Genomic DNA, 57,671 nt, shown 5'->3' with positions numbered 1-57,671 from the left:
AGCCTTCGATTATTAAAAATGAAGGAGTAAACATCACGTAGTGGCTTTCCATCAATAGTTGGAAAGCTCTTTTTATAGGGAGGAGCTATAATGAATAACCGTTGGAATCAGTTTATTTATAGATGTTGGGCACCCTTCTATGATGTCTTTTTTAACCATGGAACATTTTATAAAGCTAGAAAACAAGTGTTTCAAGACATTTTATTTAAACCAAAACAACGTGTTTTATTTGTAGGAATTGGAACAGGCGCAGACTTAACATTTATACCCTGCGATGACTTACAAGTGAAAGCTATTGACTATTCAGAAGAAATGCTTCAAAAAGCACAAGATAAATACAAAAATAGTTCGATTGAGTTTTTACAAATGGACGCACAGGAACTAGGCTTTGAATCAAATTCATTTGATATTGTTGTGGCCAGCTTACTACTTAGTGTTGCTCCTAACCCCAATAAATCATTAAAGGAAATGATTCGAGTAACCAAGGATAAAGGAACGATCCTAATTTTTGATAAATTTGAACCAACTAACAAGGAACTTTCTTTGGGAAAAAAGATGTTCCGACCTCTCATTAAGTTACTCGGAACAGATATTGGGCTATCCTTTGAAAGTGTTTATAAAAATGTTGAAAATCAGTGTGAAATTCAAGAAGACTTAGATGTTATGATGAAAGGGTTATACAGGAAGATTATATTGCAGAAGAAAGGTGATTAACGTTGAACGTACTAGTACCTCTTACTGAACTGATAACGTATATACTTTTTTCAATCTTAATAGGGCATGTTGCCCTTCAATTTGTTTCACCTGAAAAGAAACCTAGTATATATATATCCAGAAGGTTTTTATTATGCTGTGTTTTAGGAATTATTCTCTTCACTTTTGGTCCTCTTTTGCAAGTAGTCGCCTATTTTGGCGGAAGTGTTGGGGTGGCTCAAACTTTATTTTCCGTTTTATTTACTTTTGAAATAGGTAAAGCATGGATTGCTATCGTTTGGTGTTCCATCCTTTTATGGTTAGCTATGTATTTAGATAGCTCTAAATACATACAAGCGATTTTATTGTTTTTAATGGTATTAAGCATAGGATATGCTAGTCATGTAGCCTCCCTATCTTTTTGGACAGGGTTCACTTCTCATACAGTGCATTTCTTAGCTGTCACCTTATGGGCAGGAATTTTAATACAAGTTTCATGGTTCAGTAAAGGTTCTACAAATTGGAATCGATTCTTACGTTGGTTTACGCCGTTTGCAGTTAGTTGTATGATCGTTATTTTAATAAGTGGTGTCATTGTGATGTTATTTGTTATAGATATTAAGGATTATATAAATGCTTGGGTACTCCCTTATGGACAAATGATACTTCTCAAACATATAAGTATCATTCCCCTTCTTGCCTTTGCTTGTATTAATGGAATTTTGGTAAGAAAAATGAGAAAAATACCTACATTTAATCCTCAGCCCTGGATTAAAGCTGAAAGTGTAAGTATACTGATAGTTTTCTTTTTTACAGGAATATTAGGTACATTGTCTCCACCACATGATATTGATCAGACCGTCAAATCTGAAGGAGTAGCAAATTGGATAGTTAATTTATTTGGCATCCCTATTAAAATGCCAGTAAATTTAGAACTAATATCATCATTCCAAGGAATAGTTGCTTTTATTTTTGGAGTTCTGTTTCTTATTATGATTTTCCTCAGTTTTTATAAGAAAAAAACACCTGTTTTAGCTGTCTTCTTAGCAATCTGTTTTATTATAAGTACTTATTTAGGGTTGATGACAAGTGTTGCATTAGAATAACGAGTAAGAAAAGACTCCTGTGTAAATAGGAGTTTTTTAAATATCCCAAAAATCATCACTTTTAAGATTAGGATCAATCTCCCTTAGTGCTTTAAGTATTTTCTTCATAGTCTTTTGAGTTGGTGATCGATCTATATCACTCGTTAAATCTCCAATAGTATTTTTATTTAATCCAGTTTTATCCTTTAACCATGCTTGAGATATCCCACGTCTATCCAGCCATTTACCTAACTTTGTGCGTCTTTTTCCAAGTCCAAACATTCTTTCACTCTCCTTCATTTTCTAGTGATGTCCAATAATCCTGAAAAATAAACCCATTCTTCCTGAAAGATGAGGAATAGTGTACAAGCTCTCCTTCATATCATCAAGTAAGATGTCACGAAGGCATCACGCTAGTGTCATAACATGAGAATAGGAGTGAACGATATGAATAAAGAATTAGCCATCCAATTATTAAACTCAAAAAATGGTGTCTTCCTGACATCAGAAGGTAAGAAGGTACTAGAAACCATTTTAAATAAAAAAACAGCGCATACAGCAAAATAAAAAGGATCTACGAGATAAATATATTAATAAGGAGAGGATTCTGTGTATCGACTCACTTTAAGGTGTAGCGACGTCTATCGTACATATATTGATGAATGGTTTCAGGAAACATCCCTAAGTCGTAATCAAATTGTCAGATGTGCATTATTTACAGCTGCCAACAATCCGTTATTTCTAGAAATTATGAGTCACTATAAACGAAGTGATGTCACTCCCCCCTCTCCACCATGGGACGCTTCTGCCCATTATTTATGGCTGGAGCAAGACGTGAATGTAAAAGAAGAAGGGAGCATTATATATGATGTCATGGAAGGAAAAGGAACGTCTTCAAGCGCTTCTAAAGTACTTAGAACACCAACTGGTAGCAGACGAATACCAGGAGCAAGTATTCAACCCTCACGTTCCTCCTACAGTGAAAAAGAGTCGCTGTTACGATGTGAGCCAACGTCTGAGAGACGAACAGGGACGCTTCCTATCGTACAATTCTCAAACAATGGAGGAATCAGACTTGATCTTCGATAGTGAACAAGAGACAAAACGCAAATTAAAAATAGAGCCAATTTCTGGCTCGTATAATAGCTACTCCGTTGATGAAAAAGATAAAAGAGATTGGAGTGGAAACATTTATCTAGGCTGTGTGGCTGCTATTTTAGCCATTGCGTTCTTCTCTTAATCTCTTTAAAAATATTGTCAATATTTTTGTCATAAACATATAGCATGAATACAGTTAAGACCGCCTTATAGACTAATAATTAATGGGCGGTCTTTGTTGTAGTTATTCTTCGAAATTTGTATGATATGCAAATGATTTTACATCTTTTAAATAAGGAATGAGATTCTTTGAAATGGAGCTGAATTTATTGGAATTACTTGTGAATATAAGCGCATTCTAGAAACATACGTTTTACTTATTTAAAAAAAGGAATACTGGAGTCAACTTGATAAAGGGAGTGATCTTATGCAAGCTGATATGACGGTCGAAGAAATCAAAGCCCAAATCCAGTACTTAGAAACAAATGGACAATCCTTAAAAAAGAAGCAAGTGAAGCAAACGCATTCAAAACTAATGAAAAATGCACTTTATTTTTTTCCTAGCTGGGAACATGCTGTAGTAGAAAGTGGTGTAAATACCGTATAATTAAAAGAAACTCAGCCCTCTCTGACTGAGTTTCTTTTAATTAATGATAAACATTCACTATTACTTACCAAACAACCTTGAAATAAAGCTCTTTTTTTCGCTTGTGACTGCTATTTGGTCCTTGATAACCTTAAGTTCTTTGAGCACTTCTTTTAATTGTTCTTCTCTTTCAACCAATTCTTTTTGAAGTTCTTTTTCACGAGCTTCATTTTGTTTTTGTTGTTCTAAATAAGAGTTTTTGAGCTCGGAAAGTACTTTTTCATCATTTTCTTTAGACGAATTATTTTGCAACTGTAAATTCTGTATTTGATTGACTGTATTTTTCATATTTATTTCCTGACGTTCCAAGTAATCGGTCATTAAGCTTTTTACCCGTTCCTCTATCCGTTCCTCTTGTTGAAGTAAGTGTTTTGCCAGAAAATTTTCTATCCGTTCTTCTATTTTTTCTTTTAATCGTTCCTCTATCCGTTCCCCTAAATCCGTAATTATTCGACTCTCCATACCGTCGAGCTCGTGTCTTAGTTCATGAATTACATCTTTGAGAATAAGGTTATGGACCTCTTTTTGTGCTTTATCGCGGTCATTATCACGTAAATAAGAAGATAGTTCTTTAGTGTTTCTATCCATAGGAGCATAATCATTCGAAATAATTTCTGCTACTTGAGCTTTTGTAATGTTTGGTTGACTTAAAAGAGATTGAAATTTACGCAGCGCAATTACATCATGTTCCGTAAACGCACGGTTATCACGGTTTTTCCCGTCTTTAACTTTAAGAAATTGGTATCCGTTTTTTTCTAATTCTAGACACCATTTTCTTAAGTAACTGTCACTAATCCCTAATGACTCAGCCACTTCCCTTGTCCAATATGCTTTGGGTATTTTGTCACTAATCCCGTTCCACTGTTCTTCATTCATTATTAGTGTCATCTCCTTCTCTACTAAAAGAATATAACCTTTGTTAAAAATACTTTTTATGTTCTTTAAACGTTCTGTTCATATATTATTTTTTATAAACGGTGAGTATTTAAATATGTAAAAACATTGTTTTGAAAGTAAGAACGATCCCCGTTCTAGCGTTCCATTCATTAGGTGTTGTATAAAATACAAGAGAAAAAGGCGTTCCTATAGAAGTTAACCCTAACTATATATCAAATCTCTGAAAAACTAGAATTTTAATATGGAACGATTCCCGTTCCACTGTTCTGTTGACATGTTAATTAATAACAAAGGCTTACAATGCAGTTAAGTCGACTATATCCCTTATATTATAAATTAAATTTTATATTAAAAATACATTTTGATAAATCATTTTATGTAATTTCGCTAACTCTTTTAATTATATTAACTAATGTCAATCTCTCGTGTTTCTTCTAATCTAGAAGGTATTCTATATTTTAAATAGAAGATGTATGCTTGAAAATTCTATTTTTATCATAAATTCAGTTTCTTAGCATGGATAAACCATCTGTAAGAGGAGATTGTGAAGGAATTTGAAATTTAAAAGTCATATTAAGATGGTCCAAATTAAATAATTTACTATATTGTGTATCTTTTATAGTATTAAATCTATATCCTTCTTGTAAGGAACGATTCCTGTTCCGCTGTTCTACAATTCATAATTAGGTTCCTTTCTTTTTTGCTAAAAAATATAGCTTTTGTCAAAATACATTTCATGTTCTTTAAGCGTTCTCTTCATATATTATTTTTTATAAAAGATAAGTATTTAAATATGTAAAAACAATGTCTTTAAAGAAAGAGCGATACTCGTTCCATCGTTCCAGTCGTTAGATGTAACATGAAATACAAGAGAAAAAAGCGTTCCTTTAGAAATAAACCCTAACTATATATCAAATCTTTGCGAAGCTGGAGTTTTAATGTGGAACGATTCCCGTTCCACTGTTCTGCAATTCATAATTAGGTTTCTTTAAGTCTTTGCTAAAAGAATATAGCCTTTATCAAAATACTTTTTATGTTTTTAAACGTTCTGTTCATATATTATTTTTGATTCTGATGCAAAAACTTCAAAACAATTGCAATAAATCTCTAAATCTTGGATATACTAATAATTTTAAAAACGATGCGTGATCGTTATGGAAAAGGAAAGTTTATTTAAAGGGAAACATTGTCGGCCTGATGTTATCTTATTAACGGTAAGATGGTACCTACGGTCAACCTCAGTTTGCGCGATTTAGTGAAAATGATGGAAGAGAGAGGGTTATCAATTGCTCAGACAACCATTATACGTTGGGTTCACCAATAGGGACCTTAATTAGAAGGAAGAGTACGACGTTGTCTTAAGTCAACAAATAATTCATAGAGAGTCGATGAAACCTATATTAAAGTAAACGGGCAATGAATGCATTTATATCGTACATTCGATTCAGAAGGGCGTACTATCGTTTTTTATCTAAGTGCATCACGAGATAAACAAGCGACCAAACGCTTTTTAAGAAAGCCTTGGCTTTTTCCTATCTCTCTAAACCTCGTGTCGTAACAGAAGATAAGAATCTTGCATCCCCTATAGCGATTCAAGAGTTAAAAGAAGAGGAAAAGATGCCTAAAGACACAACTAAAGCAAGTTAAATATCTCAATAATATAGTCGAGCAAAATCGCCATTTTATTAAGAAATGTGTGTGTACTATGTTGGGATTTAAGTTATGTAAAACAGCTATTTCTATATTGAAGGGTGTTGAAACTGTTAATATGATTAAAAAAGGACAACTTTACCGTCAAGTGAAGTCTGCCCAAAATAAAGTTAAATTTGTACATAGCTTGTTTGGAATTGCATCATAATCCAGAATAGAATATGTAGGCTCTGTGTTGCTATGAAATACCTTTTGAACCAGAACCTTATTTTTTATAAAAGATAAGTATTTAAATATGTAAAAACAATTTTTTTAAGGAGGGAACGATTTCCGTTCCTCCGTTCCATCCATTAGATGTAACGTAAAATACAAAAGAAAAAGGCGTTCCTATAGAAGTGAACCCTAATTATATATTAAATCTTCAAAAAGCTAGAATTTTAATATGGAACGATCCCCGTTCCGCTGTTCTTATATAGCTAGAACAGAAGTATAATGTGAGAATATCACGTTCCAACAAGGTTGATATAAACAATTTCGAATGTATAAGATCAACTAAAGGTTAACTTATTGACTTTGGAATAATAGTTTTCAAGAAAGAAAAGGAATTAGTTTGACTTAAGTTTAACTAAAGGCGTGTTTATCTAACTGATATAAAATTTTAGTTGGATTTTGTATTGAGTAAAGTAAATAATAAATTTAATTATTCATATTATATCGTCTCTAAATAAACAAAAAACAGATCTTTCAATCTGCTTTTAAAAAATGAGTTTGAAAGTCTCTGTTTATTTAATTCCATATCCTATTTTCATCTCTCTTAATGGTTTTAAACTAATCGTTAGATTGATAAATAGATGTGCCTTTTTTTGAATTAATAACATATTCGTGAAGAATATGTCTTATAAGTCCAGCTCTTGTTGTGGCAGTTTTGTTTAAAAACTCAATCACATCAGCATCTTTTTCTTTATCCAGAAATAATTCAATTCTTTCTTTCTTGTTTTTATCAAAGCTAGGCATTGTTATTATTCCTCCATTGGTATAAACAAATAACATTTAATAATTACTTTAGTTGGTGAACTTGGTATTTATAGTTTAAAATAAAATAAATAAGTTTCTTTTACCGGTATTTTACTGTTCTTACCTTGTAGAGTCAATGTTTGGAGTAGTTTTCTCATAGTATATAACAATTTTTGTGGTAAAATATTCAATATTAATATTGACAGAATAGAATATATACCGGTAAAATACCGGTATATAGTAACTAATTAAAATATTACTGTTTTTATAAAAAAAGCAGGGTGGACGAAATATCTAAAAAGAGGTATATTGAGAGAAAGAAAAACCAATAGAAAAGATTGCTGATTTTTCGTAGTACTTAATTATAAAAAATAATATTAGATAACGTTCAAAAAAAAAGAACGTGCTGGAAACACATTCTTTTTTAAAAAATCAAGCCCCGCCCCGACCAAAGTTTGTGGCTTGAAAGTAAATGCCTAAGAAGACATTTGTTTATACTGTTATACACACATAATAACAGTATTAAACTTATTTGACAAGGTTTTTTATACGATATTATTGTAATAATTTCTACCAAAATAATAGAAATGTAGACAAATTATTTACGCATTTCCTTTGTTTTTTGTCGTATAAATCTTTGGAAAATAACTAAACTTTTGGCATTCTTTCAAGAATACAAGGCTGTTTGCAGGCATGGAGCTTGCAAACAGCCTTTTTTGTTTCTTTTAAACAATAATTCTTAAAAGGAGGAAGACCATTGAGTTTAGTAAGTGTCGCTATGGATATATATAGAAGCCAATTAACTGATAAAAAGAAAAAACAAACTGAGAAGCAACAAACCGGTTATAGCAGCCGTTTAGGCTGGGTATTTGTAACAAAAGACTTTACGAAAGAGACAACAAAAGCTGTTCGTACATATGGTTCGTTATTTAATGTCAGCAAAGACTATACATACTTTACGCCAAATACGTTTTATCGCAATGATCTACGCCGTTTAAGTACGCTACGTTGGATCAATGCGATGTCGATTGATATTGATGCAAAAAATGGGGCGAACGAAGGGATGACTCTTCCAGATGTGCAAGAGTCCATTACACAAGCAGGGCTTCCAATGCCTTCTTTAATCGTTCAGACACCATCTAAAGGATTTCATATCCATTGGTTTTTAGAGAAGCCAAAACGGGCTTCAGATAAGCTAAATGCACATTATAGTCGTATTCAAACATGTATGGCTAAAATGATTCATGGAGATGTACATGCTGTGGGTCCTGAGCGTTTATTCCGTTTACCAACAGATGAAAATACAGTCTTTCATTCACAAGAACGTGTATCGTTTGACGAACTATGCGAGTGGTTCCAACTAGTACAAGAACAAGATCAACAAGACGTACATACATACAAAAAAGGATTCTGCAAAGGCTATGAATCTCTTTTAAAACATTCTGCTGTTCAAAAGATCCTAGAAGGTGTAAATAAAGGTCAACGTGATACGGCTTGCTACACGCTTGCGCTTGCTTACAAGGCAGCTGGATACGATGAAAAAACAGCAGAAACATACTTACATAACTGGAATCAAAAAAATACGCCTCAAATGCGCCAAATTGAGGTTAAACGTAAAGTTAAGAGTGCTTATAATGGCCGTTTTCATGCTCCATCTGCAAAAAAAATTCGCGAGTTATCGGGCATGCTATTTAGCTATGTCATTTGGGAAGAAGCAAAACCACGTGAAGAACGTACATACAGCCATATTGAAGAGTGGGAAGGGGATGTCTTAGCATTTATCCGTGCTCAAGGGGGACAAGTCTCTGGCTCACAGCGCGATCTTGCTGAGCAAATCACGTCAAGTGTGGATGCTGAAAAGAAAATCCCTTATGCCACGTTCAAAAAAGTAGTTGCTAGATTAGAAGAGCAAGAAATCCTTTCGAAAAAGGTCTCTGGTAAAGGAAGAGGGGCTTCAACAGAGTTATGTATCATTGATGAAGTAAAAGCCCGTAGAACGCAATCTGAAGCATCCAAAAAAGAGCAAGACGCTGCTCCTAAAAATAATGGGTTCAATTCAAATACAATTAAAGATACGGTGGTGGGTGGGCCGGCTCTACCTCTCTCTACAGGTTCTAGCCTATCTCTTCCAAAAGAAAGTTTAACACCTGTTATTTTACCTACGTCTTCTACGCTTTCTAAGCATGCTCCTATCCCTGGGAATGTGCCTAGTGCGTTCGTTAGTGCTCTTTATAACCGTAGTTTTGTAGATGGGCGTTTTATCTTCCGTGCGTGGGGCAAGATTCAACTCGCTTTCAAGGCGTTTGGTATTGCCTATCATTCTATTGCAGCTACTGACGACTATATACGCTTAGCCGTGGATGCTGTCGCAGTAACTGTTGAGAAAAAAGGTTCTATGGTTGCAGGAGACTTCCAGGGTGACGAACCTTTCTTAAAGTATCTTTTCGGCACGATGAAGGGTTTATTTGCAAATTATCGTTCTGATCAGCTTACACAGTTTGTTGAAGAAATTGAGGGTTTAGGTGAAATTACATTATCACATATGGGCATGGAATTAGAGGACGAATTGAAGGCTTCTAGGGTAGTAGATCGAGAGTTAGTGGAGGCTAAATTAGTTGAAATTGAACGTGAGCAATCCGCACGTCAAAGACGCAAACACTATCACAATCATTCTGCTTTTGAGCTTAATTCAAGCTTAAACCAGTTCAAACTTTTCATGAAAAGGGATGATTAATTTCTGTAAAAAAAGAATCAAGAAAAGATATAAAATCTCTTCTTGATTCCACTCACGAAGTTAACTATTCCCCTTACAGAATAATCAAAGATAGTGTATACAAAGAACGAAATAAAGGCAATGATTATCTTGAATTGATTAAAATTCTATTAAAGGCTTAGATGATATATTAACGAATACTATTATCTATACATTATCGAATATATAATAATAGGTTTAATAATACATAATTAATAGGTTGATAGTAATGTTGATATGAAGATACAATAAGGATTTTCTAAAAAATGTGACCTTAAAGGTCTATGTAGTAAAACTTATACTAGGTATTAGGTCAGTTTTGCTGAAAATCCCTTGAAGCTCTAAGGTGTGAGGCATATAATGGAATTAGGTCATAAATAACCTAAATTTTTCAAGATATTTTCCTAGAGGTAACATTGATTACGTTAGTAATCATGTACCGATAGGAGAAGCTCTCTATTACTCCTGTTTTTTTCGTTTGTATATTTTATTCGTATCGGCGGGGGGCGCACCAAGCGTCCAATCAACATGGCCTTACACATGCTGACACCCTACGAACCTATACAAACAAATTCAAAAAACGTTCTTCCTTACATCTCAGAAACCAACTTCAAAACATCCTAGAACCCAACAGCCAAAGAACCTCGCTCTTCGAAAATTTCATAGCTCTTTTCCTTCCTCTCTCTCAACAAGGAGGGGAAACCACTTGCAAGAAAAACCGTCAAAAAAACAAGCAACTATATTTGACGATATTCTCGACCAAATGATTGAAAATCCACGGCAGGGGATAGCTGTTGTACTTCTTGGTTTGGCCGGAATGGGTGTTTGGAAAAAAGACTGGCTTTTGTCTCTTTTACCATACAGTCCAGAAACGATTCAGCATTGGCTGACCATTTGCATTCATATCATTCAAATTCTAGTTGCATTGCTGCTTCTATTTCTTTTGATTCGATGGATATGTGCCATCTTTCGGATTCAACGACATTTTGATTATGTTCAACTATTGCCACATACGGATGATGGTGTTTCAAAAGAAATGCTTAGTCAGTTAATGCGAAGGATTCACGGCACAAAACGAAGATGGATAGAAAGACTGTTTCTTGGAAGGGAACGTTTTTCGTTTGTTATTCATTACACCATTGATGATGAAGCAGGGGCACAATATCGTTTTTATATCGGAGCTGAAAAGAATCAATTAGAAGCGATTAAGTCTAACTTTCATAGTGTCTATCCGAATTTAACGTTTTTCCCTGCGGATAACTTAGAGTTTCCAAGTAAAAAAGCAGTGGCAGGGCGTTTGAAATTAAAAAGCAATAACTTGAAAAAGTCATTGCCACTTTCACGCTACAAGTCAGATCAACTGCCCGGAATCATTTCTCATATGAAAGCTGATACGTGGTTGCAAGTGGGATTCACGCCCAACGATGGCTGGAAGCTTCGAAAAGCCATTCAGAAGCTGGAAGAGGACTTGAAAGGGGATAAACCTTTTAAAGATCATTCAGCATTTGATAAGGAAGAGTTAGCGAGCTTGAAACATCGTTATTCTGGAAACGAAGTCGCTTTCGATTGTACCGTGTCAATTGCTTCTGAATATTATCCAGGTGTACCCGTTGTCAAAAGTATTGCAAATGCCATTCATTCCGTTTTAAACAATGTGAATGAACTGAAATATAAGAAATGGAAAAAGGCTGTGCAATGGTATCCGACGGGGACACCTTACAACATGACTTGGACGGGAAGCGAACTTGCAAACCTTCTTCATTTACCGCACTTTGATGAACGAAACATTATGCAGAAACTTGCAAAAGAAATACCACACTCCAAAAGGGGTGAAGAATTACTTCCAGATCCTGTTTTAAGTAATGAAGAAGGTTCAGTCGATTTTGGTGTGCAGCATCATCAATTTGTTAAAAATCGCACTGTACGAATTCTAATGAGTGTTCTGCAAAAACACTGGTCATTACTTGGTGTGACAGGTTCGGGGAAATCAACGTTATTAAATAATGTGCTTATGAGTTATGTTAATTCATTCATCAAACATGGAATCGAAGGTAAAAAGTCTCCTGGCTTCTCATTTGTTGATCCAGCAAGAAATACCGCCATGATTTTATTAAATCAAATGTTGAAAGCTGAACACGACGGGGCAGAGATTAACTGGAATAAAGTACATTGGATCTCTTTTAAAGACACGGATTATCCACCGGCTTTAAATTTATTGCATCGTTTTCCGAATGAATCCCCTGAAAGAGTAACGCAAATTATTATGCGGATTATCGGCGAAAACTTCCAAGTGGCCAAACAGACCGAACGCCTTCTGGTGAATTGCATCAAAACGCTTGTATTGGACACAGGAGAGCAACACACCATTTTAGGTGTAAAACCATTAGTTAATGATTTTACATTCCGACAACGGATTTTGAATCGTTTAGAGGATAACCCAGAAGCTTATGACGTATTAGATTTTTGGAGAAATGAAGCAGAAGACTTAATTGACGCTAGTCGTATTGCTTTATTTAATCGCTTAGATACGTTTACCGCGAATCCATTGTTGCGCAGGATGTTTGGTCAAAAAGAATTTACCCTTCCTATTTTGGATTGGATGGATCAAGGCCACATCATTTTTTATGATTTTAGTGGATTAGATGAAGACGAAGCTGGATTGATTGGCGGGTTTCTCACGTATTTGTATTACCGCGTGGCTGATACAAGAGGTGGAACACCTCTCATGCACCAATTTGTTTTTGATGAAGCCGCACGATTAGAGAAAATGACCATTCTTCCTCGAATTATTGCAGAGCAACGTCAAAAAGGGTTGTCACTAGGTATTGGGACACAATCCATGCATCAATTAGACCAAGAACTGAAAGATGCGTTAAAAGAAGTTCAAGGTAACTTCTTTGTGTGTCGGCAGGGGCCAGAAGGTGCGGCAGCAGCCAGTAAAATGTTTAGTGTGCCAGGTTCGAAAAAAGATCAACCTCTTTTTTCTGAATCCTATTTTACTAGCTTGCCTGATTTAGTCACCGTCATTCGGACCCAAGACCAAATCAATGGTTCGAACGAAATCGTTCAATGTGTCGTGAAATTACCGCCACTAGACCGTTATATGCCGAATGGACAAAAAGCTACGTTTAAAAACGAAGTAGAAGAAGCAAAAGCCAATGCCTGGACCGCACAAAAAGTAAAAGAATTGGCTTCCAAAAACGGTTATCACAAATCAGAAGTTGATGTAATGATCCGTGCTTATTTACAAGGTGAAGAATATGTGCCTAAAAAACAACCAATAAAGAAAGAGAAAAAGCCAAGAGCTCCTTTACAAGCTCAACCGGAAACACCTATTTCCTTGCAAAAGAAACAGCGTATAGATACTAAGAATGTAGCTTCTGAGAAGGTAGTTGAAGCTGAACCGGATGTTACGAAAGAGATAGAAGTAGGAGTGAAGCTAGAACCAATTCAGCCGGCTATCAAGCTTTCAAGAAAAAAACGCGTAGAAGATACAGCGCCAGTGAAATCAGAAAAACCTACACAAAAACAGCCGTTTAAACCGATGGTTAAGCTTTCATGGGAGAAGTCTATAAAAGCAGAAGAGCAAGCGATGAAGGAACCGGCAACTTCTGTTGAACCTGTTTCAGATGTCAAAGAACAGGTTCAAGAAATAGAGCCTAAATCGATTGAACCTGCTGTCACTTTAAAGAAAAAAATAGAAGAGGTACCAAAAGAACCGCAACCTATTGTATCATTACGAAAGAAAAAACCTTCAGAAAAGAATGAATAGAGACGGAAGGAAAAGAGGAAAAGTAAACGTTTTATGTGAAAAAGAGAAGACTTTTTACACACTCACGAAAATAACGTTCCTCTTATAGACAAGGGAGAGGCGAAACAGAATGAAAAAATATATCACGCTGAATGAACAGGATACAGACCTATTGATCAAACTACATGACTTTATTTACATTGACTCTAATTTCATTGTTGAACATATTTTAACGAATTACGCTGATCGTAAATATGCGATGAATCGTTTGCGTCTGCTAGAAGAGTCTAAGTATATTAAGAGTTTTACCGTTCCAATGCGAGGTTATGAAAAGCCGGGTAATTTATATACGCTGGATGCTTTTGGTGTAGAAATTGTAGAAGAATTGCAGGGCTTTTCAAAATGGCAAAAGAAATGGACAACGGATGTGCCCGCCTGGTACCAACACCAATTGATGTTAAATCGTTTGGTTTTATCTTATACCAAACAAGCAGAAGAACTAGGGCTTGCGGTTAAAGAATGGATTCCAGAAGCAAGAGGAACGTTCCAATATGGAAAGAGCAAATCAGAGGTCATCAAACCGGACGGGGTGCTCGTTGTGGGCGAAGCAGATAGCGAGCAAAATATTGGCTTGTTTATTGAGTTAGAACGTAGTGTAGCTAAGCGACAAAACACGCTTCAAAAAATCATTCGTTACAATGCCTTTTTGAAACGAGGAAAAGAAACATTGGAAAAATATGATATTCATGTCGGTTTTGAAGAACCTGTGTTGGATTGGCGGGTTTTATTTATCGCAGGGAATGAAACCAATACGAAAAAGACGATACGCGACATTTTAAGTATTCCAGGGCAAGAACGGTCACATATTAAAATTCCTGTTTTAGCAGCTAATCTTGAAGAAACAAAAAAAGATGCATTTGGGGACATTTATCATTACGTATTAAGTGAATCGTCAGATGTAAAAAGAGGATTGTAAGGAGGGACTAGCTAGTGGTTCGCAGTTTATTCAAAACCCTTCTTTATATCGCTGGAATTTGTCTCGTAGGAAGTTTTATCCTACGGACATTCCCAGAAGCAAACGTACTTTGGGAAACCGGAAAAGATCAATTTTTGGTTTTCTATAACCAAAGCGTTGCAAGTTACGGGGTTACAGGAACAATTATTCTTATAGCAGTTGTAGTCTTCTTGTTTTTTGGTAAAAAGTAAGGAGGAATGACAATGAGAAAATGGCAGAAAAAAAAGAAGCCTACTCCTAACGAATCGTCAGAGGGGATAAAGGAGAAGGTGAAAGACAAGGTCAGTACTTCAAAAAAGTATATGCCGAACTTGCTAAAGAAAGATGAAAAACAAAAAGAGAAAGATCAAGTTATCATCAAGCGAGCGAGTATGAAACGTTCTACGGCTACAACGATTGGAAGAGTCATCATGATTGGAAGTATCGTAATTGTAGCGTTAGGTGTCTTTAGTGCCTTTCGACATAATCTTGTTCTTAGTGACTTAGAAGATCAAGTGTCAGCTCAACAACAAGATAATAGCCCTAAAAATAATCAAAATACTCAAAATATTTCGTCTGTTGAATACTTTACTACTCAATTTATGCGTCATTACACAAGCATCGAACCAGGAGAGGACAAACAAAAGGAACGTGAAGAAGCTTTACAGAGCTTTCTAGCAACCGGTCTAGATAAAGGCGCTGGAATTGATTATGCCCATATCCCTGGTAGTCAGCGTTATGACAGTAGCGACGTGGTTTCGATTAAACAAAAGGATGACCATATTTCAGATGTATCTATCAAAGTTCATGTAACCTCCATGAAAGAAGTGGAGAAGAAATCAAAAGATAAAGATGGAAAAGAAAAAGTGGAGAAAAAGAATGAAGAGAAACAAGCGACTCTCTATTATTTGGTACGCGTCTATGAAGATAAAAACGGTTATAGCGTCATTGATCTACCGCAACCCTATATGCCAAAACCGAATCAGCAAGTGACTGTTTCAGAAAACGAAGAGAATAAAAATACGAATGCTGCCGTTAATAATGAGGTTCGAAGCTTCTTAGAATCCTTCTTTAAAACCTATACAGGAAAAGATCGAAGTGATGAAACAAAGTTTTTCTTTAAGGACTCAGCGAAAGCCCAATCACTAAATGGATTAATGAATTATGTCTCAATGGGTGATGTATCTGTTTATGAAAAGAAATCGAATAAAGGTCAGTATATTGTCAGATGTTCAGTCAAATTAGAACAACCTGTTACAGGAATTCAAAGCAACCACAACTATGAGTTTTCTCTTCAACAGGATGGTCAAGATAAGTTTGAAATTTTAACGATGAAGCCTGTTTCTTATGAAATTAATTAAAAATCTTGGAGGGATTTAATATGCTTACAACGTTTTTACATTCATTTATGTTAGGTGATATTAATTTGCAAGGTGTTAGTAGTCAAGGTGACACAAATGTAATGAGTGTTTTGCAAACAGTCTTCATCTGGGTAGTGCTGTTTGCGATTATTGGTTCACTGGTCATGAAAAAGTATCGCGGTGCTCTTATGGTTGTTGTGTTCGGTGGAATTATTGGTGTATTTATCTATGGCCCAAGCAACATTATTTCGTTGGGTGATTCGCTTCTAAAATTCTTCGGTCTTTCAAGCTAAGGAGGTCTATGCATGAGACGTGTTACAGGATATTGTACCAACAAGATTTTTGCCATTCCAAATATCGTGAGAGGGCTAGCAGGGGGAAGGGAAAGCATTTCGCTTCCCTTTTCTGTGACTGTTACTCAAATCATTGTGATATTCGTTTTCTTTCTCCTAAGTCTTCTTTTAGTTGTTCCTATGACCCCTTTTATTCCTAATAAAGTTGCGCGAGTTATTGTTGTTTGTGTAGCAGCACCTACATTTTTTGGTTATCTCTTAGGTTCTCAAACCAAAGAACATATGAACATTATTCGTTATTGGCAAGTGAAATACAAAACATTTATGGAGCCAAAAGAGCTCTTTCGATTTGAAGAAGTCGAGCAAGCGAAAAAAATTACGTACAAACGCAAAATTCCTATTTATCGAAAATGATGTGAGGAGTGAATGTGAAAATGGATATTCAAAATGACATTGTAGCTGTTTGGCGAAATGTTGTGATTACAAGAGATAGTCGGGAACAAGGGTGGTTTAAATTTAGTGGCTTTCATACCAGTTTTGATTCAGAAGCACAATTAATGGCTCACTTTTCCGAATTGAAACGGTTGTTTAAAGAGATCAAACGAGAAATTCAATGTATCGTTGTCCCAACGCGGCAATCGATTGATGATATTCGCGAAAAATACGCATCCATGATTCGAGGTAACTTACGCGTGGTTGCCAGTTCACATATTCAATCCGTTTTTCATTATCTTAAAACAAGTGATGAACTAGGTGCGGAAGAGCGTCGCTATGAATTTTACATTGGAGTTGAACTAGGTAAAAGCACACTAGATGATGAGGCAGAGGATATGACATATAAAGAAATGTACCAAGCATTAAAAGATTGGCTTTCCTCTAAATTTGCGAAAATCCGCGGAGATCATCATGTGTATTTAACAGAAGATCGTTTGAGAAAAATCTCTCGTTCAAATAAAGAAGTCACGAAGTTTCTTGAAGGCTTACCTTTTTCTTTTACACCTGTAACCACGGAAGGAATGACAAAATTAATTCCGTGGATTTTCAATATAGGATTACGTTTTCCACCTAATTGGCAAAAGTGGGAAGGTCGATTCACACCTATTTTTAATAAACAAAGGGAGCTCATTGCCCGTATTCAGACGGAAGATGATGTATTAAATCTTCAATTAACAGGAATTGAAAATCCTAAATCACGTCGCTATTTAACCTTGCATCAAACAGATGCGAAGGGGTATAACCATCAAACGCACGTTGCTTTCTTGCATATGGTGGGTATGCCGGAGGAAATTCACTTTCCAGAAACACGCTGGCTAGAAGCTTTACGGTCATTGCCTTTTGCGGTAGGTGTTAACTTGAAAATGAGTTATCAAGACGCAGACCAACGGTTGCGGAAGCTACGTCGCAAGAAATCAAATTTAGAAGATCAAGCGAACCATTTGAACGCATTCGGGGAAGATGCAGGCTCAAACGTTTATCAAGGTATTTCACATGCCGAAAACATTATTGCCAATGTAGAGAAGGAACGAGAAGGCGGCTACTTAATGAGTGCTATTTTTTCGGTTAGTTCTTCTGATCGAGATGAATTAATGCAGCGTGTAAATGACTTGATCGATGAGTATGCAGGTATGGGCATTACCCTTCAAAATACGTATGGTCTACAATTGCGGAGCCTACTTGAATGCTTACCAGGTTCAAGACGCTATGTAACTGAATTTATCCAAGACGTAGACATCAATGCGGTAACAGCTAGTTTTTTCGGAAATCGACAAGAGCTAGGGGACGAATACGGCTATTATGCAGGAAGAACATTAAGTGGCACGGCTGTTTATGTATTACCTGGTTTAGCTGCATCGGGTGCAGCCCTTACACAATCTCTTGTAACAGTGTATACAGGGAAAACGGGTTCTGGAAAATCAATGGCTGCCAATCGAGATATTTATGAAGCCGCATTAAGTGGTGCAAAAGTGTTGCTGTTAGATCCTAAGTCCGAACGCAAGGACATCTGTAAATGGGATGAAAAATTAGGTGAATTAGGAAGCGAGCTTAATTTTATTTCTTTTTCGACAAAAGATGAAGATGCAGGTAAATTAGACCCGTTCTTATTGTTTGATAATCGGGCCGAGGCTGTCGAAGTTTCCCGAGAAATAATCTATTACTTGCTAAATATCAATATCCGAAATGATAGTGCTAAAAGTTCAATTGTGACAAAGGCTGTTAAGCGTGTCGGTCAATTGGCAGAGCCTTCTATTCGATTTGTAAAAGATGAGTTACGAAATTTAGTACAGGAAAATGACATGCTACCAGAAGAGCATCGACCAATGGCGTTGGAGTTGGCCTCTATCTTAGAGGAATTTGAAGATGTGTCACTGGCTCGTTTGATCTTTGGAAAACGTATGAATGATGAAAACGTCTTGAATTATGCAAATCAATTTAATGTCCTGCAAGTTGATAATTTACAGTTACCGAAAAAGAGCACACCGCCGGAAGAGTATACAGAAGCCAACATTGTATCAGTAGCGATTTTGTTTAGTCTAACAGCCTACATGATGAAATTTTTACGGATGTTCCAAAACGAATTAACGGTTGTTGCAATTGATGAAGCGTGGAACTTCTTCCAAAACCCAGCAGGGGAACGTTTAATTGACCGTTTATTCCGTGAAGGACGTTCCTTGTTTTCGCCGATTTATTTAATGACACAAAACTTAATGGACATTCCAAGCAGTATGCGCGGTCAAATTGGTACAGCCTATTGCTTCCGTACCGATATACCAGAAGAGATTGAGACGATTCAAGAGTTTATGAAATTAGAAGATAGTGCAGGTCTAGAAGATATGATGCCTAAAATGCAGTCAGGTTATTGCTTATATCGTGACTTACATCAACGAACGGGTGTAATGCAAGTTCGTATCCTTCAAGAACATCTATTTGATGCATTTGACACATCTATAGACGTCAGGGAGCTTGCAAGTCAAGTATAGAAGGTGTTAAACCCTTCGTTCTAACAAAAAACGAAGGGTAAGCCTTTTAAAAGGTTTAGAGAGAAGGAGAATGAAAATGAAAAAAATATTAACCTATATTTCAATCATTTCAATCGTAGGTGTGCTTGCAAGTTGTGGGAATAAGGAAACAAGTACAGAGCCAAAGCCAAAAACATGCGAACAAATTGAGCCTTGTAAAACGGCTTTACAGTATGCCACATACGTAGAACAAGGTGCAGAAGATAAGCTTTATAAAATGGAAGATCACACAGGAGAGCACAAAAGTTACGATAGTTTAGAAAAAGCTAAAAGATATATTGCAGAAGACTATAAACAATATAAAGATCAGCAAATTGAAAAATATGGTGTGTTAGAGTACACCCTTACCGAAAATAAAAGTTATTTTTATAAATTTAAATACAGCGCTTTTCGAAAAAATGAAGATGGTTTAAAAGAGCCGACTACTTTAATAGTTCATGTTTATGAAAGGTCAGGAGAATATTATCCAATTGAAGTTTTTAATTATCCTAGCTTAAAGAAAATCCAAGGAAGCAAAGAGATAGGTTCACCTAAAATATATTATTCGTCGAATTTAACAGGTAAGGAGAAAGAAAAATTTAAACCTAAAGATATTGAAGGAGAATGAGAATGAAAACAAAACTTCTGTTGAAGGTAATTCTATTTGTTTTTATACTTGCTACACTTTGTCCAGTAGCTACACATGCAGAAGCTCCTAACGTCATGGACGAATTAATGCCTAAAAGTGATTTACCACAAACAAATGCACCTTTACTTCGCTATAACGAGGTTCCTTTAGAAAATTACGATATTGATATCTCTGTTAAAGGCGATGAAGACAGTCATTGGTATGATTCAATCAATATTTTTAAAGTGGATGAAAAACTCTATAACAACATTGCAGCCTTTCAACAACAAATATTGAGTGCTATCTGGTATGGATATTTAGTGGTTGTAAATTTCGGAATTTTCTTAATGGAGCAAGCGTTCACTTTCGATATTATTGACAGTATGTTGTCCTATATTACAGTCTTTATTTCGGAAACAGGCGGAACATATGGAATTGGTCAATTTATGGGTTTTATGATGATTATGGTAGCTGGATGGCTTGTTTATTCATTTGCTCAAAAGAAGTACCGAGCTACGATATCAGGATTGATTGTAGCAGCCTTATTATCAGCCGTCTTTACAGCATACGTGCAAAATAGTGACCAATTGTTAGGTCAATTAAATCAAGCTCGCAATTATATCTCTGGCGCTGTTTTAACTTCTTCTACCTATTCGTTAGGGGATGGAAATGAAGATGGAATAAGAAAAGAAATGATTCAAGATCGCCAAGAAGATCAAGCTACACAAAGCTACAAAGACACATCATCCGTCCGGTATGGCGTATCAAGAATACGAAACTTAATGCATGATTTATTGATTGTGAAACCGTACTTGTTGCTTGAATTTGGTACGACAAACTACGGTGTAATTGGTGGAGGAAAAGCTGATAATGCTTCATCAACCCAAATAAAAGCAGGTAAAGAGACGGTAAAAGATTTGTTAAGTGAAAAGCCAGGGAGCGACGAAAGAGAGAAACTTGTTAAAAAGAGTGCTAAGAATTCTCTTTTTTCACCAGAGTATACAAATAAACGAATTGTGTTAGCGTTGTTAATTTGGGTTCCAACCCTTGTCATATTAGCAATGGTGGGATATTTAGCAACATTCATTCAAATATACGGTGTAGGATTCTTGCTTACAGCTATTACAGGGGTATTCGTCTTATTCCTTAGTATCTTTCCAGCGTATCGAAGGTTCGCAAAGCAATTTGCTATGAAACTGTTAGGGTTTTTGGCGATGTGTATAGGACTCACTGTCTTGTTAATTTTATTGTTTAGCTTCGTCAATATCTCCTATAAGGTAGCAAGTGAAAATAACTGGGCCTATGCTCAAACGATTATTGCCGTTCTTATTATTGTGGCAGCAATATTTGCCCTTCAAAAGCAGCTTTTTGGCTATAAACTTTATGATGAAAAGAAACAACAAATAAAACAAGCGTGGAGAGAAAAGGTTGATGCTATTAAGTATCAAGATCAGCAACGACAATATGCACGAATAGAGCCATTTTATTTAGGAAATAACGTACACTCACGATCTTTATCTAGTCAGCCAGGCACTACAGACGCGAGAGCTAAAGAGCATATGGAAAAAGCAATGGAAAGACAGAGTAATAAACCGACTTTACGCCGGAATAAACCCATTGATAGCAACGGAAATGTAATTGAAGATACACCAAAGCGTAATGTCATGCCTTTTAAGAGACGACAAGAAAAAGAGGAGAAAAGAAATTTATCATCTGAAAATGGTGTAATTCCAAACCCTCATAAAAAAGCAAAAGAAAATGACCCGAACTATAATCAATCTGTATCCGATCAAATGAGCAAACAACAGAAGCAAAACCAAGTCAATGCACCATTAAAAGCACAACCTAAAAGCCCAGAACAACAAGAAGCTATGAAAAATAATCCTTCTGCTTCTGGAAATCAGAATGAACAAGTGATGAAAAAGATGCGTCAACAGGAACATCAAAATCAAGCACCGTTGAAAGCACAGCCGCAACAAGAGTCAAGTTCTTCTCAATCAAGTAAAGTTATTGAGCAAATGAGAAGACAAGAAGCACGTTCGGAAAGCCAACAAGCACCAATCCACAACCCTAGACGTTTAGTTCCAGCTAATGGAGAAATTTCAACTAAACAATTCAATCAAGAGCAAGCACCGTTAAGAGCGCAACCAAGACCACCACAAACTGAAAAAACAAATCAGCAATTCCATAAGCAAATGAGACAACAACAGGTACAGCAAGAGATACAACAAGGTAAAGAACAGGCTTCTGCTGCTAATGAATCAAATAGAGATCATATAGACCGTTCTAAAGAGATTGAACAAATGAGACGACAGTCTCGACAAGACTAAAGGAGGTTCTTTTCATGAGTGTTCAGCAAAAGAAAATGCTTGTGTTCCTAAGTATCATTGTCTTTTTGGGCATTATGATTAGTTCCTTTATTGCAAAGGAAAAGCCTGCTTCTTCTTCACAAGAGGAGAAGCAAGCTCCTTCTTCTGAATCTATACAAGAAGAGAAAGAGGTAATGATTGAAGGCAAGGAAAATCCATATGACCAAACCGAACGAAATACAAAAGAAGATTTACAGAGTACAAAAGAAATAGCAACCGAGTTTGTCAGAGCCTTTGCTAGTTTTAACGGTAAAAACCCTTCCGAACATATTGAAAAAGCAAAGCCTTATATGTCAGAGGAAATGTATCAAAACTATAAAAGTCAAAAAGAACGTGGAACGTTAACCTATGATAAAGTCGTTCCCGAAACTCTCGAAACAACGGAAGTTTCAAACGATGACCCAGACGTTATTCAATGGAATGTCATTATGCAAGGGAAAGTGTATGACGTAGAGGGAAAATCACAACCAGAGGAAGACTGGTATTTAGTAACGCTAGAAAAACAAGAGGACGAATACAAGGTGGTGGGGGTTCGTGTCAACTTACCGAATTAATCCAATCCATGAGTTAAATCATTCCGTCAAACGAAAGTCTAAGATATTACTAGCTATTATTGCAGCCTTATTGGCATTGGGAGTCGTCATAAGTGCTATAGCTATGGTTAGTGTATTTGGAATTCTCTTACCAGATCAGGAAGACGTAACAGAGATTGACGGTACAGGGGTGAACATTGGAGACATTCAGATATCTAAAATAGGAGAAGGGCAAATTCCAAAAGAATACATTCCGATTTATAAAGCAGCAGGCGAAAAATACAACATTCCCTGGACACTCATAGCCGCGATTCATCGCGTCGAAACGCACTTTGGACAGGACTTAAATATATCTAGCGCGGGCGCGCTTGGGCATAGTCAATTCATGTCAAAAACATGGGTGGGGTGGAGTTATCCAGGCGGCACAAGATTAGGAAATGCAAGCATTCCGAAAGATATCTTAGAGAGTCCAGCAGCTATTAAAAAGTATGGGGGGTTTGGCGTTGATGGGGACGGGGACGGAAAAGCAGACCCTTGGAACGTAACAGATGCTATGTATTCAACAGCTAATTATTTGGCTGCCAATGGCGGTGCTTCTGGTAATTATCAAAAAGCAGTCTTTGCCTATAACCGGGCCACGTGGTATGTCTCACGTGTAATGGATTTTATGAACGCTTATTCGAGTGGTTCCGTTGAAGCTGTTTCTATTAAAGGAGGCTCTGCTAAAGGTTCAGCAGCCATTGAAAAAGCAATTCAAGTTGGTTCAACTATTGTCGGAAAGAGCCCTTATGTATGGGGAGGTGGACGCAATCAAAGTGATATTAACGCACGGAAATTTGATTGTAGCTCTTATGTAAGATGGGCCTATAGTTCAGCTGGTGTAGATTTAGGACCAGTCAGCGCCACTACAACTGATACGTTAATCAAGCGCGGTAAAGTCGTCAAGGCAAGTGAAATGAAGCGTGGAGACGTCATTTTCTTTGACACATATAAAATTAATGGCCATGTCGGTATCTACCTGGGAGATGGAAAGTTTCTTAATGACAGTAGTTCACAAGGTGTATCAGTTGGGGACTTAAATAATACCTATTGGAAAGCAAAGTTTAACGGAAATGTTCGACGTGTAGCTTAGTTTTTTAAAAGGGGGATGCGTACATGGAAAGAGAACAAGTAGAAGAGATAAAAATAACTTTAGTAAGGAATATAAAAATATTTTGGAGCGATCATTGGCTGCCTATCACTGCTTTTGTTGTTTTAATCGTATCGTGTCAGTTATTTAATTTGACCCATAGTGGATTCTTTTATCCTCTTATGTTTGTTTCTGGATGGATAGTGGTTATGTTTGCATTGAAACTTAAGAGTGAAAGCTCTCTCTTCTCCTCTAAAAAGTCAACTAAAAACATGCAGCAAGAATCTTCTTATGAAACGTATACGGTGTTACGTGTGTATACGAATGATCCAAACTTTCAAGAATACATGCAAAATCAAGAGTATTTCCATAGTCAACATGTTCAAATGGAAAATCGAGTGATTGACCATAGTCAAGATATTGAATCGCAAATTATGTTTATTCGAAAACCTGAGTTTGCTTTTTGTTATCACTTATTAATGGATAGAAAAAATGAAATGTATTTTATCGGTGAATATGTGTAAAAAGAGATCCATTCTCTTAAATAAATAGAAAATATGGTGTTGCTGAGAAGCGCTGTGACGAAATTAATTTTTGTTTTGTGGGTAGTAGGTAAGTAAATTTGAAATTTAGCGTTTCTCGTAACCACCACTTAAGGAGGTACTGTAATAATGAATAAAATTATAACAGTCGTTGGTTTATCTTTTGGTTTATTTATTGTAGCAACAGGTTGTAGCCAAGAAACTACAACAAAAGAAACTCATCAAGAGGTAAAGGAAAGTAAACAGAATAATAGCAAAGAAAATAACGAAGAGAAACAGAAAGCTCAAGAGGAACAAAAAGATCAAAAAGTTAGTTCATCAAACAATAAATTTTTAGATCAACACCAAGGGTACTGGAAAAGTGAAGATAGTTCAACGTTTATAGAGGTGAAAAACACATCAAGTGAACCTTTATATATAGTTCATAATTTAGATGGAACTAAGAAAGAATTTTCGCTTCAATTAGATAATTCAATCCAAACAGAGAATGAATATAAAGGTACTATTGCTTCTACAGAAAAGCCAGAAACAATTATAACAATAGATATGAAAAAATCAGATGATAATCTAATCGTTACAACAGAAAACCCTATTACTTTTAGCAAAAGTAATGAGGATGATTACAACAAAGCTGTTCAGAGTATAAAGGAAAAAGAAAATCAAAAACAGGCACTTGATAAAACATTGCAATTGTTAAATGGTACTTGGAAATCAACTGATAATGGTCAAGTGATTAAAATATCAGTTGATAATGAGCAAACAGGAACATTTCAATGGGAGGGTCAGAATCCTGTGGTCTTTGCTATCAATGAAAACAAGGACGGTAAAGTTAGTATAGTTTATGAAAGTGTGGCTAGTCCGTCTCACAACATGATTGACTGGAGATGGACACCTTCCGATAAAGAATTGGTATGGGATAACTTCCTTGGCGATACAAGGACGTATGAGCGTATTGAATGATATATAAGACTGTTAGTTTAAGTGTAATTAATAAATAGGAGTGGGTAGAGTGTTAGTAATTTTATGCATGGCTATACTTTTATGTATTTATGGATGGATTACTAAAAGAAAAATTATGAGTATTGTCGCGGCTTTATTCGCGGTTGGAGTTTTTGTCTATGACCCAGCAACTGCAAAAGAAATTGGAGAACTTGCTTCGCATGTTGGGGGACCTATTGCACCTTTAGAATGAAAGAATATACAAATATCGGTACAAAATTATTAAGAAATGGAGAGTTTAAAATGAAATCAACAGGTATTGTACGAAAAGTAGATGAATTAGGAAGAGTTGTTATTCCAGTTGAGCTAAGAAAGGTTCTTGCTATTAAAGAAAAAGACCCTGTCGAAATCTTTGTTGACGGAAATCAAATCATTCTAAAGAAATATACGCATTACGATGAATGTGTCATTACAGGTGAAATCACTCCTCAAAATAAGGAGTATGCAAATGGAGTAGTATTAAGCCCACGCGGTGCGGAAATTCTAAAAAATGAAATAGAATTTAGGTTTGGTATTAAAGCTTAATTTATACAAGTTTTTATACAGTACGAGCTATTTGTCAAAGCGTCAAAACCTTGATAAATCAACGATGTATAAAAACGTGTATAAACGATAAATTTTGATAGGTCTGGAACCCTTGGTATACATGGGTTCCTTTTTTTATTTGGTTCCGCGAATCTGAATTATGTAAACTAGGTTTGTATATGGTATGCAGTAAAAATAACAAAAAAGCTTTTATCAGAAATTAGTTATTAAAGATATTGTAATTTTTCATTTGTTACTTTCCTTAAAAGTAATATTTAAAATTTTATGGGTAGATGTTTCAAATTTTATGCTTACATAAACTCCATATTCCTTTGTATCTTCCCTTAACCAAAGCTTAAATTTTTCTACTTCAGTAGTAGGTGATAAAACTTCATGTCCTAAATAGAGATAATCAATTACTTTAGCTTTATTATATTTCTCCTTAGTACTCAGAACAGCAATTCTTCCCCACTTTTCATAAGAGACTATTTCAGAATGGTTATGCTTAAATGAAATGTTATTGCTATCTATACAGCTTAAGAAAAGTAAATTCACTAAAAGAAACGGAATATACACACTATTCCTCCTCATAATTCAGATAAGTATATGTTCTCTGAAAAAAGTAAAAAAAATACAGAGAAAAGAAAGTTTTAAAGGTAATATATAGAATTTTATGGTTGTATAAAACAAAAATGGGGGTATTTTATAACATGAAAAAGATATCAATTTTGTTTTTAGTTTTATTTGTAGGTATGTTTAGTAGCAATCTAAGCACAGCATCTGCTGCAAAAACAAAAGCTTTTTATGTTGGAGGATTGAGATGTGATGGTAACTCTTCTGGTTATGTTAAAACAAATGGTGCAGCAGATGCATGGGGGACAACAACTTGTGAAAGAAATGCTACATATTTAGAGGCAGCGAATTATTTCTATATAAATGGATCATTAAAGTTTTTAAAGACTAGTTCGACGAGTAATGATTCTTGGGTTATCGCAGATACTTTAGACACTACGGCAAAAGGAAGCTACACTTCCAAAACTTATCATGAATTTAAGTATGGAGGAGAAACAAAAACAGGGTGGACAGACTATTCATTTACAAAATAACATTGCTGGGCTTTTGCCCAGCAATGTTATTTTTCTATAGGAGGGTATTTTAAGTGTACAGAAGAATAATTTTCTTGTTTTTTATTATCTCTTCTCTTGCTGGTTGTTCTCTTTATACCAGTAAAGATGTTAGTCAAAAAAAAGACGTGGAGCAGAAGAAAGAAGCCGTTCTTTACAGTTTTGGGTTAGATGTTTTTAGTGAAAATGCATTAAGTGAAACACAGGAAACACATTTAGTAACATTAGGAGGAGAATATAAACCTGATATCAAAGTTACAAATGATATGCCTATTAACAGCTCATACCGTTTAGTTTTTTTATTAAATTATAAGCAAATAAGTGTAAATTATAGAGGAAAGCCAGTTAGAAGTATTGATTTAAAGTTGAATAGGTATGAAAATCGTAAAATCGATGTGGAATTCCCAAAATTAGAATCAGGTTCTTATGATATTATAGCCCTTTTAATTAGAAATCCTGATGAGATAACCAAACAGAAAAAATTTCAACCTTCTCAAGAATTTTATCTATATCGACGTGTTCAATTAGTAGTTGGAGCTGGTGAAGAACGTAACCAAACGTATAAATTGGTAGATAATACTCTAGAAAAAAAGAATAATATTGACGGTGTATTTCTTACTAATAAGTTTAATGGCACTTCTCAAGATTTGTTATTAAATATGAGAACTAATGAAAAGAAAAAACAGTATTTAAATATCCCTAATTATAATGATAGTAGTAGGTATGCTATTTTTGCTTTTATTGGTGATGAACAAGTTAATTTAGACTCATCTTTTGTAGAAATTAAAAGAAAAGGTCCATCTTCAGTCCCTTTAGAATTTATAACCAGAAAAGAAGGAAATTTAGTGATAGGGGTAGTAGCTAATCCATATATTAACGTTGAGAATCAAAATGAAAAAGAAAATAAACTTTCAACGGACGTGATGTTCTCTAACCGTATTCCTATACATAATTAAAAAGCTCTGTTGCTAAGCCGGAAATTCAACTTAGCAACAGAGCTTTTTATATTTAACATTAGTTTTGTAACATTATAATTTGGAAAATCACCAAAGTTACGCTATTAAAATAGCCCTTTTAGCTATTGTTGGAAACTTGTTCCCAAGCTTCTCCTTGTTTCTTAAATTTATACAAGACGTTGCTTCCTGTATCATTCGTAGAGGTAATAATCAGCTCGTTTTCCTTCTTATAAATAGTTGGTTTGGAATATCCAGGTTTTAAATCTTGCAACACAGTGTTGTATGCTTTAATTAACCAAGGATCATTTAACCTTCCTAGATCATTATATCCATATTTTTCATAACTACTAACATCAAAATTTAAATTGTCTTTATTACCTGTACTTTCATTTGAAATATTTTCTTGCGCATTTACGTTATAACTCTTACTAACAATAGGTGAAATTAAAGCAAATATTAATAATAATATTGAAGGGATTAACCACTTTGCTCGTCTCATATAATATCCTCCTTAACAGTACTATTATTAATATTCCATTTTTTTCTAAAAAAATACATACATTTAAAATTTGGTCTCTTTGATTGATATATTCAGCTTTTATTGGTTCTTGTAATCATTATTATGTAAACAAGAAATGAATATCATATACATCCCTAGTTACAAAAAAAGAGTAACCACATTAAAATGATTATTCTTCAGAACCTTCATTTCCTTTTTTTACACTTATCAGATTTTTTATACACATATTTAATTGTTTCCAATTTTCAGACTAATTAACTGTTAATTTTACACTAAACTAAATTAGTAATTCATATATGTTCAGATAAATCTTCTTATAGTAAAAAACATGGTATAAAAGGTAAGATGAAATAAATATTTGATTAAGTTACAAATTGTTTAAGTAATAATGATATTCATTTTATTAATAAGATGATAGAAAAATATATTATATATATAGGTGTAAATGATAAAGTATTTTATTTAAAAAAGCATTACTTATTACACGCTTTGTAGAAAAAGCCCATATTTGTCGTCACCTAGAGTAAATAATAAAACCTTATTTTTTATAAGATAGTTTTAGTGTTTACTTATATATGTATAAAACAATTATTTTTTATTATTGATTAAATATACGTTATTGAAAACATAGTGAATTTAAATATTTATAAGTTTTTTGTTTGGTTATCATTAATATAAAAATTTCTTAAAAGGTAAGTGGAAGATAGGTTGGTTATGATAAAAAGTAAAATTCTAAAATGGATCTACTAAATTACTAAGGTCCCGTGAAAGGTTATCTATTACCACCTTTGATTTAAATAGGTCATTAAATTCATCTTATCCATTATTTTACATGATGAATTTTTGATTCTGCGCAATCGTGTCTCTTTCTTTCTCACATCGGCTTTCTCCTCGGTATAATTTTACATTGTTTAAATATACGAAAGAGACATAGGTTTTATGAAAACCCTTTAAATCATTCAATAAGGTAAGATAAAAAGCGTTCAATAAACCCTATAGACGAAGGTTTATTGAACGCTTCTACTTTTCTAAAAGCTCCATTATAGCAACTAAATCTGTATATTGTGCAGATAAGAAAAGAGGAATAAGAACAACTCTATTTTTCTTATCTGCAGCACAACATTTAAGAGAACAGAATTTACTTGTCGCTCGTATAGGTTTATATTCTTTTCTGCAGATTTTACACTCTTTAATTGAATGCTTAATATAGGCTTGTCCTTTACATGATTGAGAACAGTATTTAGCATTTTTATTGTAGCTTTTAAACTCAGAATTACATATCTGACAAGCAAATTGGGCCAAGATTAAATTCACTCCTTTTGTGTTATCCACCTAAAGGCTGAACCACATTACTTTTTCAATGAAAATTTATTTATTTTTTCCTTTAAATTTTGTTTGACAAGTTATTATATTCTAATGATAATTAAGAAGTCAATGATAATGATTTTCATTACTACATAGGAGTGTTAGGCATGATAAAACAAATCTTCATTAGTTTAATAGTTGTAGGGCTGATAGTCATTTCCGGAACTGCTACTAATTCTTTTGCAAAAGAAACTAATTCGAAAGAAACAGCAAAGCAATCTATTCAATATATAGATAAGGCTATTTCCGATATGAAAAAGGAAGATTTAGACGGAGCTAATCAATTGTTTCAGTTATTTAAACAAGAATGGACGCAAATGAAGGCAGACATTCAAAAAGATTCTTTATATGCTCATGGAAAAATTGAAAGAGAAATAGCTGCCATATCTATAGCCTTATTAAATGAAGATAAACAAGAGGCCGAAGAATCTCTAGAATCACTTAAGAGTTTCTTAAATCAATATAGCAAGGGCCAATTGACAGATAAACCACAATCAGATAAAGAAATAAGTCTAGCGTCATATGTAAAACTTTTAGAAAACACTAAAAAAACTTTAGAAAGCAAAGATGTAGCAAAGGGAAAGGCTCAAGTACAAGAGTTAACATCCCAATGGCTAAGTGTGGAAGGAAATGTTGTAGGAAAATCTCAGACTGTCTACAATAATTCAGAAAGAAGATTAGTAGAGTTGGATTCATCTTTAAGTAATCCTAAAGAGGTTAACAAAAGTATTGAAATTATAGATAAAATGATTATTGATTTAAAACCATTAGTTAACACCTCATACAGCATGTGGGATGCGGCTCTTATTCCAATTAGAGAGGGAGTCGAAGCTTTATTAGTTATTGGAGCTCTCCTTGCAATTACTAAAAAAGGGCCTTCAGCTAAAGGAAACCGTTGGGTTTGGGGAGGAGCTTCACTAGGCATTCTTTGCAGTCTGATAATTGGCTTTCTAGTTACTTATGTTTTAAACTCTGCAACTTTCGGACAAAACAACTTCCTAATCAATGGTTTTTCAGGAGTAGTTGCCAGCCTCATGCTTTTATATGTTAGCTATTGGCTACACAGCAACTCAAATGTTGAAAAGTGGAACAAATTTATCAACGGAAAAACAGCCCAGGCTCTCAGTAATGGAAAGATGTTTTCATTCGCAATACTAGCATTTTTAGCAATTTTAAGAGAAGGGATTGAAACAGTTCTCTTTTTAATTGGTATGGCTAATCAAATGTCTTCCTCACAATTAATTTTGGGAATAGCAATTGGTTTTGGAGTTCTAATTGCTATTGGAATTTTCATGTTGAAGATTGGGATCAAATTGCCATTAAAACCATTTTTCTTTATTTCTAGTATTATCGTGTTTTATATGTGTCTCAAATTTATGGGGTCAGGTGTACATAGTTTGCAGTTATCAGGAATAGTTCCTTCATTAAGTACAAACGTCATTCCAACCATTGATGTGTTAAGTATATATCCTTCTTGGTATAGTACATTGCCACAACTTCTTATAATTGGATTTGCTTTATTAATACTGATAGTTCAGAAAAAGAAACAAAACAATACAAACAATACAGATCAAAAAAACCAGGGGGTTATTTAACATGTTCTTATCTAAAAAAATTACTTACACTGCACTTACCTTATCTTTACTAACTGTACCAGCTTTAGGTGCATGCAGTAATTCGACAACTTCTAGTGCTAAGGATGATACGAAACAAGCAGCTAGTCAAGGGAAGGAAAGTAAACAAGATACTTTAAAAAGTAACGTAAAGAAGATGCAAACTACGCTTAATAAACTGCAGAGTGGTTTAGAAAAAGAGGATCAAAAACAAATTAAGAAATATGGGAAAGAGCTCTATAATCAGTGGTTATCTTATGAAAATGACATTCGTGAGAAATACCCACTTTTATACACAGATACAGAAAAATATATCCTTCCACTGTCTACTGAAATAGAAAAAAGCTCAATCGATCAGAAAAAGGTGCAAGAACTAAGTGTTCAGCTAGATCGTTCGTTGGAAAATCTAAAAAATGCGAAAGAAACAGCGACAAAGACATCAGAAGCATTGAAAAAAGCTGTTAATAATTACAAAACGTATGTAAATGACCAAACAGAACAGTTAGTAAAAACGACTACGACCTTTACAGATGCTGTGAAGGCAGGAGATCTGGAAAAGGCGAAAGCTTCTTATGCAGAAGCTCGTGTATATTATGAGCGTATTGAACCAATTGCTGAAAGTTTTGGTGACTTAGATCCAAAAATTGATGCTCGTGAAGGTGATGTTGACACTTCAGAATGGGGAGGATTCCATCGTATTGAAAAAGCAATGTGGAAAGACTCTTCTTTAGAAGGAATGGATCAATATGCAACTCAACTAAATAAAGATGTACAGGATCTACAGCAAAGAGTAAAAGAAGTTAAATTAGAACCTACACACGTAGTCGCTGGTTCAATGGAACTGTTAAATGAAGCTGCTATTTCAAAAGTGACTGGAGAAGAGGAAAGATACTCTCATATTGATCTAGTAGATTTAGCTTCAAATGTAGAAGGTTCTCTAGCTGTCTATCATGCTGTTCTGCCAATTCTGAATGAAAAAAGTCCAGATCTTTCAGAGCAATTAGATAAAGAATTTAATCAACTAACAGCTACCTTAGGGAAATATCAAAAAGATGGAACGTATCTCCCGTACACAGAATTAACGAAGGAACAGATTCGGGAACTGAGTCAACAGTTAAACACATTATCGGAATCTATGGCCCAAACAGCTGAGATATTTCAATAAAAAAGGAGAATGAACGTGAAAGAATCGAAGAAGCCCAAACAATACACGCGTCGTGATATGTTAAAAATGTCAGTATTAACGGGTGTGGGTGTTGCGGTAAGCACAAGTAGTATCGGCGTTTTAGCTAATATGGCTAATGGGCTAGGAAATTCAAGCGAGAAAGCCTCAAGCAATCCTGTAGATGATTCTATTATTTCTTTTAATGGAAAAAATCAAGCAGGAATTGTAACGCCTCAGCAAACATATGCTTATGTAGCTGCTTTTGATTTACTAACAGATCAAAAAGATAAAGTTATAGATCTTTTCAAAAAATGGACGGTGTTGAGTCAATCTATGACTCAGGGAGAAGTTAGTAAAGACAATAATAATGATTGGCTTCCACCAAAAGATACAGGAGAAGCAAAAGATTTAACTCCTTCTAAATTAACCTTAACATTTGGCTTTGGTCCTTCTTTCTTTTCTAAGAATGGAGAGGATCGTTTTGGTTTAGCTGATAAGAAGCCGAAGCACCTTAAAGATATTCCAGCAATGCCAAGAGATGATTTGCAAGAGCCTTTTATAGGAGGAGACATTTCTGTACAAGTTTGTGCAGATGATCAACAAGTGGCATTTCACGCTGTACGCAACCTTATTAAATCAGCAGTAGGCGTAGCAGAAGTAAAATGGATGCAATCTGGTTTTATTAGTGCTCCGGATGAGAAAACGCCTCGGAATTTATTTGGATTTAAAGATGGTACGGCGAATGTTTCTTCTAACGATTCTGAATCTCATAATCGAATTATTTGGGCGAATAATTCAGAGCCAACATGGATGCAGGGTGGAACTTATATGGCTTTTAGAAAAATCCAGATGTTTTTAGAAGTATGGGATCGATCATCTCTTAAAGATCAAGAAGACACGTTTGGTCGAAAAAAAGATAGTGGGGCTCCTTACGGCAAAGTAAAAGAACACGATAAAGTAAGCCTTATGCAAATGCCTCCTACTTCTCATACAGCTTTGGCAAAGGGAACGAGACAAGAGATTTATAGAAGAGCGTATTCTTATACAGATGGGGTAGATCCTAAAACAGGAAATATAAATGCAGGACTTATGTTTATTAGTTATCAAAAGAATCCTGACACACAATTTATACCAATGCTTAAGGTATTATCTCAGCAGGATAAATTAAATGAGTATACGAAACATATAGGTAGTGCAATATTTGCTTGTGCTCGCGGAATCCGTAAAGGAGAGTACATTGCACAGTCTTTGTTAGAATAGGTTCATAAGAATTTTATCAGGTTAGATATCAGTTTTTTAGTACTGTTATAGATAGGAAATGAGGTGATTATAATGGTAGGACCTGGAAGTGCAATTTTAATAGGGATAACAGCATTAATTATATTTGGTCCCAAAAGGCTACCTGAGTTAGGACGCTCCGCCGGTAAAACACTTCGTGAATTTAAAAATGCAACCCAAGGAATTATGGAGGACCATGATAAAGAGGATAAAAAATCATTAAAAAATGAAGTGAAAGAGGACAAAACACCTCTTTAATAAATTGAGATATGTTATTTTCTGATAAATACAGAGCCAAGTTCTTTATTTGTAAAGAACTTGGCTCTTAAGTAATTTCAAATAGGGATGCTAGTTAACATAAGGGATTTTATAGGTAGTCATAACACAAAATGAGAAACATAAAATTCAATAAGGAACTATCAGCCTGATCTTTCCTCAAGAAAAAACAATCCAACTCCCACGGATTGTTTTTTCTCTTTTTATCTTTTTAATGGTATGACGGATAATTAATAATATTTTTAGCAAACTACCCAAGACGCCGTGAGGCATCATAAAATAGCTCTCCATTCCTTACGAGGATAGAAAAACTACTGATTAGGCCCAGTGGTTTTTCTGCTTTTATGTTGTATAGAATATACAAGGTTAGTTAACATAATCACTCTTTCCGGTACACACGAAAAAAGAGAACCCTTGGGGGGCAAGGATTCTCAAGGGAGTCCTCTTGCTCTTTTATGCAGCTTTTTATACATCGTTGATACAACAACTTTTCTAAGACAACAAACTCTTCAAAGGGAGAAGTCTGCCCAAAATCAAAAGGAATTCATCCATCAGCTGTTGGACTAGTTGCTTAAAACCAGGGATCACTAGAAATCTTTTGCTTTTTATATTTTCTTCAAGTATTTGCACTAGAACCAGTTTACTTACTTATTATTTTTCTGTAAAACTTTTAAGCCTGAGCCCATGTCAGATGCAAGAACGTAGTTTTGATCTACGAAAACTCCCCAAATGTTCGCATTTGCAGGAACATATTTGCCAATCTGAACAGGTTTACTCGGATTCGAAATATCCACAGCTCTCACTCCACCTGCATAGTGAGAAAGATACAATGTATTTCCTTGTACTTTTGGATCGTGGACTGTTTTACCAAACGTAACTTGTTTATTCGGATCTTCTGAAATATTTTCTGTAAGATCTGTTTTAAATTCACTCAATAGTATTGGATTTGTTTTATCTTTAATGTCAAAGATTCTTGTGTAACCATAAGATTTTTCGTAACCTGGTTTTATTGGCGCATATACTTCTCTTGTTTCAACAAGTACCGTGCCGCCTTTTGCAAGTGCAACCGAGTGTGCTGAACCTTGTTGATTAGATGCGAAAGTTGTCCTTCCCTCAAACTTCACGTTTTCGGGATTTGAGATATCTAAAATGATTGTTCCAAGATCCCAGAAAGAAAGGAAAGCTGTTTTTCCTGTTTCATCCGCATATGCACTATGGTTGAATACAGGTCGTTTCTTGCCGTCTGGCGCGTTCCAGTTATATCCGTCAAAGTTTTCACTTACTTCTGGCAGTGAACGTGGATCAAACTCATAAAGTTTCTTTGGCTCAGCTGGATTTGTCACATCAACAAGCTGAAAGTCCTTCTCTTTTCCATGAGAATAGTAGTCTGCGTAAGGGTTCGCAGCAAGAACCAATATGCGGTTTCCTTGCGTCGTTAAGTATAATTCATGTGTTCCTTTTGTTTTCTTTGTTACTTCATAGAACCCTAACTTCTTAGGGTCATATGGATTGGTTACGTCGTATAAAAGAAATCCACCCTTAGAATTCGGATTTTTAACGTCTAGTTGCTGAACAGATACAACAGCTAAATCTCCTTTAAAAGATTTTGTATTTACCGTTTTAACGATTACTTTTTCCTGCCAAGTTCCAGGAATATCTTGATCTGCGAAAACGGCAACCTCTTTAGGATTGGTTGGGTCTTTTAAGTCAAACACTCGAACTCCACCGTTTCCTCCTCCAGAAGTATGTGTCCCTGTGTAAGCAAATCCTTTATGTGCATACACGTCAGCTGTGCTGTTCTTGACACCTTCTCTAATTTCTTTCAATGGTACAGCTGCGGCTTCGTGCAAATACTTTAAATTCTTACTTCCTTCTGTGACAGGAACAGAGCTGATCTCATCTGGGTTACGCTGTCCTTTTTCAATGCTGATGTCTCCAAGTTCATCGTGCGCATATGCAACTGGTAATATAGATGAAACTGTTAATCCCGTAACTAGCGCAGTACTTAACAAAAGTTTTCTTTTCATTAAAATTCCTCCTTGGATTTACTTGATAGAAACTCTACAAGAGGCAGAATACAAAAAGCCTTCTGAACTCATAAAGAGACAGAAGGCTTCCGAAAAATCCGATTTCCTCTCATCTCTCAGCGTGAACACTGTTAGATTTAGCACCGTTTTCCTACTGTCTATTTAGTACGAATGGTTGCCGGGTTTCATAGGGATAATTTCCTCCACCTGCTCTTAATAATAGTATTCCTATCAAATTACTTTGTATTATTACAATGATTTCATGTAATGTCAATATATTTTTTAAACTTTACTTATTGGTATGCTTGAAGACGAGTAGCGAACGGTTGAAGGGGCGTGTGGCCAACGGTGATCAAAGAGAACTGCTAACCAAACTGGCAGCAAACAAGCCGTAGTGTTAGAAGGCGTTATAGGCTAAGGGCGCCTATCGGAAGGAATACGCTCTTTTCACGTCTAAGTATTCATTAGAAAAACAAGCTAGTGTCCTATCAAGGGATTAGTTGATCTTTATTACTCATCGAAATAATGAAAATTACAATATTAATTATATATGTAATCACTTACAAAGTGGATTGAAATAATTGAATATTCTGTTCAGTGATATTAGGTTCGGCATGAAAAATTCTTATAAATAGCTTAAAAAATTAAATAATTAGAAAGAGACTTTATATGGTAAAGTATTGGACCAAATTCAAATAAAAGTCCGCAAAAGTATACGTTTACGGACTGTTGTTTTATATAAGGAATCTATCATTTTTACCGTCCGTTTAAGTCGTGAATTAAATCACGAACGTCTCCTGAAAATCACATACTTTTACGAACGTTTTTAGTAGCATAATAGGAATATAAATGTAAATTTATTATAAAGTGGAAAAAGGAAGTTTTGGATAAATACGTGTAAGTAGTCGAGATTAAAATGAAGGTCGTCAACTTCAATCGAGGACAGTAAGGGCTGTTATCAGTAATGGTTGTTGAATTTTTAAAAAAGACTCCCGCAGTAAATATGTACTAGCAGAAGTCCTAAGTATTAACTAAGCTTGTTCAAGTGAGTCTTCTAGCAAAAATGACTCAAGATCTTTTAATAAGATATTATTTTTTTCCACAATTGATTTAATTACATCAATTCCGATTTTCTTTGAGAATTTGGGATTGTCTTCTTTGATAAAGCTATCTGATTCATTCATATACAATTGTTTTAATTTAAGGATTAAGTAACCGTATAAATATAATAATAAAAAAACAACATTATCAGTACATTCCATTATTCTTAATTTAAAAGATAAACTACAGTTTATTACAATGGTGGATTTTTCATTAATCATACAAGTAATATCTATATCCGTGTCTCTAACTCTTAGTGTGATCTTTTTAAGTTCTCCACCATTGCTTATAAATGCTTTAGTCGCTATTAGTTCTGTTGTCTGGTAAGATTCTCCTGTAAAAACATTAGCGTCATCAGATATATTCCCTACAAAACCACTAATATTTTCTAATTTGGTAATTTCATTTAATGTTCCATTTCGTTCAGTATAAACATAGAATAACCAATTAAATATATCAGGATTAAGTAAGTATTCGGGGTTTTTTTGCGAAATATTTTCTTTACCAATAAGCTTTTTAAATCTACTAATGTTGTAATCATTTGAAGTAATAATAAGTACATATACTTTATTTTCTTTTTCAAAAAATAATGACTCTACATCTAGATCATTTACTCTTTCAGCTTTTGGTAGAAATTTTCCATTACTATCTTTTTTCCTTTTCTTTGTGTACTCCAAATTAGCAATTGCCTTTTGATATGAAATAATTTCTCCTGTAAAATTATCATTACCATTAATCTTGGGTACTTTTATTTCTTCTAATTCACCTATCTCTTTCCAAGAATAATTAAAATATTTCTCGGCTTCATGCATACTAGCAACCTGTTTTTCATCTTTCTTCACATGAGGTAATAACTCGCTATGTTGCCTACTAAAAACTTTATCTAAAGAAGATAAGCAATTAATATTATTTAATAAAAATATATTTGAGTATACTTTTGACATTTATTTACCTCCTTCACATTCAATATTTAACTCTTTCATATTAGAATCACATAAAGCACTACTAATTCTATTTCCCATAGCTGAAGTAACCTTAAAATCTATATATGCAGTGTCTCTTTTAACACGTTTGGGAAGAATAACTATACTTTCTGTCATTATATAAGGTTTCATAGAAAGTCCTCCTAAACGATAGTTATCTAAAACATTAATACAAATTGCCTGATTCTCATTAATTCTAGTACTTGCACTGTCATTGAACCATTCTTGATCGTTTACTAAAGTAACATCAATTATCTGAGGATTAAAGAAAATTTCTATCTGCAATTTTAACAGTTTAAATATTAAAATTGATATTTTACCAGCTGGGATAATTTTTAGTTCAATTTCAATTTGTTTTTCTTCGTACTCCCCGCCTGAAGGTTTAAATTTGATTGATTCTGTATTTCTATTATTTGTTCTAAAATTAATCTCCACTGTCAATCGCGCAAAATAGCTTTTAATAATCCATAATAATGCTTTGTAGAGTAATCCTAGTAATTCTTGTAAAATTGCAATTGCAGCAGCAATTATAGCGCTCAGAATAACTTTTTGTACGGTGGGATCAGAATACCCATGTTGATTTAGAAAATCATATACGATATTTTTATTATTTGAGGAAACAATAGCAGTAAAAAGTGTGACTACAAAAGTTACAATGATTTTTATAGTTTTGTTTATAAAATCGGAAATCGTTTTTTTCATATGTCAATGACCTTAAGTCCAAAATTTAGAGTGTCAATAAATTTTAGTAACTTTTGATATTCAGAATCAGTTAGCCCATTATCAAAGCCAATTACCCCATTTTTCTGAAGAACTATTGTTCTATTAGTATTATTTGTCTTATATGTAACTTCCTTTATATTAAAGTCATGTCTACTGACTATATCTTCAACGCTCTCCAAGGATAATTCCTCATATTCCTCCAAATACATGTTTTTGTCATCTTCAACAAACAAGCAGGATACCATTTTCATGTTGAAAAAATCGCTTAAATTTAACATAGCGAGGAATTTTTGATTTGTAACAAATAACTGTTGGATAGCTCTGCTTGTATATTCTTTAAATATCGTATTATTATCAAGCAACTGATTATAGGTGTCAGGATTATATTTTATTGCAAAGGAATTCTTATTATTTCCAGTAATATAATCGTAATTTTGTATATCAAGTAAGTTACAAAAAGTGTCTTCATTTATTTTCCTTTGTCTTAATATCTTATAAAATTGCACACCATCCCTCCTCACTTTCATATTATTTTTTCCTTAATTATGTACTAATATTACATATAGGAAAATATAGGAATTGAAAAGAGTTAACTAGTAGAAAAACTTTAATCTTGGCTATGTGAAACTAACTGGACAAGTATGTATTCTTTTCTAAGAATGCCTCGATTATGACCTATTATGAGGGATAGAAGCTTGTCCACAACCTCCATTAATCCTCGTTCACCTTGATTACTACTCTCTATTTTACAGTTAATATAAGGTAAATAATACGACTTTTTTCATATATTATAAAAAAAGTGAGTAGCTTGCTATCACTCTCTTTTGTTTAGGACGAAGTAATAGTAATAATCGGGAAAAGGGATGATATTCCAATGGATTATGGGCAGCTACCAAACAGAGTCATTATTTGCATCGACATGAAGAGTTTTTTTGGTGCGAGACGTTAATTTCAAAAGTTAGGCTAATAACCTAACGGGGAGAGATTGATCTCAATGGATTCTAAATTTAGATTACAAGAGGTATAACTTTTTCAGTGACAGAAGGAATGATTGGGTAACGCCTTGAAACTTCTGCGGTAATATGCCCTAACCTCAAGTCGCAGCAACGGCTTGGGCAACCATAGCTGGGTGACATATGCATGAAAGTAACCCGAAGTGCCTTTCTATAGGTAACCGAAAGCCAAAGGGAATAATAAACCCGATGGAACTGGACGAGTAATGTATGCCGTCGATTATATAAGGTGAGAATGTGACAAACCACTGACGAACTCGCGAATGTACGCTTCGATAACTTTACGGCTTAGAAATGAGTCGGGTCTGAAAAGATGACTTGGTTTAAGGAAACAAAGGTAATCGAAAATGCCCTAATTCTTACACTGTTATAGGCAGTGGAGCAAACCACGGAGTAGAGTGAGCACCTAAGTACAATCATTGATAACTGAAAAGGAACGTCGGAAGCTACCAACGTATAGTGTGAAATAGAACTAGGCAGGCATGTCGAGTTAGTTGGGGAAATTCCGTAAGGATATAACCCTCTTTAATGGTAGATGAAAGTAGTGGCACGACCAATGAAGGTTATGTAATAGAACTGGAGGAACAGCCACAAGGCAATAACTAAGGTTAAAATATGATTTCACTAAATCCTAGCGTGGATTCTGGTAGGACTAAAAAGGTCACTGAATTTTAAAGGACGGTGACAAACCATGAATAAACACTCAGTGGGAAAAAGGCTCAAAGACAAGAATATTCGAAACTCAGAATACTACAGTATGACAGAGACCTTCGATAACTTGTATCAAAGGGCAAAGAACAAAGAAAACTTTCGACAACTAATGAAAATAATCGTTTCTGAGAAAAATATCCTACTAGCCTATCGAAATATTAAGCGAAATAAAGGAAGTAGAACACCATCAGTCGATAAAATCACCATTAAAACTGTCGAAAAAATGTCCCAAGAAAGTTTTGTTAAGTCTGTTAAAAGGCGATTTAGAAATTACACACCAGGTAAAGTTAGGCGAAAGGAAATCCCAAAACTAAACGGGAAAACCAGACCTCTTGGCATACCCTCTTTTTGGGATAGAGTTATCCAACAATGTATCTTGCAAGTTCTGGAACCGATATGTGAAGCACACTTTTGCCCTAGGAGCTATGGATTCAGACCTAATCGGTCTGCCGAACAAGCTATTGCAGATTCAGTTAGAAAGATTAATCGGCAAGATTTAACTTTCGTTATAGATGTTGATATTAAAGGATTCTTCGATGAAGTAAACCACGTAAAGCTAATGCGACAATTATGGACATTGGGAATACGAGATAAACAACTGTTAGTAATTATACGAAAGATACTCAAAGCCCCAATCATAATGACTGATGGTTCAACTGTATATCCTACAAAAGGAACACCGCAAGGTGGAATTTTAAGTCCACTACTTGCCAATATCAATCTGAATGAATTTGATTGGTGGATAAGCCGACAGTGGGAAACGTTCGTGGTAAAAGAGGTGACGCCCAAGCTAACAAAGCAAGGAGCTCAAAACCGTTCACACGAGAATGTCGAACTTAAAAAAACCAGACTAAAACCAATGTACATAGTGAGATATGCAGATGACTTCAAAATATTTACGAATATAAGAAGCAACGCCGAAAAGATTTACAAAGCGTGTAAAAGATGGCTCGAGGAAAGATTGAAACTTCCTATCTCTGAAGAAAAGTCCAAAGTGACGAACCTAAAAAGGGAAAGAAGCGAATTTCTTGGCTTTACCTTAAAGGCGACTAAGAAAGGTAAGCGCCTTTCCACGGGAAAAACCAAATACGTGGCAGAGACGCATGTATCACCAAAAGCTATCAAAATTCAAATAGCTAAATTAACAGACCAAATCAAAAAGTTACAAAAATCAGCAAGCCATCAAGAGATAATTAGGAATATTGGAAAGTACAACAGTATGGTGATTGGAGCGCACAACTACTATTGTATTGCCACCCATGTAAGTCGAGATTTCCATTGGCCAGGAAGAAACTTAACTAGGAAAATGTACAATCGTCTTCCGAGAGGTAGCAAAGCAGACACCTTCGGTTTCTCAAGGGTAGGTAAATATGTTGGTAAAGATAAAGGAATTATTCCCTATCTCGGATCAAAAACCATAAGGTTTTACATGAAAAAACCAATTCTTCCTTTTGCGTATGTTCTGCATAAGAATCCTATGAGTAAACGTATAGCTATTAATAAATACACATCAGAAGGACGCAAACTAATCCATAAAGGACTGGAAAACGTGACCGAAGCAGAATTAAGGTGGCTAAGGGAACATCCAGTAATTAATGACAGAGCAACAATTGAGTTCAATGATAATCGAATCTCCCTATTCGTTGCACAAAACGGAAGGTGTGGAGTTATGAATGAAAAACTTGAACTGACGGACATACATTGTCATCACAAACGATTATGGAGCGAAACGCAGGACGACAATTACGCAAATCTTATTCTCGTAAAATCAGAAATTCACAAGCTGATACATCTAACTAATGAACCTCTGGCAAAAAAGCTAGTGGACAAACTAAAAATGACAGATAAACAAATAGAGAAATTAAATAAACTGCGATTTCTTGTGGGAAACAATTTAATCTGTACTAACAAAACTTACTATGAACAACTAACTTTGTTCTAATAAACTAAACCAATGAAATGTTTATGACTTAGTAGAAATCAAACTTAGGAATTGCTGGAGCGCCGTGTGAGGTGAAAGTCTCACGCACGGTGTGGAACGGGGGAAAGCCCAAAAGAGAATGGAATCATACCAGATTTTACACTTAGTAGGCTACCTATCGTTATCTTCGGTTTCCTCAGTCATACGAGGGTTAAATCCTTTGAAAACAAGGCTTGCGGTTGTAGGAGATGTCAAACGGTCGGGATCTGTTGTATTAGCTGCCACACCATTATTAAAGAAAGAAGGGATTAAGACAGGAAGTCGCCTCTTTGAAATTCCTAAAAGGAAAGATATCCATGTTGTGAATCCATCTATGGAGAGATATATCAAGGCTTCGAACTATATTTCTAGTTTGGTGTTACAGTATGTGGCTCCTGAGGACTTTCATGCGTATAGCATTGATGAGTTGTTTATTGATGCGACAGCTTCTTTGCACTTATTTGCTCGAACACCAGAGGAGCTAGCCCATCGAATACGTAATGAGATCTATCGCAAAACAAGACTGACAGCTACCGCAGGAATCGGTCCTAATCTCTTGCTGACTAAAGTCAGCTTAGATCATGAAGCGAAGCATAGCCCAACAGGGGTTGCTTATTGGCGGTATGAGGATATTCCCTTTAAGTTATGGTCGATTCATCCAATGAAGGATTTCTGGGGGATCTCGTCAGCTACAGAAAGACGCTTAAACGGTTTAGGCATCTATACCATAAAAGAACTCGCTCTTTCTTCTAAGGAGATGTTACAAAAGGAATTTGGCATCATGGGAGAGGAAATTCACCAACATGCGAATGGGATTGATTTTAGTCGAATTTCAGATGTGTACATCCCTAGTTCCCGTTCCTTTGGGAAAAGTCAGATTCTCTTTCGAGATTATACAAGCCGAAAAGAAGTTAAATTATTACTATTGGAGCTATTGGACGATGTTTGTTTTCGTTTACGTATGCATCAAGTAGTGGCACAAACGATCCATTTATCGATTGGCTACAGCAAACAAACAGGTGGAGGATTCTCTAGACAAAAGAAAATGGGGCGAGCTTCGAACTTAAGCCAAGATATTTTCCCTTATTGTTTAACCATTTTACATAATTTTGATAATGGAATGCCGATTCGCTCCATTGGGATTTCGTTATCCAATACGAGCATTGAAGAAGAGGAGCAAATGAGCTTATTTGAGGATATCGATCAGCGTGAAAGAGCCTACGCTCTTGCCAAAACGATTGATGAAATTCGTATACGTTATGGCAAGAATAGTGTTCTACGGGCTTCAAGCTATCTGGATCACTCAACAGCTCGTTATCGAAACGGCCTTATAGGAGGTCATAAATCATAGCATAAAGGAGTAAGATATCATGCATCACGATAGAAAAATGAAAAAATGGCGCCCATTTGCGAGTATGCCCGAGCAATACATAGGATTGCAGGAAGTCATAAACAAACAATTAGAAGTACCGAAACCTCTTTTAACAGAAGAGCAAATGGAACAAATTAATTTCACCTTGATTGAAGCCTTACATACAAATAAACAAGTTTATCTTACATACTACAAAAAGGGACAATGTATTACAGAAAAGGGATTCATCCGATTTGTTGATTCCCTGGGGAATTTGTTTGTTTTTATCGATGAAGTATTTGAATTAAAAAACAAAATGAAGTTAAGTGAACTAATTGATGTTCGTTTTACATAAAATAATTTCACCTTTAATTTTTGTGGTAATCTAATAAAAGTCAATTAGAAAAGAGTGATCAACATGGAAGTGAAACAGCAGCAAGAAATAGATCGTGATAAAGTATATGACTACGCTGAATATCCAGATAAGGTAAGTGGACGCTGCGACAACTGCAATTCAGCTTACTTCAAAAGTTCCGTAAAAGGTGGCGTTTTCTTGCGTGAATGCAGGCAATGTGGAATGAAGAAAAGCATCTAAGTATAAATGAGTACATAGTGTAAAGAGAAGGGATTTCCCTTCTCTTTTTTTAATTCTTGAACAGTTAGGAGGATTAAATTTTTTTAATCTTATTTTAATTATATTTTAATGCTATTTAAGCCTTTGGAATTATATTTTTTTTAGAAAAATATTAAAACGAAAATAAATAAGTCTAAAAACCTAATTCAAATATTAATTATATGAGCAATTCAACTTACTCAATTAAGTAATCTTAGAGTGGCTGGATAAAGAGGCTAAATTGACTTAATGACTTAATAAGATTACACTCTATTCAGTTATTATTTGATAAGGATTATCATTATCATTATATGTCTGAGGAGTGAATCTCATTGGCAAAGAAAATTTTTAATCTTAAAACTGTTCTTATTGCTATTTCATTATTAATATTAGTTGGGGTTGTAGTATGGCAAGGAATTAACTATCAGGGTAATCCTGATCCTACTGCGAAAAACTTAACACCAGGTGCTGCTATATTAAATACGGCTATTCTTGTTTTTCGCGAAGGGTTAGAAGCTATTTTAGTATTATCAGCAATTATCTCTGGTTTGGTACGTAAAAAACAAGATAACTACTGGAAACCAATATCTGCTGGAGCAGGAGTTTCCTTTATAGCTACTCTTGCTACATGGTTTATTGTTGTAGCAATTATCTCTTCTGTTAGTGCATCAGAGCTTGATATTCAAGCATTTACAGGAATTTTAGCTGTAGTTGTTTTACTAATTATTATGAACTGGTTCTTTCATAAGATTTATTGGACTGGTTGGATCCAACTTCACAATCGAAAAAAACAACAATTGACTGGAAAGAAAACAGAAGCTGTAGAAAAAAGTGCATTTTGGTCTCTGTTTATACTTGGTCTTACATCCGTTTATCGCGAAGGGTTTGAAGTGGTTCTTTTCCTTCAAAACTTACGATTAAAAGTCGGTTCCGATATAGTTCTGCAGGGAACCTTGATTGGATTAGCGCTAACATTAGTAGTAGGTGTTCTTACGTTCTTAGCTCAACGTCGCCTTCCTCATAAGAAAATGTTAGTATTTACAGGTGTTCTTTTAGTTGTAGTTCTAGCTGTAATGGTAGGAGAAACTGTACAAGAGATGCAGTTAGCAGGATGGATGAGCACGACCACGATTAATGTTCATTTTTCTGATTGGGCAGGCGTATGGTTCTGTATATTCCCAACAGTAGAAACATTATCTTTCCAAGCTTTAGCTGTTATCTATGTAGTAGGCTCTTATTTTGCTGCTCGTTATGTAACAAAGAAAAAAGCCATGAAAAAGAAATTAGCACAAACAGCATAATGTTTGATAAATATAAAGAAAGAGCAAACCCCTAGGTTTGTTCTTTTTCTTTTATCTAGATAACTTTAAAAAAAAAATATACCCTATTATGGTTTAATCTATTAAGCATTAGTCTAATGTAATAAAGAAAGCAAATTTAAAGGAGGAACTCTTGTATGTCTCATGAAAATTATCAATCGGTTATTCAAACATTACATGAATGTATGACTGCATGTAATCATTGCTATGATGCATGTTTGAAAGAAGAAGATGTAAAAATGATGGTGGACTGTATTCGTCTTGATCGTGAGTGTGCAGATATCTGTGCTTATTTAGAACAAGCTTTAGGAAGGGGAACTCCATTTGTTTCTGAATTAGCTCAAGTATGTGCTCAAATTTGTGAAGCATGTGGAAATGAGTGCAAAAAACATAATCATGAACACTGCCAAAAGTGTGCAGATGCTTGCTTGAAATGTGCTGAAGAATGTAGAAGATTAGCAGCATAAACAGGTTGCACTTATAAAAGGAGAATGGCCAATAGCTATTCCTCCTTTTTATGTTTAAATTTTCGATTGTGTAGGGACATCTCTAAAAAGGTCTAAGTTAGACTAAGCGTTATAAGATAATTACAATTATATTGAAGTTTTTTACAAGCCCATTTGTTAAGTTATTTATTATCAATCTTTGTATAAAATAAAAAGCCAACTTTTAAAGGTCGGCTTTCTTGTCTTAGATTAGTAGTATTATGATTTTTAAAATTTATAATAGATTTTTATACTGAAATTTTCATTTTTTCATGTCTTTCATCATCTTCATGCAATCTTTTTTGCTCATACCTTTCATCATTTCCATACAATCTTCTTTACTCATATTTTTCATCATTTCCATACAATCTTTCTTACTCATTGTCATACAATCCTCTTCGTTCATCGTTTTATGTACCGTCGGACTAGCTGCAAAAACTGTTCCTCCAACTGCCATTAATGCAACAAAAGATAAACCAGCAACTGCTTTTTTAATTTTCATGTTTTTCTCCTACCTTATATGGAATAGAGATGGGATATATGAAAATACCATCTACTACACAATTGTAGTAGATGATGAAAACGGAGTCAATGTATTACTACAAAGTAGTAGTATTTATAAAATCATAAAAGATATATTCTGCCACATAAATGACACACATCCTGTTATCACCGTAATCAAAATAAAATGTAGAACCGATATTATCCATTCTTTTTTATTCAGAGAAGGCACTGTATGTGTCCCTGTTAAAAGAAATTCAATACGAGCATCTTGAAAATCATTATTTTGAAAATGAGCTGTTGAAAAAGACAGAGGTGTAGCATAAGTCATTAATTTATATAACGCTGATACCACTGGTTTTAGCCCAACTTGTTCAATTGCAAAGTTATCTGCAGCTAACTCCTTCTGAGTTACATAATTTTTCAATATTTTTTGAGATATAGGTAAGAAAAAGAATAGACGTGCTAAACATTTACATACTGACAACTTAAAGGGATCCTTGTTTTTATAATGGCAATATTCATGTTCTAATACAGCCTCTACTTCATCCGGCTCTAAGATCTGAATAAGACCTGTGCTTATGACAATTTGAGGGTGAATAAAACCATACGTAAAAGCTACAGGTTGTTGATCTTCAATAACATGAATTTGTATTAAATACTTTTGTTCAAAAGTTTCCATCTCTGAAGACAAAAAGCCTTTCGTTTTATAAGGTATGAGAGTAGAAAGAAATTGTTTGGTTTTTTGAACAATTCTTATAAAAGAAACGACAAATAGTATACATATAACTAATAGTAGAATAGACAACAGCTCAAATACTTGTACCCATGAATGACTATTGCAACACATAAGCATACTGTCCCAAAAGCTTTGGCTTTTATCCTGATAGGCAAAAAAACATAGGGAAAATGAACTTATAATGCTAACTAAACATACAATGTAGATGCTATATAGACGAGATAAGAGCATTACAATTTTTCACCTTTCTCTAGATTATGAATGAGCTGTTTCAGTTTATTGAGCTGATCTGGATTATGACCAACAGCATCTACAAACTGTGCAATAGCAATATCACCATAATTTCCAAGAAGTTGTTCTACCTTCTTAGATGAAGTCTGTTGAACTAGCTCATCCTGATTATAACAAGCTTTATATTGGTATCCCTTTCCTACTTTATTACGTGTAAGAATTTTCTTTTTATCTAAACGATTCATAATCGTCATGATGGTTGTATAAGCATACTCATTTTGTTTATTTAACTCTGCTAGAACTTCCTGAACGTTTGCTTCTTTCTTAGACCAAAGGATTTTCATTACTTCTAATTCAAGGGGTCCTAAGATATTTGATAACAATTCATTAGAGGTTTCACTCATATGTTACTTTCACCGCCTTCGATTTACAAATCTTTATGTTTTAAAGTATAAAAGAAACACACTTAGATGTGAAACAAGAATTCTAGGAGAAAAGAGTAAATTAATCAGAAAGATTTTTCGAATTAGCGCTTGTTTTTGTTAGACTTTTTACCTTCATTGAATCAGGAGGATTCTATTGATAAGGATAAATACATAAAATATCATGTTAAATTTCCTAAATAGGAGGACTAACCCCATGATGGATGTAACTATGTTTCAAAATATGTTAAAAATGCTTCAAAACTGTGTGACAATGTGCGAACAGACAATAAATTTCGCTATGCATAGCCCTGATGTACACGCCAGATTTCAACAAATCCAATTACTTAGAGATTGTTGCGATATTTGTATATTATGTATGCAATTAGTATCACGCAACAGCAGGTCTATGAGAAATGCTTGCAAATTCTGTGCTTATGCTTGTGAGGTCTGTGCCTACGAATGTTCACGGTTTTCTGACCAACAATCACAGATGTGTGCTCAAATGTGTTTAGACTGTGCCAGAGAGTGTCGCACCATGGCAAGTGTCAGTTAAATAACATCCCTATAAGGTTTATGAATATATATAACATATATTTGTATTTAACATAACGACTATTATAGAAACTAAAGATGCTAAAGAACACTTAAGGCAAAAGAGTTCTTTAGCACGACATAAAAGTATAATGTTCGGAATAGAAAACAGGAATTATGAAAGTGAGAATTGTGTTATTAGCTCGTGCTGTTCTTTTATAGAGAATTTATTTACACATAAATTCTAAGCCATATAATTATACAATATTATATAAGACTAACTAGGAGCGATCATAAATATGGCTACATTTATCTGTCAAGTATGCAATTCCGAATTCAAAAGCTATAGCAAAAATGCAAAGTATTGCTCTCAATCATGTAAGGGAGAAGCTTATATTAAACATCCAGTCAAAAAGTGCACAATCTGTGGAAAAGAATATAAACCAAGAAGAGCTATAAGTAAATTTTGTTCGCTTAAATGTTGTGCTGTAGAAAAGAAAATTAATAGTAAAGCTAATTCCTCGTCAGGCAAGTAAAAATTAGAAAAATGTTTTTTAAAAAGTATGATTTTGTCTAGCCAGAATCTGCTTTTTTTATTGAGAATATAGCACAAACTTTTAACTGAAAGTTGCATATTATATAGAAAATTATGATATAGAGGGGTTAACGATGGCTAGAATTCAGAACTTTCCTCAAAGTTTTCTCATTGAACATGATAGATGGCATAGGCAACATATGAATATGAGTCAATTACGTTCAGGTGATGGAATAGAATTTCTTTCATTTCACCGAGATTTTATACAAGAAGCTTTAGAATTTTATGATAACGAAGGGTTAAACCCAAGGTTAGTAGAACCTTGGCGTTCAATTCCTATCGCAATAAAAAGACATCCTGAATGGACCAGAGAACTTCAAAATGCTGAAAATCGAATTGTTAGAAACTTGTCATCCTTCAATTCGTCCGATGAGCTAGGACGCTTTTTACAAACCTCTTCTCTACATGATGCCATTCATGTCATAGGTAGTGATGTCTTTAATGAAAGTGATTTTGGACGAATTTCAAGAGCTCCACGAAGCACACTTTTTTATAATTGGCACGGGCTTATCAATAATTGGTGGAGACAGTTAGACGGTTTATAAGCTAAACAAAGGGATAGAGGATAATGATAAAAAACTGTCTGTATAAGAAACAGATAGTTTTTTAATTTTTCAAATGTGTGTGCTATACATATTTAGCTAAAATAATAGCTCTTACAGGAACCTTGCTTAAGATGTGTGTAAGAATGTAGAAAGTTAGCAGCATAATAAAATTTATAAGAAAACCCATGGAATTCATAAATTCCATGGGTTTGGTCTAAGCAATTTAACATCAGTACATTTTTGTTATATTAGCAATACGTAGTTTCGAATTTAAAAACTTATAATAACGGGCTATTCAGATAAGAAATACTTTTCACTTTGAATAGTGCTTCTTTGGTTAAACTTTATTCAGCAGAAAGTTCACTTTCTGTAAGCCACTGATGATTCGTTACTTTCTCTCCGCCAGTAGTAGGTGTGTAATCAACCATATAGACAGTAGTTTTTTCAGCTGAGTCGATTGTCGCTTTAGCACCCTTCATACCTTCCATATGGTCTGTTTCTAAAGTGACTTCAGTTCCGGGTTTTAATTCTTTATCACCAGCATCCTTAATTTCTTCTTGGATAACCCATTTATGATTTGTTACTTTTTCTCCCCCAGTAGTAGGTGTATAAGTAACAGTATAGACCGTTGTGTCATAAGCACCGACAATAGTTGCCTTAGCACCATCCATACCTTTCATATGGTCTGCATCAATAATTGCTTGACTTCCTACTTTAAACTTTGGATTTTCAGCTTCTTTTAGCCCTTCAGGAACTTCTCCCGAACCAGAATGATCCATTTCAGACATTTCAGACTCGTTCATTTTTGAATGATCCATTTCTGATTGGTTTGAATTATTCTCGTTTTTTGCTTTATTATCATCGTTTGAGTTATTTCCACATCCACTTAACCCTATAATGGTAGCTACTCCTAGAATAAAAAGTTGTTTCTTCATCTTAATCCCTCTTTTCTAGGCACTATACTTCATTTGTAAAATAATCCTACACTGTACATTAGGAGGTATAAACTTGAAGAAAATGCCTATTAATTTTGTTAATATCAATTTGTTTATTCTTAAATTAACCTAACTATATCAGTTTAAACCTATCCTAAAATTACCAATTATTCTATGTGATTTTTTAATGTCTTCTCATAGTGTAAATAAAATTTGTGCAGATTTTGTGCAGATTTATTGAAAATAATGAAAAATTATCTAAAAAAGATTCAAATAAATTTTTTATTAGTTTTACTTTCTTTTTCTTTATTGTCTTTCTCTTTTTTTATATAACTAACAGTAAGTAAGACATTCTTTGATGAGTTTATTATTTATATTTACACATTTATGAATGTAGTATAGACATTAAAAACAGATGAAAAATAGTAATTAGTATGTTTAACAATTAACATGTTCGTCTATTGTAATAAAGAAAGAGGATTTAAAGGAGGAATTTTAATATGTCACATGAAAATTATCAATCAATTATTAAAACGTTACATGAGTGTATGACAGCATGTAATCATTGTTATGATGCTTGTTTAAAGGAAGAGGATGTCAAAATGATGGTGGAATGTATTCGCTTAGATCGAGAATGTGCGGATATTTGTTCGTATTTGGAGCAGGCATTAGGAAGAGGAACACCATTTGTTTCCGAGTTAGCTGAAGCTTGTGCTAAAATTTGTGAAGCGTGCGGTAATGAGTGTCAAAATCATGACCATGACCACTGTAAAAAATGTGCAGAAGCTTGCTTAAAATGTGCAGAAGAGTGTAGAAGGCTAGTAGCATAATTATGTACTAAATAGTAAAAATTGTCTGTTTTTTTATTAAAAAGAGCTGTAGAGTAGAAAGGTATGTAAGATAAAACACGCATAACTTTTTAATTTAATGATGATTCTTGACTAAAAGAGCACTTAACACTACAATCTGTAGTGCGAGGTGTTCTTTAATGAAATTAAAAACATTTAAAATCCATGAAAAAGGGTTAAAACGTTTTTTTGGACCCCTTGAAGCAGAGATTATGTTAATTGTATGGAATGAAAACAATGTGACTATTAAAAAGGTGCAAACTTTGCTGAGAGGAAAAAAATCGATTCATTTTAGTACTATTATGACAGTAATGAATCGATTAGTTCAAAAAGAAATTTTACAGAAAAAACCTCAAGGAAAAGCGTTTGTGTATATATGTAGGTTTACAAAAGATGAGTTTTTTGAAATACAATTAAAACAATTAGTTTATGAACTTATTGATGAATTTGGTTCAAAGGTTATATATCATGCATTGGCCAGATTACAAGAAGTAGATATTCAACTTGTAAAAAAATTAGAACAAAAGGTAAAAGAAGTAAAGGAAGCGAGATTATAGACATGTGTACATTTAAAAAATGTCTATTAACCGGCAGAGAGTAAGATATAACAGAAAAGAAACATGCGACAAAATTAATTAGCTTTTTTGCATGTTTCTTTTAGAATAACTGATTAATTTTCTAGGACTTCACTGTCAATCAATCCCCAATGTTTTTGTAGCTTTCTATCTCCTTCATTTACAATTTTACCCTTAATTTTTATAATACTTCCCTCTTTAATAGACTTAATCATGTTAGAGTCTTTCATATCAGCTAAAAACATGAGAGGAAGCAGCTTTTTTTTATCTTGAAGAACTGCCAGATAGTTTTCTCCATCATAATCAATATCTGTGCTCAGAAGAAAAAGCGAGTTGGTTGTTTTGTCTATAACTCTCCCTTTCCAAGTTACCTCACTATCATATATAAGATCCTGAATATTTGATTTCTCCTCTGGTTTCAGAGCATAATACAACTCTGTGAATTTTTCAAAATTATTGTTGTGACTAATCATAGTAATTACTTTTTTCTGCGTTTTAGAGAAGTTCAGAGTATCATCAACTTCTAAATCCTTTTCCTTAGTAATTAATGAATTTTCTTTAGCCTTATAATTCAGTACGAAAAAACCTCCTTTAAATATATAACTTATAACTATAATAAGTGTAATAAGTAGAAGTAAAATCTTAGCACGCTTATTTATTTTCACTTGTTTAAGATCCTTCATAGTAAATTTAATTAAATTTAAAGTAAATGCTCAATTTTTCCCATGGCCAAACTTTTATTAGTTCTCATTTACAATAACTGCTTGTTGATTTCCTTCCTGAGTTTCTACTTCTTGTTCGCCTTTTTTCTTTAGATTAAAATAAGTATCCATAGCTGAACGAGCGAGTTCTTTTGTAATAGTATTCGTAGCACTCGGTATAAAAGCAGATGGAACCACTACTGCCATTGCAACCTCAGGATTTTCAGAAGGAGCATAAGCAATAAAAGTAGAATTATTTACTTCAACTACTTTTCCACTAACTGAATCTTTTGCATATGCTTGTGCTGTTCCTGATTTACCAGCAGGATTATATGATGCAGAACTAAAGAACGCATAGCCGGTGCCTCCTACTTCTTGAGTTACACGTTTAAAACCACTTTGAACATCTTTTATATACTCTTCTTTCATTGTAATGCGATTTAGCACCTCAGGTTCAAATGAATATTGCACTCCTCCAATTTCCTCTTCTTTAATTGTTGGAGTACGAATTTCTTTTACAATCTGTGGTTTGATACGATATCCTCCGTTTGCAATAGCTGAAGTATACTGAACGAGTTGCAATGGCGTATAAGTGTCATATTGTCCAATTCCTAAATCTAACGCAGTTCCTGGAATTTCACTTCCCCCCTGAACACCAGTAGATTCGTTATCTAATTCAATCCCTGTAGAAATACCTAAACCAAATTGACTATAGTATGAACGTAATTTACTAAAGGTATTAGCTTTAATTGGTAAAGAGCCGTTATATTGATATTTCACACCAGCCATTTCCATAATAGTTTTAAACATGAATACGTTGGAAGACTGTTTTAAAGCTGTTGAGTAATTAATTGGTCCCATGTTTTCTGCAGACTTTTTTAACTTTGTGCCGGCAAATTTAATAGGCTCATCAACAAAAATTGTATTTGGGGTAATGACCCCTGAATCTAAGCCAGCGAGAACTGTTGCCCCTTTTACAACTGAACCCATAGTATATGACGTTGATAAGTTGCCGAGCGCAAAATCTTCAATTTTAGGTTGCCCTGTTTGCTTATCAATTGTATACTTTTTCCCAGCCATTGTTAAAAGCTCACCGGTACGTGGGTTCATCATAATAACAAAGGCACGATCTAAAAACTTTGTGCCATTCATTTGTTTTTTCTGTAATAATTGCTTCGTAATTTGGTCCTCTACTGCTTTTTGAAGTTCCATATCAATTGTTAATACTAAATCACTGCCACGCTCCCCTTTTGATAGCTCGAGCGTGTTGACTAAATTTCCATTCTCATCCGTTACATACTGCACAATTTCTTTTTTTCCCTTTAGCTCCGTTTCATATTGTTTTTCTAAGTAGCTAGTCCCAACTTGGTCATTACGGTTATATCCTTGAGATAAATAATAATCGACTTTATCCTTAGGTAACCCTTCGTTTGCAGATGATACATTACCTAATAATGTGAGAAGAGTACCTTGGCTAGGATAATATCGTTCCCAATAAGTGACGGTATCTACTCCCGGCAACATTTCCAAGTTTTCACTGACTATGGCGTATTCCTTGTCTGTCAAATCACTTTTTACAATTTGCGGTGTTTGAGAATAACCAGCTTCCATTTGACGTTTTATGGCGATTATCTCTAAATCTCCTTTTAAACTTTCTAATTCTTGTTGTGTAATTCTACTTAGTTGAAGATTATATAATTCTAAGTCAGTCATAGAACCATTTTCTACTCTTTTTAAATCTATTTTATTAATTTTTTCTTTTGCTTTTTGTGGATGAATCATAATCCAATAATCTTTCATATCGCGCTCAGTTAATTTAACTACATCTTTCGTGCTTTCATATTTCTTATTCTCTGGGATGTCAAATACATTTGTGGTATATGGGACATCAATTACCCTGGCTAGTTTTTTAGCAGTTTTCAGCGTTTCTTCATCGTTACTCGCTTCAAATCGTGTATAAGTAATTGCATTTAGTGGTTTGTTATCAACGATTATTCGATTATAACGATCATACATCTTGCCACGAGGGACAGCTGTACTAACTGTTATATCTTCCGTTTTCTCTACTTCCCTTTGATAATTTTCACCATATACAATTTGAACGACCCCGAGTCTTAAAACTAATACTGAAAACAAAGCAAAAACTATTAAAAAAAGCATATTTAGCCGAAAAGAAACAGGTTTCTTTCTTTTATTTTTATTTTTCATATCCCCACCTACATTTTATAAAAATAATATTAGCTGGACGCAGAATTAAACATTGTATAAATAGACAATAATATGACAATGTTTCTATAGGTTGGACTAATTATTAAAATTGCTGTGGGAATTCTATTACTTATACACTTCGTTATAGATTCCCCTATTGTGTAATTATTCCATTTTAATAAACCTATATTTGTGAATTATAAAATTATTAAATAGCGAAAAAATAATGTTTAAATATAACATCTGCACATTTTAATCACTCCTTTTCATCATATGTCGAAATTATAGAGAAGAAATGTGGTGAAACTGTGTAGAAATTGAGGGGAAATTAGTTTTTTTAGAATTAAAGTGTATTAATCCTTTCTTAGTTAAATGTTTCGCTCTTTTATATAAAGAACTTACAATTAAATGCTTTAACTATATTTAATTGTAAGTTCTTATTTAAGCTTAGTAGAGTTTAAGATTATCCATTCAAAACTTTAATTTAGGGAGATATTAGGAGACTTTATATTAAGTTATTAAATCAATTGAATTATTTACCTTTTTGCATAGTTTTCACACATTTTTTATCTATACTTCTTTTATCTAAAAAGGGAATGAGTGAAAAGAACTAACTACTAATTTTAGAGGATCAATATAATTTAGATTGGAGTTAAGGAACACGATGAATATTAAGTAGGGATTTTATAAAGTGACATTATGCAAGGAGAGTATAAAAAAGAGGTTATGCTACGATGATTATTAGCGACAGATACGGAATGATAAGTGAAAATAAAAATACCACTAAATTTAGTGGTATTTTTATCCCAATATCGGTTTATAACTTCAGCTCAAATTAATTATCATAGTGCTAGTGGAAAGCATAAAACAAAGATGGACGGTAATTTATTATATCCCTGAATATATAATGCTCCAATATTTGATTATAAGTGCCCTAAATATCCAAAGAGGTTAGACACTTTTTGAAATTTTCTCCAACACAGTTAAGTCGTCTCCAAACTTGCACATGGCATCACAGTCACATCTTAAATCTTTAAATAATAGATATGAAAGTTCAAAAGACTCTAAATTTCTAAAAGAAGGCCTTAATAATTGTGCTTTAATTTCTTTTTCTCTCTTTTCAGGTGCTACTAAGTAAAAAGATGATGGTTCAGTTGCTATTGACAAGCATAAATCATGTAATCTTAAGATTCCGGAATAAATAGAGGTGCTTTTTTCCACCTCGAATCCACATACAATTTGATGATTTTCATTTATCCAAAGAACGTCGATAAGTGATACAGTATCATATACGTCTGCAGGAATATTAGATAATTTTAGGTCAGGAATAGAATACTCTCCCAATTTAATCCCTTCCCAAACTCTTTTATGGTCATTTCGAGCAATCCAAACTTTATAGCCTAAGGAGTTTCCTAATTTGGCAAGATAGTATTGCATTTCACTGTGAGTACTCTCTTCTGCGTCATCTAATTCAATTTGTTTATGTCTTTTATTTTTACTTTTATTTTTCTTTTCTGTAATTATTAAAGAAATATCTGCATTTTCTTCAATAATTAAACGATAGGTACCAATTTCAAATAGGAGTCCAGCGATTGCCCCTAAATCTTTTGAAAGTGAATCCTTATAGACTTCATTTTCAGCTAATATTCTTTCCCTTATTTCTAGGTATGCTTCCCATGAGCCTAATTTCTTCTTTTGATTGTATAGTAGATTAAAACCATTTAATATCGCTGTATTAAATGGGGGAAATAAAGTAGGATGTAGAAAATATAAAATATTTGCTACAGCTGGTCCTAATCCTTTTATTTTCATATTATCTAATTTCTTTATTTCTAAAATAATTTGATCTTCATTGTTAGTCTGAAGGCAAGCCTTTAAGAACCTACCAAAGGCCTTTTTATGAACCCCATTCTCGTAGATATCCGGTATTCTTAACTTTGGTTTCCAATAAAATGCATGAGAAGCTCCTTCAAACACTTGTTTTTGCTCTGATATGGCAGTGACAACTACCTCTAGGCTGGACCCTTTAAAATCATTCCCAAACTCATTATTTTCAATTTCATTAATAACGACAGACACCCCTTTTTTTATAGTGCGAAACGCTTTTAGTCTATCTTTGCTATTTAGAAACCATGAATGATAAACTGATTCTGTATCCTCTTTAAATTGATCAATAATTTTAATAAAATTAGGATCTCTCATATAGCTTTATTTCCCCTATCTCTGTGTCTATTATAATTAAAGTAATATATATATTTTATCATTTTTTTTTAATACTGATGCAAAAATGAGTACTTAC

General features: G+C 34.2%; 55 protein-coding genes, 1 pseudogene and 1 riboswitch (1 of these 57 running past the window's edge). Of the genes and pseudogenes, 39 read left to right on the top strand and 17 right to left on the bottom strand.

Going from position 1 to position 57,671, the window contains the following annotated elements; genetic code table 11:
• The 3 genes in view from ACWATA_RS26485 to ACWATA_RS26475 are tightly spaced (at most 60 nt apart) and all read left to right on the top strand, a layout consistent with a single transcriptional unit that may run on beyond the window.
• Window positions 1–30, top strand: the final stretch of a protein-coding gene (locus ACWATA_RS26485; protein WP_473050449.1) for a heavy metal translocating P-type ATPase. Its footprint begins 2,838 nt before the window's first position; only the last 30 of its 2,868 coding nucleotides appear in the window; its start codon lies off the left edge, out of view; the stop codon is at window positions 28–30.
• A 60-nt stretch (window positions 31–90) separates the two neighbouring features.
• Window positions 91–714: a class I SAM-dependent methyltransferase gene (locus tag ACWATA_RS26480; protein ID WP_473050448.1), complete on the top strand. Its 624-nt coding sequence runs from the start codon at window positions 91–93 to the stop codon at window positions 712–714.
• A 2-nt stretch (window positions 715–716) separates the two neighbouring features.
• The gene (locus tag ACWATA_RS26475) at window positions 717–1,799 is read left to right on the top strand and encodes a copper resistance D family protein (RefSeq protein ID WP_473050447.1); all 1,083 of its coding nucleotides are present in this window, start codon (window positions 717–719) and stop codon (window positions 1,797–1,799) included.
• 36 nt (window positions 1,800–1,835) lie between these two features.
• Here the strand turns inward: ACWATA_RS26475 and ACWATA_RS26470 are convergent, their stop codons facing one another.
• On the bottom strand, window positions 1,836–2,060 hold the full coding sequence (locus ACWATA_RS26470; protein WP_043977036.1) for a helix-turn-helix domain-containing protein: 225 nt from the start codon (window positions 2,058–2,060) through the stop codon (window positions 1,836–1,838).
• Between the two features lie 327 nt (window positions 2,061–2,387).
• Here ACWATA_RS26470 and ACWATA_RS26465 point away from each other — a divergent pair, with 327 nt between their 5' ends.
• The 3 genes from ACWATA_RS26465 (at window position 2,388) to ACWATA_RS26455 (ending at window position 3,483) form a co-directional block, all read left to right on the top strand.
• A complete protein-coding gene (locus ACWATA_RS26465) occupies window positions 2,388–2,867 on the top strand; it encodes a hypothetical protein (RefSeq protein WP_473050446.1) in 480 nt (159 codons plus the stop codon).
• On the top strand, window positions 2,854–3,018 hold the full coding sequence (locus tag ACWATA_RS26460; protein WP_221815894.1) for a hypothetical protein: 165 nt from the start codon (window positions 2,854–2,856) through the stop codon (window positions 3,016–3,018). The genes ACWATA_RS26465 and ACWATA_RS26460 overlap by 14 nt, the downstream gene beginning before the upstream one ends.
• A 285-nt stretch (window positions 3,019–3,303) precedes the next feature.
• Entirely contained in the window at window positions 3,304–3,483 is a 180-nt protein-coding gene (locus tag ACWATA_RS26455; protein WP_473050445.1) for a hypothetical protein, read from the top strand.
• Window positions 3,484–3,543: 60 nt separating this feature from the next.
• Here ACWATA_RS26455 and ACWATA_RS26450 read toward each other — a convergent pair whose 3' ends face one another.
• Window positions 3,544–4,398, bottom strand: a complete 855-nt coding sequence (locus tag ACWATA_RS26450) for a MerR family transcriptional regulator (RefSeq protein ID WP_473050444.1) — start codon at window positions 4,396–4,398, stop codon at window positions 3,544–3,546.
• 1,441 nt (window positions 4,399–5,839) lie between these two features.
• On the opposite strand from ACWATA_RS26450, the pseudogene ACWATA_RS26445 reads away from it, so the two are divergent.
• Window positions 5,840–6,277: pseudogene (locus ACWATA_RS26445) on the top strand (DDE-type integrase/transposase/recombinase).
• Between the two features lie 620 nt (window positions 6,278–6,897).
• Here ACWATA_RS26445 and ACWATA_RS26440 read toward each other — a convergent pair.
• The gene (locus ACWATA_RS26440) at window positions 6,898–7,083 is read right to left on the bottom strand and encodes a hypothetical protein (RefSeq protein WP_274158129.1); all 186 of its coding nucleotides are present in this window, start codon (window positions 7,081–7,083) and stop codon (window positions 6,898–6,900) included.
• A 757-nt stretch (window positions 7,084–7,840) separates the two neighbouring features.
• On the opposite strand from ACWATA_RS26440, the gene ACWATA_RS26435 reads away from it, so the two are divergent.
• From ACWATA_RS26435 to ACWATA_RS26360, 16 genes are all read left to right on the top strand, one after another.
• A complete protein-coding gene (locus ACWATA_RS26435) occupies window positions 7,841–9,817 on the top strand; it encodes a primase C-terminal domain-containing protein (protein ID WP_473050443.1) in 1,977 nt (658 codons plus the stop codon).
• A 724-nt stretch (window positions 9,818–10,541) separates the two neighbouring features.
• Window positions 10,542–13,607, top strand: coding sequence for a TraM recognition domain-containing protein (locus ACWATA_RS26430; protein WP_473050442.1), 3,066 nt, complete (start codon window positions 10,542–10,544; stop codon window positions 13,605–13,607).
• 109 nt (window positions 13,608–13,716) lie between these two features.
• A complete protein-coding gene (locus ACWATA_RS26425) occupies window positions 13,717–14,562 on the top strand; it encodes a replication-relaxation family protein (protein ID WP_097825408.1) in 846 nt (281 codons plus the stop codon).
• A 14-nt stretch (window positions 14,563–14,576) separates the two neighbouring features.
• On the top strand, window positions 14,577–14,792 hold the full coding sequence (locus tag ACWATA_RS26420) for a hypothetical protein (protein WP_473050441.1): 216 nt from the start codon (window positions 14,577–14,579) through the stop codon (window positions 14,790–14,792).
• A gap of 12 nt (window positions 14,793–14,804) precedes the next feature.
• On the top strand, window positions 14,805–15,941 hold the full coding sequence (locus ACWATA_RS26415) for a conjugal transfer protein (RefSeq protein WP_473050440.1): 1,137 nt from the start codon (window positions 14,805–14,807) through the stop codon (window positions 15,939–15,941).
• Between the two features lie 20 nt (window positions 15,942–15,961).
• Entirely contained in the window at window positions 15,962–16,234 is a 273-nt protein-coding gene (locus ACWATA_RS26410; protein WP_473050438.1) for a hypothetical protein, read from the top strand.
• Window positions 16,235–16,246: 12 nt separating this feature from the next.
• Window positions 16,247–16,648, top strand: coding sequence for a hypothetical protein (locus tag ACWATA_RS26405; RefSeq protein WP_057275146.1), 402 nt, complete (start codon window positions 16,247–16,249; stop codon window positions 16,646–16,648).
• Window positions 16,649–16,668: 20 nt separating this feature from the next.
• Complete coding sequence (locus tag ACWATA_RS26400; RefSeq protein ID WP_473050437.1) at window positions 16,669–19,212, top strand: ATP-binding protein; 2,544 nt, start codon at window positions 16,669–16,671, stop codon at window positions 19,210–19,212.
• Between the two features lie 76 nt (window positions 19,213–19,288).
• Window positions 19,289–19,858, top strand: coding sequence for a hypothetical protein (locus ACWATA_RS26395; RefSeq protein WP_473050436.1), 570 nt, complete (start codon window positions 19,289–19,291; stop codon window positions 19,856–19,858).
• Between the two features lie 2 nt (window positions 19,859–19,860).
• Window positions 19,861–22,188, top strand: coding sequence for a CD3337/EF1877 family mobilome membrane protein (locus ACWATA_RS26390; RefSeq protein ID WP_473050435.1), 2,328 nt, complete (start codon window positions 19,861–19,863; stop codon window positions 22,186–22,188).
• A 14-nt stretch (window positions 22,189–22,202) separates the two neighbouring features.
• Window positions 22,203–22,781 (top strand): hypothetical protein, encoded by a 579-nt coding sequence (locus ACWATA_RS26385; RefSeq protein WP_473050434.1) that lies wholly within the window; start codon window positions 22,203–22,205, stop codon window positions 22,779–22,781.
• Window positions 22,762–23,892, top strand: a complete 1,131-nt coding sequence (locus ACWATA_RS26380; RefSeq protein ID WP_473050433.1) for a bifunctional lytic transglycosylase/C40 family peptidase — start codon at window positions 22,762–22,764, stop codon at window positions 23,890–23,892. Before ACWATA_RS26385 ends, ACWATA_RS26380 begins: the two co-directional genes overlap by 20 nt.
• Window positions 23,893–23,915: 23 nt before the next feature.
• Entirely contained in the window at window positions 23,916–24,413 is a 498-nt protein-coding gene (locus ACWATA_RS26375; protein ID WP_473050432.1) for a hypothetical protein, read from the top strand.
• Between the two features lie 147 nt (window positions 24,414–24,560).
• Window positions 24,561–25,391, top strand: a complete 831-nt coding sequence (locus ACWATA_RS26370) for a hypothetical protein (protein ID WP_473050431.1) — start codon at window positions 24,561–24,563, stop codon at window positions 25,389–25,391.
• 49 nt (window positions 25,392–25,440) lie between these two features.
• Window positions 25,441–25,623, top strand: a complete 183-nt coding sequence (locus ACWATA_RS26365) for a hypothetical protein (RefSeq protein WP_473050430.1) — start codon at window positions 25,441–25,443, stop codon at window positions 25,621–25,623.
• Between the two features lie 50 nt (window positions 25,624–25,673).
• On the top strand, window positions 25,674–25,955 hold the full coding sequence (locus ACWATA_RS26360) for an AbrB/MazE/SpoVT family DNA-binding domain-containing protein (protein WP_473050429.1): 282 nt from the start codon (window positions 25,674–25,676) through the stop codon (window positions 25,953–25,955).
• 246 nt (window positions 25,956–26,201) lie between these two features.
• Here the strand turns inward: ACWATA_RS26360 and ACWATA_RS26355 are convergent, their stop codons facing one another.
• Entirely contained in the window at window positions 26,202–26,531 is a 330-nt protein-coding gene (locus ACWATA_RS26355) for a DUF3889 domain-containing protein (protein WP_473050428.1), read from the bottom strand.
• A gap of 134 nt (window positions 26,532–26,665) precedes the next feature.
• Between ACWATA_RS26355 and ACWATA_RS26350 the strand changes: the two genes are divergently transcribed.
• Complete coding sequence (locus tag ACWATA_RS26350) at window positions 26,666–27,061, top strand: hypothetical protein (RefSeq protein ID WP_221815924.1); 396 nt, start codon at window positions 26,666–26,668, stop codon at window positions 27,059–27,061.
• Between the two features lie 53 nt (window positions 27,062–27,114).
• Entirely contained in the window at window positions 27,115–28,035 is a 921-nt protein-coding gene (locus ACWATA_RS26345) for a hypothetical protein (RefSeq protein ID WP_473050427.1), read from the top strand.
• Window positions 28,036–28,153: 118 nt separating this feature from the next.
• Here ACWATA_RS26345 and ACWATA_RS26340 read toward each other — a convergent pair whose 3' ends face one another.
• On the bottom strand, window positions 28,154–28,534 hold the full coding sequence (locus ACWATA_RS26340; RefSeq protein WP_221815926.1) for a hypothetical protein: 381 nt from the start codon (window positions 28,532–28,534) through the stop codon (window positions 28,154–28,156).
• Window positions 28,535–29,575: 1,041 nt separating this feature from the next.
• Window positions 29,576–29,857 carry a hypothetical protein gene (locus ACWATA_RS26335; RefSeq protein WP_473050426.1) on the bottom strand — a complete coding sequence of 94 codons (282 nt, stop codon included), beginning with the start codon at window positions 29,855–29,857 and terminating at the stop codon, window positions 29,576–29,578.
• A 170-nt stretch (window positions 29,858–30,027) separates the two neighbouring features.
• Between ACWATA_RS26335 and ACWATA_RS26330 the strand changes: the two genes are divergently transcribed.
• The 4 genes from ACWATA_RS26330 (at window position 30,028) to ACWATA_RS26315 (ending at window position 34,234) form a co-directional block, all read left to right on the top strand.
• A complete protein-coding gene (locus ACWATA_RS26330; protein WP_473050425.1) occupies window positions 30,028–31,515 on the top strand; it encodes an FTR1 family protein in 1,488 nt (495 codons plus the stop codon).
• A 1-nt stretch (window position 31,516) separates the two neighbouring features.
• The gene (gene efeO / locus ACWATA_RS26325; protein WP_473050423.1) at window positions 31,517–32,698 is read left to right on the top strand and encodes an iron uptake system protein EfeO; all 1,182 of its coding nucleotides are present in this window, start codon (window positions 31,517–31,519) and stop codon (window positions 32,696–32,698) included.
• A gap of 57 nt (window positions 32,699–32,755) precedes the next feature.
• Complete coding sequence (efeB, locus tag ACWATA_RS26320) at window positions 32,756–33,958, top strand: iron uptake transporter deferrochelatase/peroxidase subunit (RefSeq protein ID WP_473050455.1); 1,203 nt, start codon at window positions 32,756–32,758, stop codon at window positions 33,956–33,958.
• A 72-nt stretch (window positions 33,959–34,030) separates the two neighbouring features.
• Window positions 34,031–34,234 (top strand): twin-arginine translocase TatA/TatE family subunit, encoded by a 204-nt coding sequence (locus ACWATA_RS26315; protein WP_473050454.1) that lies wholly within the window; start codon window positions 34,031–34,033, stop codon window positions 34,232–34,234.
• 662 nt (window positions 34,235–34,896) lie between these two features.
• On the opposite strand, the gene ACWATA_RS26310 is transcribed toward ACWATA_RS26315, so the two are convergent.
• The 4 genes from ACWATA_RS26310 to ACWATA_RS26295 all read right to left on the bottom strand — a co-directional run bounded on the left by ACWATA_RS26310 (window position 34,897) and on the right by ACWATA_RS26295 (window position 39,592).
• The gene (locus ACWATA_RS26310; protein ID WP_473050422.1) at window positions 34,897–36,279 is read right to left on the bottom strand and encodes an LVIVD repeat-containing protein; all 1,383 of its coding nucleotides are present in this window, start codon (window positions 36,277–36,279) and stop codon (window positions 34,897–34,899) included.
• Between the two features lie 106 nt (window positions 36,280–36,385).
• A riboswitch (SAM riboswitch) is annotated at window positions 36,386–36,502 on the bottom strand.
• An 808-nt stretch (window positions 36,503–37,310) separates the two neighbouring features.
• Window positions 37,311–38,324: a hypothetical protein gene (locus ACWATA_RS26305; RefSeq protein ID WP_473050421.1), complete on the bottom strand. Its 1,014-nt coding sequence runs from the start codon at window positions 38,322–38,324 to the stop codon at window positions 37,311–37,313.
• Window positions 38,325–39,065 carry a hypothetical protein gene (locus ACWATA_RS26300; protein ID WP_473050420.1) on the bottom strand — a complete coding sequence of 247 codons (741 nt, stop codon included), beginning with the start codon at window positions 39,063–39,065 and terminating at the stop codon, window positions 38,325–38,327.
• A complete protein-coding gene (locus ACWATA_RS26295; protein WP_473050419.1) occupies window positions 39,062–39,592 on the bottom strand; it encodes a hypothetical protein in 531 nt (176 codons plus the stop codon). The genes ACWATA_RS26300 and ACWATA_RS26295 overlap by 4 nt, the downstream gene beginning before the upstream one ends.
• A gap of 1,198 nt (window positions 39,593–40,790) precedes the next feature.
• Between ACWATA_RS26295 and ltrA the strand changes: the two genes are divergently transcribed.
• The 6 genes from ltrA (at window position 40,791) to ACWATA_RS26265 (ending at window position 46,520) form a co-directional block, all read left to right on the top strand.
• Window positions 40,791–42,752, top strand: a complete 1,962-nt coding sequence (gene ltrA / locus ACWATA_RS26290; protein ID WP_182029190.1) for a group II intron reverse transcriptase/maturase — start codon at window positions 40,791–40,793, stop codon at window positions 42,750–42,752.
• A 118-nt stretch (window positions 42,753–42,870) separates the two neighbouring features.
• Window positions 42,871–44,121, top strand: coding sequence for a Y-family DNA polymerase (locus ACWATA_RS26285; RefSeq protein ID WP_473050418.1), 1,251 nt, complete (start codon window positions 42,871–42,873; stop codon window positions 44,119–44,121).
• A gap of 19 nt (window positions 44,122–44,140) precedes the next feature.
• Window positions 44,141–44,476 carry a YolD-like family protein gene (locus ACWATA_RS26280; protein WP_473050417.1) on the top strand — a complete coding sequence of 112 codons (336 nt, stop codon included), beginning with the start codon at window positions 44,141–44,143 and terminating at the stop codon, window positions 44,474–44,476.
• 63 nt (window positions 44,477–44,539) lie between these two features.
• Window positions 44,540–44,716 carry a DUF8096 family protein gene (locus ACWATA_RS26275; RefSeq protein WP_473050416.1) on the top strand — a complete coding sequence of 59 codons (177 nt, stop codon included), beginning with the start codon at window positions 44,540–44,542 and terminating at the stop codon, window positions 44,714–44,716.
• 350 nt (window positions 44,717–45,066) lie between these two features.
• Entirely contained in the window at window positions 45,067–46,035 is a 969-nt protein-coding gene (locus ACWATA_RS26270; RefSeq protein ID WP_473050415.1) for an FTR1 family iron permease, read from the top strand.
• 155 nt (window positions 46,036–46,190) lie between these two features.
• Entirely contained in the window at window positions 46,191–46,520 is a 330-nt protein-coding gene (locus ACWATA_RS26265) for a four-helix bundle copper-binding protein (RefSeq protein ID WP_473050414.1), read from the top strand.
• A 280-nt stretch (window positions 46,521–46,800) separates the two neighbouring features.
• Here the strand turns inward: ACWATA_RS26265 and ACWATA_RS26260 are convergent, their stop codons facing one another.
• From ACWATA_RS26260 to ACWATA_RS26250, 3 genes are all read right to left on the bottom strand, one after another.
• The gene (locus ACWATA_RS26260) at window positions 46,801–47,040 is read right to left on the bottom strand and encodes a hypothetical protein (RefSeq protein WP_241771335.1); all 240 of its coding nucleotides are present in this window, start codon (window positions 47,038–47,040) and stop codon (window positions 46,801–46,803) included.
• A 114-nt stretch (window positions 47,041–47,154) separates the two neighbouring features.
• Window positions 47,155–48,009 (bottom strand): M56 family metallopeptidase, encoded by an 855-nt coding sequence (locus ACWATA_RS26255; RefSeq protein ID WP_473050413.1) that lies wholly within the window; start codon window positions 48,007–48,009, stop codon window positions 47,155–47,157.
• On the bottom strand, window positions 48,009–48,413 hold the full coding sequence (locus ACWATA_RS26250; RefSeq protein ID WP_233335328.1) for a BlaI/MecI/CopY family transcriptional regulator: 405 nt from the start codon (window positions 48,411–48,413) through the stop codon (window positions 48,009–48,011). The genes ACWATA_RS26255 and ACWATA_RS26250 overlap by 1 nt, the downstream gene beginning before the upstream one ends.
• 202 nt (window positions 48,414–48,615) lie before the next feature.
• Between ACWATA_RS26250 and ACWATA_RS26245 the strand changes: the two genes are divergently transcribed.
• Entirely contained in the window at window positions 48,616–48,987 is a 372-nt protein-coding gene (locus tag ACWATA_RS26245) for a four-helix bundle copper-binding protein (protein ID WP_473050412.1), read from the top strand.
• A gap of 647 nt (window positions 48,988–49,634) precedes the next feature.
• Window positions 49,635–50,105 carry a hypothetical protein gene (locus tag ACWATA_RS26240; RefSeq protein WP_473050411.1) on the top strand — a complete coding sequence of 157 codons (471 nt, stop codon included), beginning with the start codon at window positions 49,635–49,637 and terminating at the stop codon, window positions 50,103–50,105.
• 344 nt (window positions 50,106–50,449) lie between these two features.
• Here ACWATA_RS26240 and ACWATA_RS26235 read toward each other — a convergent pair whose 3' ends face one another.
• Window positions 50,450–51,040, bottom strand: a complete 591-nt coding sequence (locus ACWATA_RS26235) for a YdhK family protein (RefSeq protein ID WP_473050410.1) — start codon at window positions 51,038–51,040, stop codon at window positions 50,450–50,452.
• A gap of 500 nt (window positions 51,041–51,540) precedes the next feature.
• Between ACWATA_RS26235 and ACWATA_RS26230 the strand changes: the two genes are divergently transcribed.
• Both ACWATA_RS26230 and ACWATA_RS26225 read left to right on the top strand, forming a co-directional pair.
• The gene (locus tag ACWATA_RS26230) at window positions 51,541–51,870 is read left to right on the top strand and encodes a four-helix bundle copper-binding protein (protein WP_043976944.1); all 330 of its coding nucleotides are present in this window, start codon (window positions 51,541–51,543) and stop codon (window positions 51,868–51,870) included.
• Window positions 51,871–52,028: 158 nt separating this feature from the next.
• Window positions 52,029–52,445 carry a BlaI/MecI/CopY family transcriptional regulator gene (locus ACWATA_RS26225; RefSeq protein WP_473050409.1) on the top strand — a complete coding sequence of 139 codons (417 nt, stop codon included), beginning with the start codon at window positions 52,029–52,031 and terminating at the stop codon, window positions 52,443–52,445.
• Window positions 52,446–52,558: 113 nt separating this feature from the next.
• Here the strand turns inward: ACWATA_RS26225 and ACWATA_RS26220 are convergent, their stop codons facing one another.
• The 3 genes from ACWATA_RS26220 to ACWATA_RS26210 form a co-directional block, all read right to left on the bottom strand.
• Window positions 52,559–53,128, bottom strand: a complete 570-nt coding sequence (locus tag ACWATA_RS26220) for a hypothetical protein (RefSeq protein ID WP_473050408.1) — start codon at window positions 53,126–53,128, stop codon at window positions 52,559–52,561.
• Between the two features lie 75 nt (window positions 53,129–53,203).
• On the bottom strand, window positions 53,204–55,372 hold the full coding sequence (locus ACWATA_RS26215; RefSeq protein WP_473050407.1) for a peptidoglycan D,D-transpeptidase FtsI family protein: 2,169 nt from the start codon (window positions 55,370–55,372) through the stop codon (window positions 53,204–53,206).
• 951 nt (window positions 55,373–56,323) lie between these two features.
• A complete protein-coding gene (locus tag ACWATA_RS26210) occupies window positions 56,324–57,574 on the bottom strand; it encodes a type II restriction enzyme NmeDI-related protein (protein ID WP_473050406.1) in 1,251 nt (416 codons plus the stop codon).
• Between the last annotated feature and the right edge of the window lie 97 nt (window positions 57,575–57,671).

The organism is Priestia sp. USM5 (genome assembly GCF_058323215.1).
Note: the sequence above shows the minus strand (reverse complement) of the source record. Positions and strands in the feature narration are given on the sequence as shown.

Coding starts and splice junctions, on each gene's coding strand:
- ACWATA_RS26480 (WP_473050448.1), top strand. CDS start 91: ATGAATAACCGTTGGAATCAGTTTATTTATAGATGTTGGGCACCCTTC.
- ACWATA_RS26470 (WP_043977036.1), bottom strand. CDS start 2,060: ATGTTTGGACTTGGAAAAAGACGCACAAAGTTAGGTAAATGGCTGGAT.
- ACWATA_RS26455 (WP_473050445.1), top strand. CDS start 3,304: ATGCAAGCTGATATGACGGTCGAAGAAATCAAAGCCCAAATCCAGTAC.
- ACWATA_RS26450 (WP_473050444.1), bottom strand. CDS start 4,398: ATGAATGAAGAACAGTGGAACGGGATTAGTGACAAAATACCCAAAGCA.
- ACWATA_RS26440 (WP_274158129.1), bottom strand. CDS start 7,083: ATGCCTAGCTTTGATAAAAACAAGAAAGAAAGAATTGAATTATTTCTG.
- ACWATA_RS26425 (WP_097825408.1), top strand. CDS start 13,717: ATGAAAAAATATATCACGCTGAATGAACAGGATACAGACCTATTGATC.
- ACWATA_RS26415 (WP_473050440.1), top strand. CDS start 14,805: ATGAGAAAATGGCAGAAAAAAAAGAAGCCTACTCCTAACGAATCGTCA.
- ACWATA_RS26410 (WP_473050438.1), top strand. CDS start 15,962: ATGCTTACAACGTTTTTACATTCATTTATGTTAGGTGATATTAATTTG.
- ACWATA_RS26405 (WP_057275146.1), top strand. CDS start 16,247: ATGAGACGTGTTACAGGATATTGTACCAACAAGATTTTTGCCATTCCA.
- ACWATA_RS26400 (WP_473050437.1), top strand. CDS start 16,669: ATGGATATTCAAAATGACATTGTAGCTGTTTGGCGAAATGTTGTGATT.
- ACWATA_RS26395 (WP_473050436.1), top strand. CDS start 19,289: ATGAAAAAAATATTAACCTATATTTCAATCATTTCAATCGTAGGTGTG.
- ACWATA_RS26390 (WP_473050435.1), top strand. CDS start 19,861: ATGAAAACAAAACTTCTGTTGAAGGTAATTCTATTTGTTTTTATACTT.
- ACWATA_RS26385 (WP_473050434.1), top strand. CDS start 22,203: ATGAGTGTTCAGCAAAAGAAAATGCTTGTGTTCCTAAGTATCATTGTC.
- ACWATA_RS26375 (WP_473050432.1), top strand. CDS start 23,916: ATGGAAAGAGAACAAGTAGAAGAGATAAAAATAACTTTAGTAAGGAAT.
- ACWATA_RS26370 (WP_473050431.1), top strand. CDS start 24,561: ATGAATAAAATTATAACAGTCGTTGGTTTATCTTTTGGTTTATTTATT.
- ACWATA_RS26360 (WP_473050429.1), top strand. CDS start 25,674: ATGAAATCAACAGGTATTGTACGAAAAGTAGATGAATTAGGAAGAGTT.
- ACWATA_RS26350 (WP_221815924.1), top strand. CDS start 26,666: ATGAAAAAGATATCAATTTTGTTTTTAGTTTTATTTGTAGGTATGTTT.
- ACWATA_RS26340 (WP_221815926.1), bottom strand. CDS start 28,534: ATGAGACGAGCAAAGTGGTTAATCCCTTCAATATTATTATTAATATTT.
- ACWATA_RS26330 (WP_473050425.1), top strand. CDS start 30,028: ATGATAAAACAAATCTTCATTAGTTTAATAGTTGTAGGGCTGATAGTC.
- efeO (WP_473050423.1), top strand. CDS start 31,517: ATGTTCTTATCTAAAAAAATTACTTACACTGCACTTACCTTATCTTTA.
- efeB (WP_473050455.1), top strand. CDS start 32,756: ATGTTAAAAATGTCAGTATTAACGGGTGTGGGTGTTGCGGTAAGCACA.
- ACWATA_RS26315 (WP_473050454.1), top strand. CDS start 34,031: ATGGTAGGACCTGGAAGTGCAATTTTAATAGGGATAACAGCATTAATT.
- ACWATA_RS26310 (WP_473050422.1), bottom strand. CDS start 36,279: ATGAAAAGAAAACTTTTGTTAAGTACTGCGCTAGTTACGGGATTAACA.
- ACWATA_RS26305 (WP_473050421.1), bottom strand. CDS start 38,324: ATGTCAAAAGTATACTCAAATATATTTTTATTAAATAATATTAATTGC.
- ACWATA_RS26300 (WP_473050420.1), bottom strand. CDS start 39,065: ATGAAAAAAACGATTTCCGATTTTATAAACAAAACTATAAAAATCATT.
- ltrA (WP_182029190.1), top strand. CDS start 40,791: ATGAATAAACACTCAGTGGGAAAAAGGCTCAAAGACAAGAATATTCGA.
- ACWATA_RS26285 (WP_473050418.1), top strand. CDS start 42,871: ATGGAATCATACCAGATTTTACACTTAGTAGGCTACCTATCGTTATCT.
- ACWATA_RS26280 (WP_473050417.1), top strand. CDS start 44,141: ATGCATCACGATAGAAAAATGAAAAAATGGCGCCCATTTGCGAGTATG.
- ACWATA_RS26275 (WP_473050416.1), top strand. CDS start 44,540: ATGGAAGTGAAACAGCAGCAAGAAATAGATCGTGATAAAGTATATGAC.
- ACWATA_RS26265 (WP_473050414.1), top strand. CDS start 46,191: ATGTCTCATGAAAATTATCAATCGGTTATTCAAACATTACATGAATGT.
- ACWATA_RS26260 (WP_241771335.1), bottom strand. CDS start 47,040: ATGAAAATTAAAAAAGCAGTTGCTGGTTTATCTTTTGTTGCATTAATG.
- ACWATA_RS26255 (WP_473050413.1), bottom strand. CDS start 48,009: ATGCTCTTATCTCGTCTATATAGCATCTACATTGTATGTTTAGTTAGC.
- ACWATA_RS26250 (WP_233335328.1), bottom strand. CDS start 48,413: ATGAGTGAAACCTCTAATGAATTGTTATCAAATATCTTAGGACCCCTT.
- ACWATA_RS26245 (WP_473050412.1), top strand. CDS start 48,616: ATGTTAAATTTCCTAAATAGGAGGACTAACCCCATGATGGATGTAACT.
- ACWATA_RS26240 (WP_473050411.1), top strand. CDS start 49,635: ATGGCTAGAATTCAGAACTTTCCTCAAAGTTTTCTCATTGAACATGAT.
- ACWATA_RS26235 (WP_473050410.1), bottom strand. CDS start 51,040: ATGAAGAAACAACTTTTTATTCTAGGAGTAGCTACCATTATAGGGTTA.
- ACWATA_RS26230 (WP_043976944.1), top strand. CDS start 51,541: ATGTCACATGAAAATTATCAATCAATTATTAAAACGTTACATGAGTGT.
- ACWATA_RS26225 (WP_473050409.1), top strand. CDS start 52,029: ATGAAATTAAAAACATTTAAAATCCATGAAAAAGGGTTAAAACGTTTT.
- ACWATA_RS26215 (WP_473050407.1), bottom strand. CDS start 55,372: ATGAAAAATAAAAATAAAAGAAAGAAACCTGTTTCTTTTCGGCTAAAT.
- ACWATA_RS26210 (WP_473050406.1), bottom strand. CDS start 57,574: ATGAGAGATCCTAATTTTATTAAAATTATTGATCAATTTAAAGAGGAT.